This window comes from Prevotella sp. KH2C16 (assembly GCF_900113305.1).
In the GTDB taxonomy this organism is placed as follows: domain Bacteria; phylum Bacteroidota; class Bacteroidia; order Bacteroidales; family Bacteroidaceae; genus Prevotella.
The window spans coordinates 1-56,336 of the sequence record NZ_FOOW01000017.1 but is presented as its reverse complement, the minus strand read 5'-3'; the positions used below and the strand labels follow the sequence as shown (position 1 = coordinate 56,336).

General features: G+C 55.4%; 39 protein-coding genes. 21 read left to right on the top strand and 18 right to left on the bottom strand.

Annotation, left to right across the window (positions count from 1 at the left end; genetic code table 11):
• The 11 genes from BM114_RS10575 to BM114_RS10520 all read left to right on the top strand — a co-directional run.
• Window positions 1-295, top strand: a 295-nt coding sequence (locus BM114_RS10575; RefSeq protein ID WP_218151487.1) for a transposase, incomplete at its 5' end; no start/stop codon positions are given.
• A 37-nt stretch (window positions 296-332) separates the two neighbouring features.
• Complete coding sequence (locus tag BM114_RS10570; protein ID WP_092113269.1) at window positions 333-623, top strand: hypothetical protein; 291 nt, start codon at window positions 333-335, stop codon at window positions 621-623.
• Window positions 624-680: 57 nt separating this feature from the next.
• Complete coding sequence (locus BM114_RS10565; protein WP_177207093.1) at window positions 681-2,981, top strand: zinc-dependent metalloprotease; 2,301 nt, start codon at window positions 681-683, stop codon at window positions 2,979-2,981.
• A 9-nt stretch (window positions 2,982-2,990) separates the two neighbouring features.
• Window positions 2,991-5,078 (top strand): zinc metalloprotease, encoded by a 2,088-nt coding sequence (locus tag BM114_RS10560; protein WP_092113265.1) that lies wholly within the window; start codon window positions 2,991-2,993, stop codon window positions 5,076-5,078.
• A gap of 702 nt (window positions 5,079-5,780) precedes the next feature.
• Window positions 5,781-8,954: a SusC/RagA family TonB-linked outer membrane protein gene (locus BM114_RS10550; protein WP_092113275.1), complete on the top strand. Its 3,174-nt coding sequence runs from the start codon at window positions 5,781-5,783 to the stop codon at window positions 8,952-8,954.
• A gap of 23 nt (window positions 8,955-8,977) precedes the next feature.
• Complete coding sequence (locus BM114_RS10545) at window positions 8,978-10,762, top strand: RagB/SusD family nutrient uptake outer membrane protein (protein ID WP_092113262.1); 1,785 nt, start codon at window positions 8,978-8,980, stop codon at window positions 10,760-10,762.
• A 369-nt stretch (window positions 10,763-11,131) separates the two neighbouring features.
• Window positions 11,132-13,834 (top strand): DNA gyrase/topoisomerase IV subunit A, encoded by a 2,703-nt coding sequence (locus BM114_RS10540; protein WP_092113261.1) that lies wholly within the window; start codon window positions 11,132-11,134, stop codon window positions 13,832-13,834.
• Entirely contained in the window at window positions 13,821-14,630 is an 810-nt protein-coding gene (locus BM114_RS10535) for a DUF3316 domain-containing protein (RefSeq protein WP_092113260.1), read from the top strand. Before BM114_RS10540 ends, BM114_RS10535 begins: the two co-directional genes overlap by 14 nt.
• On the top strand, window positions 14,627-15,640 hold the full coding sequence (locus tag BM114_RS10530; RefSeq protein WP_092113259.1) for a S41 family peptidase: 1,014 nt from the start codon (window positions 14,627-14,629) through the stop codon (window positions 15,638-15,640). Before BM114_RS10535 ends, BM114_RS10530 begins: the two co-directional genes overlap by 4 nt.
• A gap of 31 nt (window positions 15,641-15,671) precedes the next feature.
• A complete protein-coding gene (locus BM114_RS10525) occupies window positions 15,672-16,748 on the top strand; it encodes a phosphoglyceromutase (RefSeq protein WP_143089307.1) in 1,077 nt (358 codons plus the stop codon).
• Window positions 16,749-16,757: 9 nt separating this feature from the next.
• The gene (locus BM114_RS10520) at window positions 16,758-17,675 is read left to right on the top strand and encodes a FimB/Mfa2 family fimbrial subunit (RefSeq protein WP_092113256.1); all 918 of its coding nucleotides are present in this window, start codon (window positions 16,758-16,760) and stop codon (window positions 17,673-17,675) included.
• A 266-nt stretch (window positions 17,676-17,941) separates the two neighbouring features.
• On the opposite strand, the gene recA is transcribed toward BM114_RS10520, so the two are convergent.
• From recA to BM114_RS10500, 3 genes are read right to left on the bottom strand one after another with little or no spacing between them, the layout of a single operon-like run.
• On the bottom strand, window positions 17,942-18,976 hold the full coding sequence (gene recA, locus BM114_RS10510) for a recombinase RecA (RefSeq protein WP_092113254.1): 1,035 nt from the start codon (window positions 18,974-18,976) through the stop codon (window positions 17,942-17,944).
• 24 nt (window positions 18,977-19,000) lie between these two features.
• A complete protein-coding gene (locus tag BM114_RS10505) occupies window positions 19,001-20,239 on the bottom strand; it encodes a saccharopine dehydrogenase family protein (RefSeq protein WP_092113252.1) in 1,239 nt (412 codons plus the stop codon).
• Between the two features lie 10 nt (window positions 20,240-20,249).
• Window positions 20,250-20,855, bottom strand: a complete 606-nt coding sequence (locus tag BM114_RS10500; protein WP_092113251.1) for a DUF6621 family protein — start codon at window positions 20,853-20,855, stop codon at window positions 20,250-20,252.
• Between the two features lie 111 nt (window positions 20,856-20,966).
• Here BM114_RS10500 and nhaD point away from each other — a divergent pair, with 111 nt between their 5' ends.
• Window positions 20,967-22,328 carry a sodium:proton antiporter NhaD gene (gene nhaD / locus BM114_RS10495; RefSeq protein ID WP_092113250.1) on the top strand — a complete coding sequence of 454 codons (1,362 nt, stop codon included), beginning with the start codon at window positions 20,967-20,969 and terminating at the stop codon, window positions 22,326-22,328.
• A 43-nt stretch (window positions 22,329-22,371) separates the two neighbouring features.
• Here nhaD and BM114_RS10490 read toward each other — a convergent pair whose 3' ends face one another.
• Window positions 22,372-23,199: a hypothetical protein gene (locus BM114_RS10490; protein WP_092113248.1), complete on the bottom strand. Its 828-nt coding sequence runs from the start codon at window positions 23,197-23,199 to the stop codon at window positions 22,372-22,374.
• 2 nt (window positions 23,200-23,201) lie between these two features.
• Window positions 23,202-23,771: a GNAT family N-acetyltransferase gene (locus BM114_RS10485; protein WP_092113246.1), complete on the bottom strand. Its 570-nt coding sequence runs from the start codon at window positions 23,769-23,771 to the stop codon at window positions 23,202-23,204.
• Window positions 23,772-24,067: 296 nt separating this feature from the next.
• Between BM114_RS10485 and BM114_RS10480 the strand changes: the two genes are divergently transcribed.
• Together BM114_RS10480 and BM114_RS10475 are read left to right on the top strand one after the other, a co-directional pair.
• Window positions 24,068-24,889, top strand: coding sequence for an AAA family ATPase (locus BM114_RS10480; protein WP_092113243.1), 822 nt, complete (start codon window positions 24,068-24,070; stop codon window positions 24,887-24,889).
• Entirely contained in the window at window positions 24,886-25,902 is a 1,017-nt protein-coding gene (locus tag BM114_RS10475; RefSeq protein ID WP_092113241.1) for a DUF4435 domain-containing protein, read from the top strand. The genes BM114_RS10480 and BM114_RS10475 overlap by 4 nt, the downstream gene beginning before the upstream one ends.
• On the opposite strand, the gene BM114_RS10470 is transcribed toward BM114_RS10475, so the two are convergent.
• The 8 genes from BM114_RS10470 to BM114_RS10435 all read right to left on the bottom strand — a co-directional run bounded on the left by BM114_RS10470 (window position 25,877) and on the right by BM114_RS10435 (window position 34,731).
• Complete coding sequence (locus BM114_RS10470; protein ID WP_143089306.1) at window positions 25,877-26,698, bottom strand: hypothetical protein; 822 nt, start codon at window positions 26,696-26,698, stop codon at window positions 25,877-25,879. The two genes, BM114_RS10475 and BM114_RS10470, sit on opposite strands and share 26 nt — an antisense overlap.
• 15 nt (window positions 26,699-26,713) lie before the next feature.
• Entirely contained in the window at window positions 26,714-27,514 is an 801-nt protein-coding gene (locus BM114_RS10465) for a hypothetical protein (RefSeq protein ID WP_092113237.1), read from the bottom strand.
• The gene (locus BM114_RS10460) at window positions 27,501-28,232 is read right to left on the bottom strand and encodes an ABC transporter ATP-binding protein (RefSeq protein ID WP_092113236.1); all 732 of its coding nucleotides are present in this window, start codon (window positions 28,230-28,232) and stop codon (window positions 27,501-27,503) included. Before BM114_RS10460 ends, BM114_RS10465 begins: the two co-directional genes overlap by 14 nt.
• Before the next feature lie 257 nt (window positions 28,233-28,489).
• Window positions 28,490-29,452, bottom strand: coding sequence for a type I phosphomannose isomerase catalytic subunit (locus BM114_RS10455; RefSeq protein ID WP_092113234.1), 963 nt, complete (start codon window positions 29,450-29,452; stop codon window positions 28,490-28,492).
• Window positions 29,453-29,472: 20 nt separating this feature from the next.
• Entirely contained in the window at window positions 29,473-30,930 is a 1,458-nt protein-coding gene (locus BM114_RS10450) for a TrkH family potassium uptake protein (RefSeq protein ID WP_092113232.1), read from the bottom strand.
• Window positions 30,927-32,270 carry a Trk system potassium transporter TrkA gene (gene trkA / locus BM114_RS10445; protein WP_092113231.1) on the bottom strand — a complete coding sequence of 448 codons (1,344 nt, stop codon included), beginning with the start codon at window positions 32,268-32,270 and terminating at the stop codon, window positions 30,927-30,929. Before trkA ends, BM114_RS10450 begins: the two co-directional genes overlap by 4 nt.
• A gap of 35 nt (window positions 32,271-32,305) precedes the next feature.
• Window positions 32,306-34,198: a 1-deoxy-D-xylulose-5-phosphate synthase gene (gene dxs, locus BM114_RS10440; protein WP_092113230.1), complete on the bottom strand. Its 1,893-nt coding sequence runs from the start codon at window positions 34,196-34,198 to the stop codon at window positions 32,306-32,308.
• 125 nt (window positions 34,199-34,323) lie between these two features.
• Entirely contained in the window at window positions 34,324-34,731 is a 408-nt protein-coding gene (locus BM114_RS10435; RefSeq protein WP_092113273.1) for an HU family DNA-binding protein, read from the bottom strand.
• A gap of 333 nt (window positions 34,732-35,064) precedes the next feature.
• Between BM114_RS10435 and BM114_RS10430 the strand changes: the two genes are divergently transcribed.
• Together BM114_RS10430 and BM114_RS10425 are read left to right on the top strand one after the other, a co-directional pair.
• Window positions 35,065-36,471: a C1 family peptidase gene (locus tag BM114_RS10430; RefSeq protein WP_092113272.1), complete on the top strand. Its 1,407-nt coding sequence runs from the start codon at window positions 35,065-35,067 to the stop codon at window positions 36,469-36,471.
• Window positions 36,472-36,768: 297 nt separating this feature from the next.
• Entirely contained in the window at window positions 36,769-37,527 is a 759-nt protein-coding gene (locus tag BM114_RS10425; protein ID WP_143089305.1) for a hypothetical protein, read from the top strand.
• A gap of 88 nt (window positions 37,528-37,615) precedes the next feature.
• Here BM114_RS10425 and BM114_RS10420 read toward each other — a convergent pair whose 3' ends face one another.
• The 4 genes from BM114_RS10420 to BM114_RS10405 all read right to left on the bottom strand — a co-directional run bounded on the left by BM114_RS10420 (window position 37,616) and on the right by BM114_RS10405 (window position 43,509).
• The gene (locus tag BM114_RS10420; RefSeq protein ID WP_092113227.1) at window positions 37,616-39,223 is read right to left on the bottom strand and encodes a RagB/SusD family nutrient uptake outer membrane protein; all 1,608 of its coding nucleotides are present in this window, start codon (window positions 39,221-39,223) and stop codon (window positions 37,616-37,618) included.
• A gap of 10 nt (window positions 39,224-39,233) precedes the next feature.
• Entirely contained in the window at window positions 39,234-41,936 is a 2,703-nt protein-coding gene (locus BM114_RS10415) for a SusC/RagA family TonB-linked outer membrane protein (RefSeq protein ID WP_092113226.1), read from the bottom strand.
• Window positions 41,937-42,058: 122 nt separating this feature from the next.
• Window positions 42,059-42,460 carry an FMN-binding protein gene (locus BM114_RS10410; protein ID WP_092113225.1) on the bottom strand — a complete coding sequence of 134 codons (402 nt, stop codon included), beginning with the start codon at window positions 42,458-42,460 and terminating at the stop codon, window positions 42,059-42,061.
• Window positions 42,461-42,609: 149 nt separating this feature from the next.
• A complete protein-coding gene (locus BM114_RS10405; RefSeq protein WP_092113270.1) occupies window positions 42,610-43,509 on the bottom strand; it encodes a diaminopimelate dehydrogenase in 900 nt (299 codons plus the stop codon).
• A 347-nt stretch (window positions 43,510-43,856) separates the two neighbouring features.
• Here BM114_RS10405 and ruvA point away from each other — a divergent pair, with 347 nt between their 5' ends.
• The 5 genes from ruvA to BM114_RS10380 all read left to right on the top strand — a co-directional run bounded on the left by ruvA (window position 43,857) and on the right by BM114_RS10380 (window position 55,416).
• A complete protein-coding gene (gene ruvA, locus BM114_RS10400) occupies window positions 43,857-44,471 on the top strand; it encodes a Holliday junction branch migration protein RuvA (protein WP_092113223.1) in 615 nt (204 codons plus the stop codon).
• A gap of 51 nt (window positions 44,472-44,522) precedes the next feature.
• Window positions 44,523-52,079 carry a T9SS outer membrane translocon Sov/SprA gene (sprA, locus tag BM114_RS10395; protein WP_092113222.1) on the top strand — a complete coding sequence of 2,519 codons (7,557 nt, stop codon included), beginning with the start codon at window positions 44,523-44,525 and terminating at the stop codon, window positions 52,077-52,079.
• Between the two features lie 386 nt (window positions 52,080-52,465).
• Window positions 52,466-53,695, top strand: a complete 1,230-nt coding sequence (locus BM114_RS10390) for a site-specific integrase (RefSeq protein WP_092113221.1) — start codon at window positions 52,466-52,468, stop codon at window positions 53,693-53,695.
• A 12-nt stretch (window positions 53,696-53,707) separates the two neighbouring features.
• Window positions 53,708-55,003: a site-specific integrase gene (locus BM114_RS10385; RefSeq protein ID WP_092113219.1), complete on the top strand. Its 1,296-nt coding sequence runs from the start codon at window positions 53,708-53,710 to the stop codon at window positions 55,001-55,003.
• Window positions 55,000-55,416: a hypothetical protein gene (locus BM114_RS10380; RefSeq protein ID WP_092113217.1), complete on the top strand. Its 417-nt coding sequence runs from the start codon at window positions 55,000-55,002 to the stop codon at window positions 55,414-55,416. Before BM114_RS10385 ends, BM114_RS10380 begins: the two co-directional genes overlap by 4 nt.
• Window positions 55,417-55,653: 237 nt before the next feature.
• Here the strand turns inward: BM114_RS10380 and BM114_RS10375 are convergent.
• A partial coding sequence (locus BM114_RS10375) for an IS256 family transposase (protein WP_143089304.1) occupies window positions 55,654-56,336 on the bottom strand: 683 nt, incomplete at its 5' end.

Here is a 56,336-nt window from a genome sequence, read left to right as displayed (position 1 = left end):
CGAGCATCTCTTCGACCAGGGCATCCATCTCGTGCATGGCCTCAAGGCCAACATGAAGAATAAGCTCATGCCCATGTGGGACAAGATCATGCTCAGAAAAAGGTACATCATCGAGTGTATCAACGAATTGCTCAAGAACAAGGCCAACCTCGTGCATTCACGACACCGGTCCATACACAACTTTATGATGAACCTATGCTCGGCTCTCGCGGCCTACTGTTTCTTTGACAACAAGCCGGAGGCGCTGCCAGTGCATGTGGAGAAATCAAGACAATTAGAGCTATTTGCATGGTAATCTTATCCCGAACTCGCGTAGTAATTATTATGTGTTCATGACGGCAGGCAATAAGGTTTATCGTATCGACCTTGAACGCCAGAAGGCCTTTGTCATCTTTGAATATGCCGAAGATGCTAGTGCCCAAATTGCTTGTTTGAAGTTTCAGGATCCTGAGAGCACAGAAGAGATGGGTAGAATACTAGGTGTAGGTATCAATACATCTAATGGTGGTGTTATTGCAGAGCTGAAACTTAGCGTGGCTGGCGATGCAAACGACGCTTACATCTACCGTAATGAAGAAGCAAAGTTAGGAAAGATTGTAGATATAAGTTTTAACTATGAGTAATCGCATCTTATCATGTTGCGAATATTTCTTTTAATATTAATAAGCATTGTTGGCAGTATGTCGTTTGGACATACTGCCAATCTGCATCATTTTCTTTATGAACACGGCGGAGAGAAGGTGTGCGATGGCATTCTCCCTACTTATCGTGTGCATGGCAAACTCTACTGGCAGGTTGCCGATAGTCTTGTAGGGCGCGAGTTTTCCCTTTTCACTACATTGCTTACAACCCCGGCCTCGCCACATCGTAACATCGACAAAACCTATGGATATTCTGGCGATATGCTCGGTCCGGTATTCCTAAGTATCCAGCGTCATGGCAATGAATTGTGGATAGGCGACCCCCAGCATCATCGTGTGTGGCACGATGCCCGCTCCTCCGATGCCGAGATAGCCGCTCTTACCACCAACTTCCGCCTTTATCATCGGCTCCCCATCGTGGCACGAGGCGATGGTAATGTGTTGGTCGAGGTAGAAAGTATGTTGCGCAAAAGTCCACTGTTCGGTCTCGACCTGTTCTCTTTTGACCTTTCGCTCAACGGCCGTATCAGTGCCTGCGACGCTATTGGTGCTGTCAAGGGCTATCCCGACAGACTGCTTATGCGCATTGACCGAAGTTACCATACCTCGCGGCCAATGCCTCCATATCAAGGAGAACCTTATGTAGGAAGATATGAGACGGGGCTGTGCCTTAGCCTGTTGCCTCGTGAAGGCATGCCTGTAAGGCAGCTCGACCGTGTGGGATATTTCACCCTGGCACAGGAACTTTATGAAGATAAGCACCCGGGGCATCGTCGGGTTATCGCAAAGAAATGGAACCTGGAGATAAGTCCTGCCGACCGTGGCAGGTATTTCCGTGGCGAACTGGTGCGCCCTGTACGCCCCATCGTCTTCTATATCGACCGCAATACGCCAGCACATTATGTGCCCTATATCATAGCCGGGGTGCGTGCGTGGCTCCCTGCTTTCGAGCAGGCAGGGTTCAAAGATGCCATCGATGCACGGTTGGCACCTACTCCTGATGAAGACCCCAACTTCTGCATCTACGATACACACTATCCCTTCATCTCGTGGAAAGTGTCGGCACGCAGCAATGCCTACGGCCCAAGTCCCTGCATGTCGCAGTCGGCCGAGATTGCTACTTGCCATATAGGTATTTTCAGCAGTGTGAATAACATTTCCCAACAATGGAATTTTACACAGCTGGGAGCTTACGATAGTACGGCTTGGCGTATCAGTCTTCCACAGGATGTCTGCGGCGATCTCATGCAGTTTGTCATCACACATGAGGTGGGGCATTCGTTAGGCTTGGAGCACAACTATCTGGGTAGTGCTCACATGTCGTTAGAAGAGGCTACCGACACAGCTTTTCTTGCCCGTTATGGCATCTCTTCTTCCATTATGGATTATGTGCGTTTCAATTATGCTTTGCGCCATGGCGACAGTGTTCAGTTCGCTCATCGGCGTGTACAGCTGGGCGATTATGATCGCTTTGCCATCGAATGGGGATACCGTATCTTCCCTGGTCGCACGGAGAAGGTGCGCCTACGGCAGCGTGCCAAGTGGTGTCGCCGCCAGTTGCAGAACCCTCGTCTGCGTTATCTTACGATAAACCCCGGACTGTATAATAAGGCTGAAGACTTGGGCGACGACCATGTGGCCTTTAATACACGTGGCATGGAGAACCTACAGTATATCTGTGCACAGGCCTCCCGATGGCGCGTAGACGATGCCGTAGGCAAGTCGGTCATGCAACAACGCTACCGTAGCATGTTGTCGCATTATACCTGGTGGATGCAACAAGTGATGGACCACCTTAACGATAAATATCCTGCGGCAGATGGAAAGAGTGGCTTTGCAGCAGAGTCTATCGATTATAACCGCCGAGTGATGCACTTTATACGGCAGTATCTGCTTGAGGCTCCCACATGGCTCTTTGCGTCGGATGTTACAAGGAACATCAATATTGATGCCGACCAGGAGTTTACCAACACGGTGTTGCCCCTGATACAGCAGCTTGTTGGTGCCATCCCACAGGTGTTGCAAAACGAGCAATCGGGCACAACAGCCATTGCTGCATCCGAGGTTGTCGACAGCATTCACACCTCTCTCTTTGCTCCATGGCAGCGCGATGGGATGGAGAGCAAGGAGCAATTTATGTTGCAGCGCTGGTATGTAGAGGCTCTTCACGATAACCTCGACCGCACGCTGAAGCAAGGGCAGAGCCATGTGGCATTGCTTTTTATGCGTGCATTGCAGCGTATAACCAATGAGGTAACACAGGCTGCAGGGCATACTGCCGACCAACTGGCACAGCGGCGTGCCGCAGAACTCATTCGTCTCACACAAATATCATTGTAATCATCTATCATGTTCAAAACAGTATTCTCATATCTTACCCTGTTTATCGTTCTCTTCTTAGAAACAACAGCATTGGCACAGGAAACCGTTAGACAGCCATTCGATGCATCGCACATGGCGGTTAGTGGCAGTTCCCTGCGGGCCTTTACGACCGACAGCACCGCCTATCTGGCTATTCCGCCATCGGCCTTTGGGCACGATTTGGCTATTACTGCCCAGATAGACCATGGCTTCGACATGATTAACTGCGGCATTAAAAGCATGGGGGTAGTGCAGCTCGAGCTCTCAGCCGATAGCACCAAGGTCGACCTCTTGCAGCCTTTCTATGCAGAGCGGATACTCGACAACAGCAGTGAATTATTGCCTGCCTTCCGTTTGTCGAATACCACAGCCCCCAAGTTGTCGCTTCCTATTGTGGGATGGGCAGGCAAGGGCGAGGCTGTGGTTAGCTTGACGCAGCTGCTAAAGGAGGGTGATGAGTGGTTTTCATACCATGACAATATGGAGATTCGTGCTCTGCAACCCGACTTGTCGCGCATCGTTAGCACCCATGCCATGCCCGATGGCGTAACATTTCAGATAGAGCGATGGCATGAAACCGACGACAATGGCCAGCGTTTCTCCTCCTCCAACACCGTACTGCCCAAAGGAAGTAAGCCCCTTATGGTAAGCTGCACGCTACGGTTGTTGCCCCAAGTAGCCGATGAACTGCGTTTGGTTGGCGAGGAGAATGGGGCGCAGACCATTCGCTTCAGCGAGTATTCGCAGCACCCCTATGCCCCTATGCCCGACTCGTTGGCTATTCGCTGGCCGCTCCACCGGCAGCCGTTAACAATTTATGTCGACCATCGTTTCCCGCGTAAGTGGCATGCTGCGTTGTGCGATGCCGTAGAGAAGTGGAATCAGGCTCTACATGCCGTAGGCCTTCCTGCCCGTGTGTTGCAGCCTCGATGGTTGCCACAAGATAGCGTAGCAGCACAGCAGGCTGTTGTAGTGAGCTACGATCTTTGCCATAAGGGGGTAACGAACAGCATGCTGTGTCATCCCCGTACAGGTGAGATGCTATCGGCTCGTATCGTCGTGGGGCGTGGCTTCGAGCAGAAGCTGCTGCAGGATTTCTTGTTGCGAGGCGAGGCCAACGCCCGCTATTTGCAGCAGGCCAGGCATCGCGACCGTGCTGTGGCACTTATTCTTCAGGCCGAACTGATGCGCGAACTTGGTGCCATTCTTGGCAGGGCGAATGGCGATACGCCTGCCGTATGTATCGATCAGCCCCTTACCTTGTCGCCTGCCGACCTTGCTTTTGTGCGTGCAGTCTATACGCCCATGCTGCCTGGCGAGAGCATATTTGCCTGTCGGCAGCGGTTGCAGCAGCGTGAAGCCTCTGTTATGGCTTCTTCGCATGCGTCGCCCGTCTCGGTTTTGGCCGCCCGCTTAGAGCAGATGCGCTCCGTATGGCAGCATCCTGAGCGTTACGAACAGGCCGTGAAGGTGGTTGGAACGAACATGCGGCGCATCTACGAGCGTGGCATCGACCTGCTGAACGATGCCCTGCAGCAGTGGATATTGATGATAGGCAATGCGCACTATAGTGCTAACGAGCAGTGCGAGGCTATGGAGCAGATAGGCAGTCATATATGTGGCGAGCGGTCGTTTGCCGACAGTCCTTACATTCGCACTCGTCTTATAGCCGACAGGCAGTATCTGCATTCTACTATAGGCACCGACTTCGAGCAGCTTTTGAGCGACGCACGCTTTGCCCAGCTGCACGAATTGGCGTTGATGAATGCCGATGCTTATACCGTGGACGACATGCTGGCCGACATCGATAAATGGTTCTTTCATCGTTTCTCTGCCACCGAAACGATGAGCGAACAGCAGCTCGACATGCTCTGTTTGCTGGTAGACCGTTGGCATAAGGTACTCGGTAGCACTGCTGATAAAGCCAATAAGCACGGCAGGGAATTATCGCAAGCCCATTTTGATAGGGTGATGCAGTGCCTAAGACAGTTAAGCATCCAGCATACGCAGACCGATGTGCGCGACATGTGCAAGCTGTTGGTCGCCAAATATATAGCCGATAAATCATCGCATTAATACCTTTCGTTTGCGAGTGTGTCAAGGTTGTCAATCTGCTTGATGTCCTGTAGGCATCTTATACCAAGGTGGGAAGTAGAGAAAGGCGTACGCCGACTGAAGAATATCTTTGTAGACGAAGGCCTCATAAAGCAAGGAATATTCAATTTAGTATATAGCTATAAAAGGGAAAGACATTCCGTCATCGGGCCTTTCCCCTTTTCCGTTGTCGTTATTTTTGGTATATGTTCGTAGCAGGCGTGGCACATCGGCTTGCTATGTGTGGCATATAGCCCTGCAAGGGCATGTATATAGCGGCATAAAATCGGCGATTTTGTGCGATGATCTCGGCGATTTTGTCCGACAATCTCGGCGATTTTGTCGCGCCGGAAACCGCTTCTTTCCCCTTTAATCGCTGCCTCTTGTTCCTGAATCCGTCGCATGGGGATTATGCGGCAGGACTGTCTGTGTGATAAATTGTAACCAGGGATGGCTTTATTCTGCGTATCCGTAAGAATCCGACACGATATTCTGACAGGTTTTCGGATATGTTTCCGATTCATAAAAATCGTTTTTTTTGTTAACAAAAAGGTTGCTGAATTTGTTGAAAACGGAAAACTTTCTATCTTTAAGGCCGTAGAAATCAAAGTCTTTACTTTGTAAAGTTTATCAACTAAAAACCGTTTAACTATGCCTAACAAAGTACAATCTCGCAAGGTGTTTATGAGTCTCTGTACAAGGAGCAGCGTGTTCGTAGGATTAGGGGTCTTGACCCTTCTCACGATGCCGCTGCCGGCCTGTGCCGAAACAGCAAACGCCGCAGTAAGCATTGTTCAGCAGAACAATGAAGTGAAAGGTCTCGTTACCGACAACAGGGGCGAGCCGCTCATCGGAGTAACCGTTACCGAGAAGGGAGGCTCCCGCGGCACCGTCACGGACATTGACGGCCACTTCGCCCTGAGCGTCTCCCCGGGGACAATTCTTTTGTTCTCCTATGTCGGCTATCAGCCCAAGGAAGTCGCTGCGTCGGCTCAGATGACCGTGGTTCTTGAGGAAAGCAGCGAGTCGCTGCAAGAAGTGGTGGTCGTGGGATACGGCACCCAGCGTAAGGCCAACCTCACCGGTGCGGTGGCGCAAGTGGGAGGCGATGTGCTGGAGAACCGTCCCATCAGCGACATCGGGCAGGGACTCCAGGGCGTGGTGCCCAACCTGAACATCTCGATGTCGTCAGGAGGAGCTCCGGGTGCGGGCTCTACCTTCAACATCCGCGGTACCACCTCGCTGAACGGAGGCAGCCCGCTGATATTGGTGGACAATGTGCAGATGGACGCCAACCTCGTGAATCCGGACGACATAGAGTCCATTTCCGTCCTGAAGGATGCCGCCTCTGCGGCCATCTACGGCGCGCGGGCGGCCTATGGAGTGATTCTCATTACCACGAAGAAGGGAAAGAACAACTCCAAGCCTGTCGTCAGCCTCAATGTTACGGGGTATTGGCAGCGGCCGGCAGTAGAGGCCCACAATGTGAGTTCCATCGATTACCTGACCATGATAGACAAGGCCTACCAGAACAGCGGCGGCAGCGGGCACTACTTCAACCAGCTGGTGTATGACTACACGCAGGCCTACATGGACGGAACCTATGACTCCCCCGTGTTCTTCGACCCGGATTACAGTTCGTTCAAGTATGGTTACTGCGGCAATACGGACTGGTGGAACGAACTCTACAAGACCTCGTTCTCGCAAATCTATAATGCGAGCGTGAGCGGAGGCAACGAGCGCACCACCTACTACGCCTCGCTTGCCGCCAACAATCAGGGGGGTATCCTGAAAGCTGCCGACGACACCTACAAGAAGTATAATGCCAACATCAACATTGCTACGGATGTGGCAAAGTGGCTGAATGTATCTGCGAAGATCACCAATACCTATACCACGGAACTGCATCCCACGGGTGGAACGACGGCCATGAACGCCACGGCCTATTCCGGCATATCGGCCTATAGCGGCATGATGAAGGCCGACTTGAGCCCTCTCATGCCGGTGAAGCACCCCGACGGACACTATGCGGGACAGGGAAGCTTCACCAATCCTGTGGCATTGCAGGCCCAGGGCGGTAATGCGCACTATAAGCAGAACGACCTCTGGATGACGGGAGCGGTGAAAATCACGCCTGTCGACGGCCTCGTCATCAACGCGGATTATACCTGGAACCATTTCGGAGCACACTCCACCCAGCATGTAAGGAACTTCTATGACTACACGGCGGTGCCCGGGACGGAGAACTTCTATCCCTGGACCAACCCCAGCAGCGTTACGCTGACCAACCAGGACAATTACTATCAGTCGTTCAACGCCTTTGCGGAATACTCGTTCTCATTGGCACAGAAGGCACATAACTTCAAGGTGATGGTGGGTTACAACCAGGAAAAGGAGCACACGGCCTACCACTATGTGGGACGAAAGAATCTTATTGATGCCGCAAACCCCGCAATCAATCAGGCCACAGGTGATATCCTGACGGACGGTAATGAAAGCCAATGGTCGGTAAGCGGCGTCTTTGCCCGTATCAACTATAACTTCAAAGATAGGTATCTCTTCGAGCTGGACGGCCGCTATGACGGATCTTCCAAGTTCAAGAAGGGCGAGCGCTACGACTTCTTCCCTTCCGCTTCCGCGGCATGGAGAATCTCTGAGGAAAGCTTCTGGAGCCCATTGAAAAGTTGGTGGGACAACATGAAGATTCGCGTCTCTTACGGTTCACTGGGCAATCAGGCCGTAACGAGCAACTTCCCCTATCTTGCCACCTATGGCATCAATACCCGCTATAACGCCCTCCTCGGCGGTTCGCTGCCCGTGGCCATCACGGTGCCGGGCCTCGTGAGCCCGTCTTTCACCTGGGAAAGCGTGCACCAGATAGACTTCGGATTCGACGCCTCGTTCCTGAGAAGCCGGCTGAACGCCTCTTTCGACTGGTATCGCCGCGACACCAAGGACATGCTTACTTCGGGTGAAGTCTTGCCGGCTGTGCTTGGAGCGGCCGTTCCCTTGGAGAATGCGGCCAACTTGAAGACCGTGGGATGGGAGCTTTCGCTGGAGTGGAACGACCGCCTTGCCTGCGGCCTGTCGTATCATGTGAAAGGAGTGCTCTCCGACTATAAGTCTACCATTACGAAGTACAGCAACCCCACGGGCCTGATTTCGCAGTATTATGTCGGACATGAGATAGGCGAGATATGGGGCTATGTGTCTAATGGACTCTTCCAGACAGACGCCGAAGCCCAGGCCATCGACCAGTCTTATCTCTACGGCGGGCACTGGACAGCAGGCGATGTAAGGTATGAGGACCTTGACCACAACGACAAAATCAATATCGGGGACAATACGCTGAAGAATCCCGGAGACCGCAAGATTATCGGCAACAACACGCCTCGCCTCGCCTTCGGACTTACGCTGGGCGCGGAATACAAGGGCTTCGACCTCAATGTCTTCCTGCAAGGGGTCGGCAAGCGGGACTACATGTTGGGAGGTCCTGCCTTCTGGGGCTTCACCGATGAGTGGGAAACACCGTTGACAAACAATCTTGACTACTGGACGGAGGATAACCCCGGGGCTTACTTCCCGCGCCTGGGATGGGCCAACGGAGGCAACCGACAGAACTCCACGCGGTATCTGCAGGACGCAAGTTACTGCCGCCTGAAGAATATCACCCTCGGCTATACGCTGCCCAGAAACCTTACCGGCAAGTGGAGAATCAGTCGCCTGAGATTCTATATAGAGGGTGAGAACCTCTTCACTATCACCAGTCTGATGGACGGATTCGACCCCGAAACACTGGGAACCATGACCTATCCGATCAACAAGAAGTTCGCCATCGGTCTTAATCTGACATTCTAATAACTCTTAAAAAGATATTTCCTATGAAATTCAGACATTATATTTATCTGGTCCTTATGGCAGGGACGCTCAGTGCCTGTGAGGACTATACCAATCTCTCGCCGATGGACTCCTTCACGGATGAGTCGTATTGGAACACGCCCAATGACCTGAAGCTGTATGCGAACGGGCTGTATGGATTGCTCAGCAGTCCTAATCCCGCCCTTGACGGCGAGAGCGACAACTTCGTTACGACGAACTACAGCTCCTATCTCTTTGACGAGCTTACGGTGCCGGAGGAATCTCCGGAGTCAACACCTGCCGTTACCGCTTATAACAAATGGTACTGGAACGACCTGCGGAGCTGCAACTATTTCCTGAAGCGCTATGACCGCGTGAAGGGCTCCGAGGAGGAGATCAACCGGTATGTGGCGGAGGTGAGGTTCTTCAGAGGCCTTATCTACTTCGACATGCTCAAGACTTATGGCGATGTGCCATGGTACGACGCGGACCTTCAGACCAGCGATAAGGAACTCCTGTACAAGCCCCGGGACAACAAGGATGAAGTACTGGGGCATGTGATTGAGGACTTCGAATATGCCATCGAGCACCTGCCGGAGAAGTCGTCGTCGGAAAGCGGGCGGCTGAACAAGGACGCCGCACGGACGCAGCTGGCCCGGATATGCCTCTATTTCGGAACCTACAAGAAGTATCATCACGAGGCAGGGACGGGCAGCCAGACCTCTGAGTCGCTGCTGAAGAAGGCCGTCGAGCAGACCGATGCCGTCATCAATTCAGGTAACTACGATATCGTGAAGGGGCAGGACAACGGCTGCGACCAGCTTGCCTACGCCGGATACCCCCTCTATTACTCCAATCTCTTCACGCAGGAAGACCTTTCCACCAGCAAAGAGTGCATCCTGGCGCGCTTCTACGAGCCCGATGTTTTGCAGCATCAGCTGGGCAGACAGGTGCAGGAGCAAGGCATGGGGCTGAGCAAAGACTTCGCGGAGTCGTTCCTGATGAAGGACGGAACGCCAATCTATAATGCCGGCTCGGGCTATCACGGCGATGAGGACATGGACGCGGAGCTTGCAGGCAGAGACCCCCGAATGTACCAGATTATCGACAACAAGCATCGTCCCTATTATGTGCGCAATGGAGAAAGAGTGCAGAACGAACTTGCCAATGTGGTGGGATCCAGCAAGGGCGTTACCGGATACCAGTGTGTGAAGTATCATGCAGCGAACACCACGCAGCAGGAAGCCAACAACTCCACCTATGACTGGTTTGTCTACCGTTATGCGGAGGTGCTCCTCATCAATGCGGAGGCTAACGCGGAGCTTGGCACCTGCACGCAGGCCGTGCTTGACAAGACCGTCAACAAGCTGCGCGACCGCGTAGAGATGGCTCATCTCACCACTTCTCCCGTTGCCGACGCGCGGCCTGTAGACTATGGTTATACGGTCTCCAACCTCATCTATGAGATTCGTCGTGAACGCCGCATAGAGCTTGTGGCAGAGGGGCTCAGGCTCGACGACCTGAAGCGCTGGAACGGAATGAAGGTGATGGAGAATCCCAAGACCATGTTCGGCATCAAGATTACGCCTACGGTCATCAGCCAGTATCCCGCCAATACATTTACGGGTGAGAACGCACGGCCTACCATTGAGTATCAGGGAGCGAAGTATCTATATCAGTATAAGTCCTCCAAGTCGCTCAGTGAGACCGGACGCAAATGGTCTGACAAAGACCACCGCTGGCTGCTTCCCCTGCCCACGCAGGAGCTCACGCTGAACACGAACCTCGTCCAGAACCCAGGCTGGTAAGTACGGTTATGTCATTGAGGGCCGGTCATGATAATGGGTATGGCCGGCCCTTTTCGTTTTCCCGCCCAGTTCCGGGCAGCTTCCGTGCCCTTGTTTGTGGTTTTGAGCAATTGTAATGACGGCCTTCCGGGGGTGTTTCTGCAGCTGAAACATGATGTTTCAACGGCTGAAACACGCTGTTTCAGTAGTAGAAACACGCTGTTTCAATGGCTGATACACCTGCCCGAAACGGCAAACTGTCTTGGTGCGGACCATGAAAGGCCTTGCCGAGGGAGCTTTGCGAACCACCTGTTTTTATGGATTCTTGCCGCGTTTTCTTGCCGTTCTGTGAAAAAATGCTTATCTTTGCCCTGCAAACCTACTTCATATATGGACGACGAGAAGACTTTTGACGACAATACACAGGAAGAGGAACTGGAGATAGACCAGCATTCCGACTACAGGCCCGCCGACCGCTTTGACGCCTCGGCGGTGCATCATCTGAGCGGAATGTACAAGAACTGGTTCCTCGACTATGCCAGTTATGTAATCCTGGAGCGGGCCGTGCCTCACATAGAGGACGGCCTGAAGCCCGTGCAACGCCGCATCCTGCACTCCATGAAGCGTATGGACGACGGCCGATACAACAAGGTGGCCAACATCGTGGGCCACACCATGCAGTTCCATCCGCACGGAGACGCTTCCATCGGAGACGCCCTGGTGCAGATGGGACAGAAGGACTTGCTCGTAGACACGCAGGGCAACTGGGGCAATATCCTGACCGGCGACCGTGCGGCCGCTCCCCGATACATCGAGGCGAGGCTGTCGAAGTTTGCGCTGGAGACGGTGTTCAACCCCAAGACCACCGAATGGCAGCTCTCCTACGACGGGCGGAACAAGGAGCCCATTACGCTCCCCGTGAAGTTCCCCCTGCTGCTTGCGCAGGGTGCGGAAGGCATCGCCGTGGGGCTGAGCAGCAAGATCCTGCCGCATAACATGAACGAGATATGCGATGCCGCCATCAGCTATCTCCGTGGCGAGAAGTTCCAGCTTTATCCCGATTTCCCCACGGGAGGCGCCATCGATGTGTCGAAATACAACGACGGGCAGCGCGGCGGCGTGCTCAAGGTGCGGGCGAAGATAGAGAAGCTGGACTCCAAGACGCTCGTCATCCGCGAGATTCCGTTCGGCAAGACGGCCGCCTCGCTGCAGGAAAGCATCACGAAAGCCGTGGAGAAAGGCAAGCTGAAGATTCGCAAGGTGGAAGACATGACGGCCTCGGAGGTGGAAATCCAGCTCCATCTGGCTCCCGGCGTGTCGAGCGACAAGACGATGGACGCGCTCTATGCCTTTACCGACTGCGAGGTAAACATCTCGCCCAACTGCTGCGTGATAGAGGATAACAAGCCGCAGTTCCTTGCCGTCTCGGATGTGCTCCGCCACAGCACCGACCGCACGATGGGGCTGCTGCGCAAGGAACTCCTCATCCGCAAGGGTGAATTAGAGGAGCAACTCTTCTATAATTCATTAGAGCGCATCTTCATCGAGGAGCGCATCTATAAGGAGAGGAAGTTCGAGACGGCGCCCGATCAGGATGCCGTGGTGGCGTTCATCGACTCAAAGCTGGAGCCTTTCAAGAGGGATTTCATCCGCGAGGTAACGCGCGACGACATCCTGAAGCTGCTCGAAATCAAGATGCAGCGCATCCTGAAGTTCAACAAGGAGAAGGCTGACGAGCTGCTCGCGAAGATAAAGGCGGAGATAGCCGACATCGACAAGGACCTCGGGCAGATGGTGAAGGTTACCATCGACTGGTTTAAATACCTCAAGCAGAAGTACGGCGGCGACCACTTGCGCAGGACGGAGATTCGCAGTTTCGATACCATCGAGGTTACGAAAGTGGTCGAAGCCAACGAGAAACTCTATATCAACCGGCAGGAAGGGTTCATCGGAACGGGGCTGAAGAAAGACGAGTTCGTGTGCAACTGTTCGGATATCGACGACATCATCCTCTTCTATCGCGACGGAAAATACAAGGTGGTGAAGGTGGCCGACAAGCTCTTCGTGGGCAAGGGGGTCATCTGGGCACAGGTGTTCAAGCGCAACGACAAGCGCACGATATACAATGTCGTGTACCGTGACGGCCGCAAGGGCTTCTGCTTTATCAAGCGATTCAATGTGCCCACGCTTATCCGCGACCGTGAGTACGACCTCACGCAGGGCAAGGAGGGGTCGAAGGTGATGTACTTCACGGCCAACCCCAACGGCGAGGCCGAGGTCATCAAGGTTACGCTGGAGGTCGACGCGGCGAAGAAGAAGCAGAACATCTTCATCGAGAAAGACTTCTCGGAGGTGATGATCAAGGGGCGTGCCTCCAAGGGGAACATCCTCTCCAAGAAGCCCGTGCATCGCATTTCGCTCAAGAGCCACGGCCATTCCACCCTCGGGGGGCGCAAGGTCTGGTTCGATCCTGATGTGCGCCGCATCAACTATGAGGAGCACGGACGCTATCTCGGAGAGTTCAACGACGGAGAGCTTATCCTCGTGGTGCTTGAGGGCGGAGAGTTCTACTTCACCAATTTCGACCCGAACAACCACTATGAGGGCGACATCAAGATTCTTGAGAAGTGGGATGAGCACAAGGTTTGGACGGCCGTCTTGCACGACGCCGACAACCAGAACCGTGTGTATGTGAAGCGGTTCTGCATGGAATATGCCCGCAAGACCCAGAACTATCTGGGTGAGAATCCGGACAGCAGGCCGATTCTGCTCACGGATCAGGCGTATCCGAGGCTCCTCGTTCACTTCGGCGGAGCCGACAACGGGCGGCCTGATTTGGAAATAGATGTCGATGAGTTCATCGCCCTGAAGGGCGTGAAGGCTCACGGCAAGCGCCTTGCCCAATGGGAAGTGGCGTCCGTGGAAGAACTCGAACCGCTTCGTTTCCCCGAGCCGGAGGCTGCTCCGGAGGAAGAGGAGCCTGCTGATGACGCGGAGGAGAACCTCGATCCCGATGCCGGGAAGAGCCGGCAGCGAATCATAGACGAGATGACGGGACAACTAAGTCTATTCCCCGACGATGAAGAACAATAAGAGATATGCCTGCGTCCTGGCAGCCCTCGTGCTGGCGGCGGTGTCCGCCGTGGCTCAGGAGGGCAGGATAATCACCAATTCCAAGCTTCTGGGAATCGGTGCCACGAATATCCTCGACACTTATCTCTCTCCTGAAAAATACAACGGGACGGAGCTTCGCTATATCTCGCATACCTTTCGCGAGCACGAGGGCAAGCGCCTTTACCGTGAGATTATCCATCAGGGGAATGTGGCCTATGCCGACAATCGGTCGGGCAATGGCAACGAATTGGCGGGCATGTACAACTTCCAGTATGGCTGGCACTATAGGCTCTTGTCGCTGGAAGACGACCGATTGACGCTCGGAGTGGGAGGAAACATCGACGCAAACCTTGGGTTTATCTATAACACCCGTAACTCCAACAACCCCGCGCAGGCCCGCCTGTACCTCAACATCACTCCAGTGATAGAGGCCGCTTATAGGTTCAGGATCAAAAACAGTCCTCACACCTTGCGCTATGAACTGAGTGTGCCTCTGCTGGGAGTGATGTTTTCACCTAACTACGGCCAGTCCTACTACGAGATTTTCTCGCAGGGAAACTACGATCACAATGTCGTTCCCACCTGGATTGGCAACGCGCCGTCGTTGCGGCAGCTGCTTACTTTCGACTTTACGCTCTGGAACACCACCTTCCGCATTGGCTATCTGGGCGATTTCCAGCAGGCTAAGGTAAACGGATTGCGGAGCCATGTCTATACCCACAGCCTCGTCGTCGGTGTAACCAAGCGCTTCCAACTCATCAAGATGCGGCCATGAAGAAAGCTCTGTTATACCTCCTGCTGCTCCCGATGCTGCTGGCCCTTGCGGGATGCGTGGACGAAGAGAGCTATGCCGACACTCCCCAGGGCAACTTCGAGGCACTCTGGAACATCATCGACCAGCGTTATTGCTTCCTCGACTATAAGGCCCAGGAGTACGGGCTGGACTGGAACGAGGTCCACCGGCGGTATTCCCGCATGATGAATGCCGGCATGACGGAGTCGCAGGTCTTCGAAGTGCTGTGCAATATGCTGTCGGAGCTCAGGGACGGGCATGTGAATCTCTATTCAAGTTTTGATGTGGCGCGCAACTGGAGCTGGCATGAAGACTATCCGAGCAACTTCTCCGACACGCTTTTCAGCAAGTATATCGGTACTGATTACCGCATTGCGTCGGGGATGAAATACCGCGTGCTCGACGACAATACGGGCTATCTGCGCTGCGAAACCTTCACGAATGACATCGGGAGCGGCAACCTTGACGACATCCTACTCTATCTCGCGCCCTGCAACGGCCTCATTATCGACCTTCGTAACAATACGGGCGGCATGATCTCCAGTGCGGAGAAACTGGCCGCGAGGTTCACCAATGAGGAGACGCTCGTGGGCTATATGCAGCATAAGACGGGGCCGGGACACGGCGACTTCTCGGCAATGAAGGAACAGATTCTCAAGCCGGCGAAGGGCGCGCGATGGCAGAAGCGGGTGGTGGTGCTCACCAATCGCTCGGTCTACAGCGCCGCCAATGAGTTCGTGAAATACATGAAATGCTGTCCTGGGGTAACGGTTGTGGGCGACAAGACCGGCGGCGGGGCAGGTTTGCCGTTCTCAAGTGAACTGCCGAACGGCTGGAGCGTACGCTTCTCCGCGTGCCCGATGTACGACAGGCAGCAGCAGAGCACCGAGTTCGGAATCGACCCCGACTACAAGGTTGACCTCACTCAGGAGGATTTTCGACGAGGCCGGGACACCCTCATCGAATATGCCCGCAAGCTGCTCAGGGAATAATCATCATACCATTTATAATCATTAATACGACATGAAAAAGTATTTATTAGCATTTCTGTTGATTGCCCTTTGCCTGCCTGTTATGGCCAAGCGCAAGGGTGAGAACCCAGTAGTGGTGGTCATGGTCGACGGACTCCGTTGGCAGGATGTCTTCATGGGTGCCGATTCGGCATTGCTCAACAACAAGAAGTTTGTCTCTAACATTAAATTGAACAACGAGAAATTCTGGCGTGCGACCCCCGAAGAGAGGCGTGCGGCGCTGCTTCCTTTCGTCTGGAGCCATGTGGCGGAGCACGGCATCCTCTATGGTAACCGTGCGAAGGGCAGCCGGATGAATGTGGCCAATGGCATGCACTTCTCTTATCCGGGGTATAACGAAACCCTGACGGGCTATCCCGACGATGCGCGCGTGCACAGCAACGATGCCTTTCCCAACCCCAATGTTACGGTATTCGAGGCTGCCAACGGCGATGCGAGGTATAATAACTCGGTGTATTGCTTTGGAAGCTGGGACCGTTTCCATGAGATTTTCAACATGCAGCGCAGCGGAATCCCCGTGAATGCGGGGTGGGATGCGTCGAAGAACCTTGGGAAAACCCAGGCGGAAGAGCTCTACGACCTTATCGGGCAGGAGATTCCGCACCTCTGGCCGACCGTGCGTTACGATGCGTTCACCTATCGCTATGCCTTGGAATGCCTGAAAACAGCGCATCCCCAGCTCACCTTCGTAGGCTTTGGCGAGCCTGACGACTTTGCCCATGAGGGCCGCTATGGCAGCTATCTGGAGTCGGCGCAGCGCTTCGACCTGTTTCTCAAAGGTCTCTGGGACTATTGCCAGAGCGACCCCTTCTATCGCGATAAGACCACATTCATCGTTACCGTCGACCACGGAAGGGGCTCCGAGAAGTGGGAACATCACGGCAACAAGCTGCCGGGGTCTGACGAAACATGGTTCATGGCCTTTGGCAACGGGGTAAAGGCAAAGGGAGAGGTTAGCGGCGGAGCGCAAATCTACAACAAGCAGGTGGCTTTCACCATCGCGAAACTCCTCGACCTGGACTTCAAAAATACGGAGGGAAAGACCGAAAAGGCCATCCCGCTCAAATAAGTCATTGGGATGAAGAGAAAGGCCTCTATGTTTTTCAGCCTGTTGCTGCTGGCGAGCCTGCTGTTGGCATCCTGCGAGAAGGTGAATCTGGATGAGCCGGAAGGCCGCCTGGAGCCGGAGGGCGGCGTCAAGGTGAGGTTCTCGATAGCCAACCTCACGCAGATTCCGTTTGAGGGCGATGTCGCTACGCCGCCTTCGGGAGCTGCCCTCTCCGCTGTCTGTACACGAATCAGCTTTGCCATCTATCAGGCCGACGGCGCCGTCTATGATGCCCGACATCAACAGTCTACGGATCCGGAGTTCGGCACGCTGACCACCTCGCTTCCTCCGGGAAACTACAAGATAATCGTGCTTGCGCACAGCGGACTGGCCGTGCCCACCTTTGAATCGTGGGAGAGAGTGAAGTTCAAGGACAACAAGCTGACGGATACTTTCTACTGCGTGAAGGACATTGAGGTAGCCGGGGGTGGCTCCTATGAGTTTGAACTCAAGCGTGCGGTGTCGATGTTCCGCCTTGTCGTCAGCGATGCCATCCCCCCGGGTGTCAAGCGGATGAAGTTCTATTACACGGGCGGGAGCTCCACCTTCGACCCTCTCTCGGGCTTCGGCTGCGTGAACTCACGGCAGACGGAGTATCGTGAGGTGCCTGCCGACGGGCACGATGCAGGCCGTCAGTTCGAGGTCTACACCTTTCCCCATGCCGAGGAGGATGAACTCAAGATGACGGTAACAGCCCTCAATGCCGACAATGAGACCGTGGCGGAGCATGTCTTCACGGCCGTGCCCGTACGCCGCAATGTCATCACGCCGTATAGTGGCAGCTTCTTCGGAGGCACTCCGACGGGTGGCCAGGGCGGCGGAGGCGGCGATGTAACCTTCACACTCTCGTTCGACACCTCCTGGACGACGATTACGCACAGCTATTAGACCAGTCCCCGCCAAATCGAAAGACCGCCGGGGCATTTCCAGTTAGCCGCTCCCGTCTTGACAAAATCGCCGATTTTGTCGCATGATTTCGCCGATTTTGTCGCATGATTTCGCCGATTTTGTCGTTCAATCTCGGCGATTTTGTCAGCCGGCTGACGGTCTTTTGCCGGACTGACGGCATTGCCCGTCGTGCCCAAATGTTTTTTTCGGACACAAAAAAAGCCGTCGGCACATCGATTGCCAACGGCTTTCCTTTTATTTGGAGTTTAGTCTTTCTTGTCTGCGAGAGCCTGTTTTATCTTGGCTTCTATCTCGTCGCAGAGCTCCGGGTTGTCTCGCAGGAGCTCCTTCGTGCCCTCGCGGCCCTGGGCGAGTTTGGTCTCCCCATAGGAGAACCAGCTTCCGCTCTTCTTGACAATCTCATTTTCGACACCGAGATCGATGATTTCTCCGATGTGGTTGATTCCCTCTCCGAAGGTAATCTCAAACTCTGCCTTGCGGAAAGGAGGCGCCACCTTGTTCTTGACTACCTTCACCCTGACTTGGTTTCCGAGCACTTGGTCTCCGTCCTTGATGCTTGTAACGCGGCGGATATCCAGCCTCACGGAGGCATAGAACTTCAGGGCGTTGCCGCCGGTGGTGGTCTCTGGATTGCCGAACATCACCCCGATTTTCTCGCGCAACTGGTTGATGAAGATGCAGGTGGTATTGGTCTTGGCGATGGTGGCCGTCAGTTTGCGGAGTGCCTGGCTCATCAGGCGGGCCTGAAGCCCCACCTTGTTGTCGCCCATGTCTCCCTCTATCTCCGCCTTCGGGGTGAGGGCAGCCACGGAATCGATGACCACGATGTCGACGGCACTCGACCGGATGAGCTGGTCGGCAATCTCAAGAGCCTGCTCGCCGTTGTCCGGCTGCGCTATCCAGAGGTTGTCTACATCCACCCCGAGCTTGGCTGCGTAGAAGCGGTCGAAGGCATGCTCGGCGTCGATGAACGCCGCGATGCCCCCCAGTTTCTGGGCTTCGGCGATGGCATGGATGGCAAGCGTGGTCTTGCCGGACGACTCCGGGCCGTAGATTTCGATGATTCTACCTCGGGGATAACCGCCCACCCCGAGGGCTGCATTCAGAGCAAGGCTGCCCGTGGGGATGACCTCTACATTCTCTACTTGCTCGTCGCCCATGCGCATGATGGCGCCTTTGCCGAAGTCTTTCTCTATCTTCGACATGGCTGCCTGCAGGGCCTTGAGCTTGCCCTCCTGATTGTTCTGCTGCGTGGCAGCAGCGTCTTCTTTCTTTGCCATTTATCTATTTGCTTTTGATATGTCCTATAATTCAATGTCCCCGTCGAACACCTCGTGCCAGGGCAGCCCCTGCTTGTTGAGTTGTTCCATGAAGGGATCGGGGTCAAACTCCTCTACATTCCACACTCCGGGCTTCTTCCAGATGCCCTTGCAGAACATCATGGCACCGATCATGGCGGGTACTCCGGTCGTATAGCTTACTCCCTGCATGCCGGTTTCCTCGTAGGCTTCCTGGTGTTTGCAGTTGTTATATATATAATAGGTATGCTCCTTGCCGTCTTTCAGTCCCCGGATGCGGCAGCCGATGCTGGTCTCGCCGTCGTAGTTCTCGCCCAGGTCCTGCGGGTTGGGCAGCACGGCCTTGAGGAATTGCAGGGGAACGATGTTCACCCTGACGGTCTTCGACGGGTCTTCCGTCAGCGGAGCCTCGTAGGTTATCTCGTCGATGCGGCTCATTCCGAGGTTCTGGATGCAGTCGAGATAGGTCAGATACTGCTGTCCGAAGGTCATCCAGAAGCGGCCGCGCCTGATGGTGGGGTAGTTCTTTACCAGGCTTTCGAGCTCCTCGTGGTGCATCAGGTAGCTCTCGCGGGGGCCGATGTTGGGGTAGGTGAGTGCCTTGTGTATCTCGAGCGGCTCGGTTTCTATCCACTTGCCGTCCTCATAGTAGAGTCCTTTCTGCGTTATCTCGCGGATGTTTATCTCCGGATTGAAGTTCGTGGCGAAGGCTTTATGATGGTTTCCGGCATTGCAGTCCACGATGTCGAGATACTGTATCTCGTCGAAATGGTGCTTGGCGGCATAGGCGGTGAAGATGCCCGACACGCCCGGATCAAACCCGCAGCCGAGTATGGCGGTAAGTCCGGCCTGCTCGAAGCGGTCCTTGTAGGCCCATTGCCACGAGTATTCGAAGTGCGCCTCGTCCTTGGGCTCGTAGTTCGCGGTGTCCAGATAGTTGCATCCGCACGCCAGACAGGCGTCCATAATGGTGAGGTCTTGATAGGGGAGGGCAAGGTTTACCACGAGGTCAGGCTTGTATTCGGAGAACAGGAGCTTGAGTTGCTCCACATCGTCGGCGTCTACCTCGGCAGTCTTGATGTCCATTTTGTAGCCTTTGGCATGGATATCTGCCACCAGCTTGTCGCATTTGGCCTTGCGACGGGAGGCTATCATGAACTCGGTAAACACATCCTGGTTCTGCACAATCTTGTAGGCAGCCACCGTGGCAACGCCACCGGCACCAATCATCAGTATTCTACTCATATTTCTCTTGCTATTTGATTTCGTTTGACTTGATTCCCAAGGCGTTCATCAGGGAGTATCCCAGCAACTCCTGACGGAACCTCCCGCCCTGCAGGGGCTGCATGGTGAAGACGGTGATGTGCTTCTCCTCATCGTCAAGGGCATGCAGCAGCGAGCGAATCTCGTCGTAGAGGCTGCCCTCTTCGGCATCCGGAATCACCATGACACGCTTCACCTCTTTCTGCGCGAGCACGACTTTGAGCACCTCGAGCATGAACTCGTCTTTGCCCGTCAGCTCTTCCACGGGGTAGGAGGAGATGAGAAACTCACCCAGCCGGGCATCCTTGAAGGCCTGTCCGTTCAGTTCCCGGTCGAACTCAGAGGGGGCGAAGTTCTCCATCCTGGCGCGTTTCTTGTCATGAATCAGCACCACTTGCGTCTCGTGATCGCCCTCCCGCAAGCCTCCGTCCAGGGCCACGCATACCGCCCACTGCCCCATATCGGCTCGTGGAATCCGGCGGCCGATCATCCTTTCGAAGTTTACAATGAGGTCGAAGGTTACCCGATCCACATAGTCGGCATCAGCGATGATGACATTTTCTGTCCATTCGGCGGGGCTCGTTTGTTGTGGGTTCATATTGCAAAGATACACAATTAATTTATATTTTGCGGGAAAGATGGTATAATTTTTCAGATTTTTGCTAACTTTGCAGGCGCAAACAAGAATCAAACAAATTACTATAAATCTATGAGTTCTTTAACTATCGCAATTATCATTGTATTCGTAATCGGCTATCTTTTCATCGCATTGGAGAGCATTACGAAGGTGAACAAGGCGGCCGTAGCCCTCTTGATGTTCGTCTGTTGCTGGACTTTGTTCATGCTCGACCCGTCGGCTTACATCACGGGGGTCAGCGGACAGGAGTTGATCAGCCAAGTCTCGGCGGCCATAGAGCATCATCTGGGCAGCACTTCCACAACGCTTTTCTTCCTGATGGGTGCCATGACGATTGTGGAAATAGTAGATCAAAACGGTGGATTCAACTGGGTTCGCGATGTGATGAAGACCAAGAGCAAGCGCAGTCTGCTGTGGCGGATCGCCTTCCTGACCTTTTTCCTTAGTGCCATCCTCGACAACCTTACCACCAGCATCGTGATGATTATGATCCTGCGCAAGCTCGTCCACAACCATAAAGACCGCATCATCTATGCCTCGCTGGTGATTATCGCCGCCAATTCGGGCGGTGCCTTCTCGCCCATCGGCGATGTTACCACCATCATGCTGTGGAACAAGGGCGTGATTACGGCAGCCGGCGTCATTTCCGAGATTCTCATTCCGTCCATCGTCTCGATGGTGATTCCGGCCCTTGTGCTACAGTTCATGCTCAAGGGGGAGCTCGACACGGGCGAAGAGTTGAATCTGAAGTCGGACTATGAGGTGCTTGACTTCTCGAGCAGACAGCGCAAGGCAATCTTCTTCCTGGGCGTAGGCGGCCTGATGTTCGTGCCCGTCTTCAAGAGCATCACCCACCTGCCTCCTTTCGTGGGCATCCTGTTGGTGCTCGGAGTGCTATGGACGGTTACGGAGGTTTTCTATCGCCGGTTGTACAGGGGGGCAGAGCGAGAGGGCACGCAGAGGCGTGTTACCAACCTGCTTCGCCGCATCGACATGGCCACGATACTCTTCTTCCTCGGCATCCTGATGGCCGTGGCCTGTCTGGAGGAGGTCGGCGTGCTCACCGCTTTGGGACAGGGACTCAACGAGACATTCAATGGCAACCACTACGCTGTTACCGGTATCATCGGCGTTTTGTCGAGTATAGTCGACAATGTGCCCCTTGTGGCCGGTTGCATGGGCATGTATCCCGTGGCCGCAACAGGGGATATGGCCGTCGACGGGATATTCTGGCAGCTGCTGGCTTACTGTGCCGGCGTGGGCGGTTCGATACTGATTATCGGGTCGGCAGCGGGCGTCGTGGTCATGGGACTGGAGAAAATCACCTTCGGATGGTACATGAAGCACATCAGCTGGATTGCCTTGGTGGGCTATTTGGCGGGCATCCTGAGCTACTGGGTGATACGCACCTTCATCTTCGCCACGCCTTTTTAAGGTTGCACGAGAGGTTTGGTGGAAATCAAGGAAGGGCTTCGGATTATTGTTTCCGAGGCCCTTTCTTCTGTCTTTGCAGGTATTCGTCTTTTCCGGGAAAGGCCATCGAGCCGATGGCTCCCGCCCCGTATTCAAACACCACCTGCCGGTTATAGGGCACATCCTCCTCTGCGTCCATCTCCGCCTGCCACTGAGTCGCCGTCATGGGCTTGTCGTAGAGGCGGAAGAAATACATGCCCAGTCCCACCCGGCGGAACCCGATGTTGATGCCGGGCACGCTCTGGTTTATGTCGACGGAGATGCAGCCGAGGTCGGTAAGCCGCTTCCGCAGACCTTCCATCTCGTCGGCCGTGAGTCCCACCACGGCTCGCAGGGAGTCTGCCAGTCCGTCGGCGTCCCAATGGCTGGAAATAAGAGAGTCGCTGCAGGCCTGGACATGGAAGATGGGAATGTGCTGCCCGTCGAATTCGAGGTGGATATAGGCCCCGCTGTCCAGAGCTTGTCGTGCATAGGCCTCCAACTCCCGCATGCCCTCCTTGTGGTGCTCGTAGTGCTCGGCCATGATGTCGGCGGAGCAGTCTTGCCGCGGCGCCTGTATCCATAGGTAAGCTGAGATTAAGAGAATATTGATGATTCCCAGTCCGAAAAGTATCTTGTGGTGCAGCGTCTTGAGGCGAAATGACAGGATAAAGGCGATGACGGCCCCGATGAGGATGGGTATCCAGAGCCAGAACAAGAACGCCGTGATGAGCGTAGCCATGAAGTCGTCCGCCCACCAAGTGGCTATAAGTGCGGCCGTGCCCAGCATGCAGAGATAGCCGAGCATGAGTCCGATGCCGCTCAGGCATCCCTTGTTTTCCTCGTTTTGCATCTTCAGAGTTTTATTTGCAGGTGCCGCATGGGGTGTCCGCCCCACGAGGCGTCGTTCTCGTAAGCAAATCCGATTCTCCTGTAGAGCGCCTCTGCCCTCGGGTTTCCTTGGTCTACGAGCAGCCCCACGGCACTTAATCCCCTCGTGCGGGCACGCTCTATGGTGGCCTTGAGCAGCTGCGTGGCGATGCCCCGGTGGCGGTAGGCTGCGCTCACGGCCAGGCTGTCGATGTAGAACTCTCCCTCCCCGGTCTCGTCGTCCATGCTGGAGAAGTCGCGGCCGAAGGCTTCCAGGGCTCCCTTGACGAACGCCTTGCGCAGTCGGCGGAGGTCTTTGCCGTCGTAGGCCACGCAGATGCCTGCCACCTCCTGCCCCTCGCCCGTGGCCACGAGGGTGTTGCGGTAGCTGTACTGGCTGTCGTCGCGCTCCACCAGTCGTGTCATCAGGCCCTCGAAGTCGTGCAGGGTGTGCCCCTCGCCGGCAAAGTATTGGCAGCACTCATGGTTCATTGCCTCCATGATGAGGCGGGCTATGCTGCGGGCCTGTGCGGCCCGTGCGTCTTCAATGTTCATCTTGCGGTAGTCGTTTTTACGAGCGTAAAGTTACGCAATAATTTCGGATTGCGCAAGGGGCTGCCGCAGTTGATTTTCCTGGCAGCGGCCTTCTGTGGGACAAAATCGGCGAAATCGTCCGACAAAATCGCCGAATTCATGCGGCAAAATCGCCGATTTTGTCAACCTTCCGACGGCTCTCTTTGTCGCCTCTGTTGGCTTATTTGGGAAGGAGAAATCACAATTTCGGGGCGGAAAGTGTACGAGTGTCGGAAAAATTCACTATATTTGCGATAGATTAAAACCGGTATACCATCATGCAGAAATACGCAGACTACATAGAGCAGATAGAGATAGAGTCGCTCTGGAGCGGAGTGAAGCACATCGTGTGGGACCTTGACCGCCGGGTAAACATCCTCAGCGGCGTGAACGGAGTGGGCAAGAGCACCATCCTGAACAAGGTGGTGAAGGGGCTTTCGGCCGGCGGCGAGTTTCCCAGCCACATGCTCAAAGGCGTGCGGCTGAAGGTCAGTCCGGAGGACGCGAAGTGGATTCGCTACGACATCATACGGTCGTTCGACCGCCCGCTGATGAACTCCGACACGGTAACGAAGATGGACCTGAGCCTTGCCACGGAGCTCGACTGGCAGCTTTTCCAGCTTCAGCGCAAGTATCTGGACTATCAAGTGAACATCGGCAACCGCATCATCCAGACGCTGCAGGCCGGCGGAGACGGGGCAGCTGCCGAGGCGCAGCGCATCAGCGAGCCGAAGAAGAAGTTCCAGGACATCATCGACAAGCTCTTTGCAGACACGGGAAAGGAGATTGTGCGCAGTGAAAACGAAATCCGTTTCTCGCAAATCGGCGAGACGCTCGTGCCCTATCAGCTCTCCAGCGGCGAGAAGCAGATTCTGGCCATACTGCTCACGGTGCTCGTGGAGGACAACCAGAACTATGTGCTCTTCATGGACGAGCCCGAGGTGAGCCTGCACATCGACTGGCAGCAGCAGCTCATCGACCTCATCCTGGAACTCAACCCGAACATACAGATCATCCTTACCACCCATAGTCCGGCCGTCATCATGAACGGCTGGATGGACAAGGTAACCGAGGTCTCGGATATTACGGTGGAACCATGAGCAAGCGGTTGAGGGAGGGTTTGTCGTCGCGATACTTCGAGGCCGCCAACAAGATGACCCCGAAGGATGCCCGCCACAGGATCATTGCCTATGTGGAGAGCTACGACGATGTGTTTTTCTGGCGCACGGTCCTGGACAAGTTCGAGACCGACGAGTTGTATTTCCAAATCATGCTGCCCACCCGCAGCAAGCATCTGGAGCGCGGCAAGAAAGCCGTATTGATGGAGTTTCTCGAGGGAAAGGTGGGGCGCGACATGATTGCCTGCGTCGACGCCGACTACGATTACCTCATCCAGGGAGCCACGCCCACATCCCGGAGCATCCTTTCCAATCCCTATGTGTTCCACACCTACGCCTATGCCATCGAGAATCTGCAGTGTTTTGCGCCGTCGCTGCACGCCGTCTGCGTGGCGGTAACGCTCAACGACCACCGCATCTTCGACTTCGAGGAGTTCCTGCGGCAGTATTCGCAGGCCATCTATCCGCTCTTCGTGTGGAACATCTGGTATTATCGCACCCCCAATTACGGGCGTTTCACCATGACGGACTTCCTCCGCGTCATCGAGACGGGCAACTTCCGGCTCCATCAGGCGGACGAAATCCTGCGGCGGGTGCGGCATAAGGTGGGGCAGAAGATAAGGTGGTTGCAGCGCGAGAACCCCGATGCGCGACAGGGCTATCAGCAGGTGAAGGACAATCTGAGGCGTCTCGGCGTTACGCCCGACAACACCTATCTCTATATCCAGGGGCATCACCTCTTCGACAAGGTGGTCGTGCCCATGCTCGAAAGCGTCTGCAGCCGCCTCATCAGGGAGCGTGAGGTGGAGATAGACAGGCAGAGCGTGCACGCCACGCAGCGTCGCAACGAGCTGAGCAGCTACTCCAACAGCCTGGAGGATGTGCCCGCCATGCTCAAGAAAAACGCCGGAGGTATGGCTTCCGACCAGTTTCGGCAGATACAGCGGGATGTGGAAGCCTTCGTAAAGGCTATTTCAACTGCCGCCGCTTCTTGAAGGAATAGCCGGTAATGGTGATGCCGTCCTCGCTTTTAGGCGTCGGCTCGAGCAGAATCTGGTCGATGTCATCCCCATTGTGTATGTCTATCGAGCCTTCCCCGGTTACCCGGAGCATGCCGATGCGGGAGTCTTCCCCGAAGCTGTTGGTCATGCTATAGACTTCCGGATTTATCAGATGCAGGTCGAAACGGTCGATTTCTGACTTAATAACCCAGACAGATGTGCCTCCGTTCATCTGCAGATGGCCGATGTGGGAGCGGTTGGTGATGATGACTTCCTGCATGGCCTTCAGGCGCAGGAGGGGCAAGCGTGCCTCGTCGAAGACCAGCGTTTGGTTTGCTCCGGCCACGACTTGGGTCAGTGCGGGGCCTGCGTGGAGGTGGATATTCAGCGTGTCGTTCGCATAGATCGTGTCGGGATTCACCCTGCTGAGGTCGGCTTTCTCCAGAAACAGGTGCCCCTCTTTGACGAGCCTGCGGCCGTCGGGCGACAGGCCTATGGTCAGCACTCCGCCTTTCTGCGTGGCCTGGAACATCTCGGGAGAATAGGAGACGCAGTTGCCGCCTACGGTGTCGCGCGTCGTAATCGTGAGTTGAAGGACGATTCCGGCACTGTCGAGCAAGGTCGAGTCGCCGTTGAATATCACCGTTTCTACCGGTTGCAGCCGCTGGAGCTTGCTCTGGGTCAGGTTCACGGCGTTGCCTTCAGTCTTGGTGCGCACCTGAGAGAGGGCTATCACGATGATGGGACTCACGGCGAACATCGCCAGGGTAAGCCAAGTAGTTTTCTTCATATTCCGTTCCTCCTATTATAATCGGTCGATAACTTCCAGTTCCTTCAGCCTCCGATACGACAGCCACCAGCAGAAAAGGGTGGCCACGCAGAGGTAAGCCCACATCAGCAGCTTGCCCGGTGAGTAGTCATAGCCTGGCTCCTCGTTGAAAAAGTCGAGGCTACTAAAGCCTATGAACACATAAAACCATGCCACGAAGAAAAGCACGATGCTCGTGGTGAGGATGGCGCGGCGCGGGAAGAATACGCCTCCCAGCAGATAGAGGGAGGTGCAGAGGAAGTAGAGGATGAACATCGGGACTACTTCTTCCAGGGAGTAGTTTGAACCCGTAATCTTGAAGAGGCTGATGGGAAGCTCTGGATAGACAGGCGTGAAGATGGCCACGCGCAGCGCGTCGGCCAGATAGAGGCAGCCGAAGAACACGACGATGACTGCCGGCACATGAAGAATCCACCGTGCCAGCCAGTTCTCGAAGGTGGAGACGGGCGTGGTGAGCATCGCGATGCGCTCGCTCTTGCGCTGCCCGTCGTGCAGGAACCGGCTGCTCATGAAACAGCCCACGGCGAGGAAAAGGAAGGCAAGGATCGGCCACAGAGTGATAAAGGCGGGGTCGTAATCCATCCTGTAGTCGGTCAGCAGTTTCCCCTCGGCATCGTAATAGTTGGGATAGATGGTGATTGCGGTCCAGAGCTCGACCACCAGCATGGTGGCGAAGAGCAGCACCGTGCGCACGAGATTAGCGCGCCACGACTCTGTGAAGAGTTTCTTCAGGTAGCCGGCAAAGCGCTCATAGCGGAAAAAATCATGTTTTCTCATCTTCTTCCTCCTTTCTTTTCAGCGTGTCCTTATAGAATTGCTCGAGGTCTATCCGCCCCTCGTGGCGGATGGATTCGGCGTCGGTGTCGGCGATGATGCGACCCTCGTCGAGCAGCAGGATATGGTCTAAGACGGTCTCGATGTCCTTCACCTGATGGGTGGAGACCACGAAGATGCTCTCTGCCGACCGCCCCTGCGTGATGAACTGGCGGAACTGACCCTTGCTCACGATGTCGAGCCCGTTGGTGGGCTCGTCCATCAGGAGCACTCGGGTGTGGGTGGCCATGGCAAAGCTCATGAATATCTTCTTGCGCTGTCCTAACGAGAGCTGCCCCAGCTGCACATCGGCCGTCATGCCGAAGACGGCCAGATAGGTCTGCATGTCGGCCTCGCTGAAGCGCGGATAGAACTTGCGGTTGAGCCGGATGTAGTGGCTGAGCGACACATTGGGCAGCTCAAACTCATCGGGAACGATGAAGATGTCCTGCATCGTGGAGGGTTTCCGCAGGCGGATGTCCGCTCCGTCATAGGCCGCGAGCCCCTTTTGCGGGGTCAGGAGGCCGGCCATGAGGTAGAGCAGGGTAGACTTTCCCGTGCCGTTAGCCCCCAGCAAGCCGTAGATGTGGCCGGGCTGGAGCGTGAGGTTGAAGTCCCTGAACACGGTGTGGCGCGACTTCTTGTAGCTGAAAGTCAGGTCTTTTACTTCTAAGTTTGCCATGTCTTGGAGTGTTGTTTGTCGTGAATAGTCGGGTGGTTTGCTGCCTTCAGCGAGTGTTTCTGTCATAGAAACAGCGTGTTTCTATGGTTGAAACAGCATGTTTCAGTAACTGAAACACTCGTTACCAGCCGCTGGTAACGCCATGGAAGACTGTTTCCTACCGGGCGGAAAGCCATAAACAGCCTGGCCGAAGATGGCTTTCCGGGCGGCGCGCTGCCACTCCCTGCCCGCCGGAAAGGGGGCAGGAGCGCCCGTGCTTATACATAGGTCTCGAGGAACTTGATGCTGCCTTCCACCTTCACGGAGCGTGTGGTGGCCGGCAGGAGCAGCGTCTCGCCCTCGTTGAGGGTGGTCTCGTTGCCCTCGCTGTCGGTAATCCGTCCCTCGCCTTTCATGCCGATGAGGATGACGAAGCTGTCGAGCTCGCTGTAGTCGATGGTCATCGGCTCGTTGAGGTCATATACCGAGGTGGTGAAATAGGGGCAGTGGACGAGGCTCACGCCTTGGTTCTTGGCGGGAAGATACTCCGTGCGGTAGTCTTTCTCCACCTTGTAGTTGATGCACTCGGCGGCCTCCTTGGTGTGCAGCTGCCGGTAGTTGCCGTCCTTGTCCTTGCGCTTGTAGTCGTAGATGCGATAGGTTACATCGCTCGTCTGCTGTATCTCGGCGAGGAAGCAGCCCGTGCCGATGGCGTGGATGCGCCCCGCGGGGAGGAAGAACACATCGCCCTCCTTGACCTCATACTGGGCGAGGGCGTCGCAGATGGTGTCGTCCTCCACCATGGCCTTGTACTGCTCGGGGGTGATCTGCTTCTTGAGGCCGCTGTAGAGCTTGGCACCCTTGTCGGAATTCATGATGTACCACATCTCCGTCTTGCCGCGCTCCTTGCCCTGCCTGCGGGCTATCTCGTCGGTGGGATGCACTTGGATGGAGAGGTCGCTGCGGGCGTCGATGAACTTGATGAGCAGCGGGAACTCGTCGCCGAACCGCTTGTAGTTCTCTATCCCGACGAGGTCGCCCTTCAGTTCCTTTACCAGCGCGTTGAGGCTTCGTCCCTCGTAGCGGCCGTTGCTGACGATGGTCTCGTTGCCCTTGACGCCTGAGATCTCCCAGCTCTCTCCCACATTGTCGAGTTTTTCGTTGAGATGCTTGAAGGGGATGATTTTGTCTCCTCCCCAGATTGTCTGCTTCAGCAGAGCCTTGAATTTGATTGGTTCCATATCGTATGTTGTTTGTTGTTTTAATTCTTGCGCCAGAACTGGGGCGTGAAGATGACGAGCACGGTGAAGATTTCCAGCCTTCCGATGAGCATCATGGCCGCGCACATCCACTTGGCCACATCGGGCAGCATGCTCCACGACATCGTCGGGCCTATCTCCAGGCCGAGCGTGGGCCCCACATTGCCTATGCAACTCAGCGTGATTGTTATCGCATTGGTGTTGTCGATGCCCACGGCAATCATCGTGAAAGAGATGACGAGGCACAGCGTAAGGTAGGTTGTCAGGTAGGCGAGCAGCGTTACGCGTTTCTGCTGGGAAACATTCGTGCCGTTGATCTTCATCGGCAGCACGGCATTGGGATGCAGCATCTGGCGGAATTCGTTCCTTACGGTCTTCAGGAGCATCACTCCCCTCACGGCCTTGAAACCTCCCGCCGTGGAGCCTGAGCAGCCGCCGAAGAACATGCAGGCGGCCAGTACCACCCAGGTTACATGCGGCCATCGGGCCGCGTCGTCGTTGAAGAGCCCGGTGGTGGTGATGAACGAGACCACCTGGAACGCTCCGCTGCGGAACGCATGCTCAAGATCGTAGCCGTTGCGGGTGATGAGCTCTGCCATGATAAAGGCTGTAAAGCCCAGCGTAATCAAGAGATAGAACTGGAATTCGGCGTTCTTGAAAAGCCTTCCTATCTTCAGCTTGGCTACGGAGAAATAGAGAAGCATGAAGTTGACGCCGGAAAGGAAGCAGAAGATGACGCAGGTGTACTCCAGCGCGGGCGAGTTGAAGAATTCCGTGCTGGTGTTGTGGGTGGAGAAACCTCCCGTCGCCGTGGTCGTCATGGCATAGTTGATGCCGTCGAACCAGTCCATCCCGAAGAGCATGTAGCTTCCCGCGCACGCCACGGTGAGCACCAGATAGACCAGCCATATCCACTTTGCGCTGACCGAGAGACGCGGATGCAGCTTCGTCTTAATGGGGCCTGTAGCTTCGGCGGCGAATACCTTTACCGAGCCTCCCACCATCGAGGGGAGCAGGGCAATGGTGAAGAAGACGATGCCCAGGCCGCCTATCCACTGGGTGAGCGACCGCCAGAAGAGCAGTCCGTGGGGCAGCACCTCCACATCGTCGATGATGGTGGCTCCCGTCGTGGTGAACCCCGACATGGTCTCGAAGTAGGCATCGGTGAAGTTGGTGATATAGCCGCTGATCAGGAAAGGCAGCGTGCCGAAGAAACTGAAGACGATCCAGGAAAGGCTTACTACGAGGTAGGCTTCCTTGCGCGACAGGTTGTTGTCGGCATTCCTGCCCACCAGTCGGAGCACGAAGCCGAAGAACATGGTTACTACGAGCGATATCGCGAACGCCAGAAAATCGTCTTCCTCATAGAAGAAAGCCATCAGCAGGCACCAGAACAGCAGCGAAGCCTCGATGAACAGCAGCGAGCCGAGAACCTTGTAGATAATCTTCCAGTTGATCATATGAACAGTTTTTCCACCTTCTTCATGTTGATGTCGCTGCAGAATACCATCACCGAGTCGCCGGCCTGTATCTGCGTGTTGCCCGAAACAAGCATTCCCTCGCCGTTCCTGACCATTCCGCCGATGGTCATTCCCTGCGGCAAGCCGAGGTCCTTCACGGCTTTCTTGGTGATTTTGGAGCCTTCCTTGGGAATGAACTCCGCCACATCGGCGTTGGCATTGGTGAGGAAGGTTACATTCAGGACATCTGCGTCGAGCATCATCTGATAGATCTTGCCCGCCGCGATGACGCGCTTGTTGATAATCGTGCCGATGTCGAGGCTCTCCGCCATGCTTGTATAGTTGAGGTTGTCGACCATGGCCACGGTCTTCCTCACGCCCAGCCGCTTGGCCGTGAGGCATGCGAGGATGTTGGTCTCGGCGTTTCCGGTCAGCGCCACGAAGGCCTGCGTGTTCTTGATTCCCTCCTCGTTGAGCAGCTCGATGTCGCGCCCGTCGCCGTTGATGACGAGCGTCTTGTCGCCCTCGAGCAGTTCGTTGAGCTGCTCGCAGCGCTCCAGGCTGCTCTCGATGATCTTCGCGTCCATGTATTCGGGCATCGTGCTTACCGTCCGCACGGTGGTGTTGCCGCCGCCCATGAACATCACATTCTTCACATCCACATAGTGTTCCTTGCCCGATATCTTGCGAATGTAGGGGATATACTGCCTTGTCGTCATGAAATAAGCCAGGTCATAGAGCTTCAGCTCGTCGTTGCCGCCGGGGATGATGGTCTCCCCGCCGCGCTTGATGGCCACCACATGATAGGGGTCTTCGGGTCCGCAGAGGTCCTTGAGGGGCTGGTTCAGGATTTCGCAGGTTTCCCTGAGCTTGATGCCCAGCATCACCAGGGCGCCGTCGTGGACATCCCATCGCTGGCGGACCCACGACATCTTCAGGCCGTTGTTTATCTCCTTGGCTGCCAGAGCCTCGGGATAGATGAGCGAGTCGACGCCTAATTTGGCGAAGAACTCCTGCATCTCGGTCTCCGAGAACTCGTCGTTGTCGATTTTGGCGACGGTCTTCTTTGCGCCTAATGCTTTCGCCAGGATGCAGCAGTTGATGTTGCGGCTCTGGTCGGGCGTTACGGCAATGAACAGGTCTGCATCGTCCACATCGGCGTTCTTGAGGGTTTTCACGCTGTTGGGAACGGCCTCCATGGTGAGCAGGTCGTAGTCCGAGCCTATCCGTGCGAGGCGTTCAGGGTCTTCGTCGATGAGCGTGATGTCTTCCTTGTTGCGCGAGAGGAGGCGTGCCAGATGGCGTCCGATGGCATGTGCGCCGGCAATGACAATCTTCATAATTGGTTTTCTTTTGTTCTTTTCGTTGTTTTGCGTTAGCCGATACCTTTCAAAGCCCTGACGATGGAGTCGGTGTCGATGCCTGTAATCTTGCGGAGCTCGTCGACGGTTCCGTGCTCCACGAACTTGTCGGGAAGGCCCATTCTCTGTACATGAGGGTGGTATCCGTGGTCGTCCATCCACTCGAGCACGGCCGAGCCGAGGCCTCCGTTCCTCACGCCGTCCTCTATGGTGATGACGCGTGGGAACCTGCGGCCCACCTCGTGGAGGATTTCCTCGTCGAGGGGCTTGAGGAATCGCAGGTCGTAATGTGCCGCGCTCACCTCACCGGCGACCTGCGCGACGGCTTTCTCAACCTCGTTTCCTATGGGCCCGAGGCTCAATACGGCCACCTCGCTGCCGTCGCGCAGCTTGCGACCCTTGCCCACGGGCACCTCTTCCAGCGGACAGCGCCAGTCGGTCTGTACGCCTCTGCCGCGGGGATACCTGATGACGAAGGTGCCTTTTCCCGGCAGTTGGGCGGTGTACATGAGCCTCCGGAGCTCGCTCTCGTCCATCGGCGAGGCAATGGTGAGGTTCGGAATCGGGCGCAGGAAAGCCAGGTCGAAGGCACCGTGATGCGTCGGCCCGTCTTCTCCCACCAGTCCCGCCCGGTCCAGACAGAGCACTACGGGCAGGTTGAGGATGGCCAGGTCGTGGATGATATTATCGTAGGCACGCTGCGAGAAAGAGCTGTAGATGTTGCAGAAGGGCTGCAGCCCGTCTTTCGCCATGCCCCCCGAGAAGGTTACGGCGTGCCCCTCGGCGATGCCTACATCAAAGGTGCGGCAGGGCATCTCCTGCATCATGATGTTCATGGAGCAGCCCGTGGGCATGGCAGGAGTTACCCCCACGATGCGTTCGTTCTGCCTTGCGAGTTCCAGGAGGGTCTCTCCGAACACATCCTGGTATCTCGGAGGCTCGTGCGAGCAGTCCTTCACGATGCGCTCGCCGGTCTCCGCGTCGAACTTGCCCGGGGCATGCCACAGGGTGGCCTGCTTCTCGGCGGGCTCATATCCCTTGCCTTTCGTGGTGCGCAGGTGGAGCAGCTTGGGGCCTTTCATGTCCTTGAGTTGCCGCAGGAGGCGCACGATTTCCTTCACATCGTGCCCGTCGAACGGCCCGAAGTATCGGATGTTCATGCCCTCGAAGATGTTCTGCTGATGGCTCAGGGCCGACTTGATGGCGTTGTTCAGGCGTATGATGCCCTTGCGCCGGTCGTCGTTCAGGTGGCCTTTGGCATGCAGCCAGCGCGAGGCCTTGAACCGCAGGCGGTTGTAGGTGGCGTTGGTGTCAAGGTTCAGGAGATACTGCTCCATGCCTCCCACCGCCCGGTCGATGCTCATGTCGTTGTCGTTGAGGATGATGAGCAGGTCGTTGTCGCTGTTCGACACATTGTTCAGGCCCTCGAAGGCGAGGCCTCCGCTCATGGCTCCGTCGCCGATGACGGCCACCACATGCCGGTCTTCGTGCCCCGTCTTCTTGGCGGCCACGGCCATGCCGAGTGCCGCTGAGATGGAGTTCGACGCATGTCCGCAGGTGAAGGTGTCGTATTCGCTTTCCAGGGGAGTGGGGAACGGGCGGATGCCCTTCAGTTTCCGGTTGGTGCAGAACTGGTCGCGGCGACCCGTCAATATCTTGTGCCCGTAGGCTTGATGCCCCACATCCCACACCAGGCGGTCGTAGGGAGTATTGAAAACATAGTGCAGTGCCACCGTAATCTCTACCACGCCGAGGCTCGACGCGAAGTGTCCGGGGTTGACGGCAACCTCTTCGATGATGTCCTGGCGCAGCTCCTTGCACACCTCCGGCAAGTCGTCGATGCCCAGTTTCCTTAGGTCTGCCGGGTATTTGATTTGGCTTAGAAGTCCGAATTTTTCCTTGTCCACGCTATTAAAACATGTAATAACCTTGCAAAGATACTATTTTTTTCTACATAAACAACCAAAAGCCCTCTTTTTTCTGTTCGCCGGCGGGAGCGCTTGCCGTGTCCGCAAGGAGGGAAGCGAGGCGACTATTCCTGGCGTTTCACCTCCGCTCCCTCGCTGAAAACCTGGCTGACGCGCCATGTCTCGGGGTCTCGCCTGCCCGCGGGCGTGAACTTACACTTGATGCCGGTGATGTGCCGGGCGATGTTGAAGTCCTCCGGCTTGTCCACCGAGAGGCTCGTTACGCTGAGGTGGAACCGGCCGAAGCCGTTCAGGTTCACCGTCCTGCCCGCCTGCAGCTCCTGCTTCATCTCCTCCACGAGCTCGATGAGAAGCCCCTTCACCTCGCCCTTCTTGAAGGTGGTGTTCTGCTCGATGTGCTCTGCCAGGCGGTCGATGTCGGTCTCGCCGGTGCGCACCACCCGGGCAAACCACTTCCCGTAATCGTGCTGCCGGTTGTATTTGTTCTGGTATAACTTGATGAATATTGCCATGATATGATGTTTTTGGTATTCTTGTCTGTCGTTTCCGTCGCTGCTTCCAGCCGTCTTCTGGAGAGTAAAATCCAAGATATTACTTGCTGAAATCTGGGATTTTACCTACTAAAGTCTGAGATTTCACTCTCCTTTCGGCGGCCTCCCTGTCCGTCGTCCGCCGTTTCGTTGGTCGCCGGCCAAGGTTTCCCGTGCTTTTGCATGCAAATATACCATTTATTCCCAAGCATTCCAAATATCAGCGACAATATTTATTTTTCGCCGGAGAAGTTGCGGGGACGGATTCTTTTTGTTAACTTTGCAAAGAACAATCATTATCAAAAACATAAGGAAATGAACAAACGAATCTTGCTGATGGCTGCCCTGCTCGCTGTGGCAGGCGGTCTTCAGGCGCAGACAAAAGAAGGAGGAATCTCGGAAAAGATGCTCTCCGAGATTGCGAAAGGCAATGGTGGCTCTCAGGCAGACAAGGCTCTCGCAAACGCCGTGGCCTCCAATTCCATCGACGATCTGGCCAGGAGCTATGGCAGTCGCATGTCTTTCGACACCCATTTCAGCGTGGAGACCCCGAAGCAGAGCATCCACAACCAGAAGAGCTCGGGGCGCTGCTGGATGTTCTCGGGGCTCAATGTGCTCCGCTCCAACTTCGCCAAGGCGCACCACGACTCGCTCCGGGTGGAATTCTCGCAGGCCTACCTTTTCTTCTACGACCAGCTGGAGAAGGCCAACCTGATGCTCCAGGGCGTGATAGACCATGCCCGCAAGCCCATGGACGACACCCGCGTGCAGTTCTTCTTCCATCATCCCATCAACGACGGGGGCACTTTCTGCGGTGTCTCCGACCTCGCCGAGAAATACGGACTCGTGCCGATGAGCGTGATGCCGGAGACCTATTCATCGGACAATACCAGCAGGATGGCGCGCCTGGTGTCGTCGAAGCTGCGTGAGTTCGGCCTCGAACTGCGCGGAATGGTGAACGGCGGCAAGAGCGCAAAGGCCATCAAGGCCCGTAAGACGCAGATGCTCGGCACCGTTTACCATATGCTTGTGCTCACGCTCGGCGAGCCCGTGAAGGAGTTCTCGTATGCGTTTACCGACAAGGACGGCAAGACCGTCGGACCCGTGAAGCACTATACTCCGAAAGAATTTTACAGGGAAACCGTGGGAGGAGTCCTCAACGGCACCTTCATCATGGTGATGAACGACCCGCGCAGGCCGTATTACAAGACCTACGAGGTGGAGTATGACCGCCACACCTACGACGGCCACAACTGGAAATACCTGAACCTGCCGATGGAGGACATCGAGAGCCTCGCCATCGCCAGCCTCAAGGACGGGCGCAAGATGTATTCCTCCTACGATGTGGGCAAGCAGCTCGACCGCAAGCGGGGCTACCTCGACTTGGACAACTTCGATTATGGCAGCCTCTTTGGAACCACCTTCGGCATGAAGAAGGCACAGCGCATAGAGACCTTCGACAGCGGTTCCACCCATGCGATGACGCTTACCGCCGTGGATCTCGACGCCCAGGGCAAGCCCCTGAAGTGGAAGGTGGAGAACAGCTGGGGCTCCGACAGCGGCGTGAACGGCTATCTCATCATGACCAACCGGTGGTTTGAGGAATACATGTTCCGCCTCGTGGTCGACAAGGAATATGTGCCTGCGAAGATGCTCGAGCAGTATGAGCAGAAGCCGCTCATGGTGATGCCCGAGGATCCTCTCTTCTCCGCGGACGAGTAAGGGCGAACTCCTTGCGCCCTATAGCTATATGCCTGCATTTTCATTTGCGCTTTTTTGCGCAGGAAAATGCAGGTTTTTTCGTTTTTTTTAACATGGTTTGCGAACAACCAGCCTTTCTTTTCCGTATATTTGGGGCATGCCTCCGTGGAGGCGTTGTGTGCAAGGATGCTCAAGGGACATCCGATTCTGTCGCATCCGGCCCTATTGGATATTCTGGCTTTGACAGTCTGTTTGAACCGTCAGAGAAGATGATATGAAGAAGACTTATAACTCTTATGACTTTTGGAATTTATCATCATGAAAACATTACTCGTTTCTTTATGCTTGCTTTTGCAGGCTTCCCCGTTGCTTGCCGGTGCCGAGGACCGGTTCGGGGCTATCAAGACATTCTCGGAAGAATGCTTCAATGTGGGCATGAATGTGCCCAAGGACTATGTTGCGGCATATGACCGCCACTCAACACTCTATGTGCCCAACGCTGATTACGACCGTCTTCACAACGGCAAGGAGTGGAGGGGAATGTGCGGATACTGGGAGACTGCCGTGGGGAAGGATAACAACAGCAAGATTCTGTACCCCTGGCTGTTGGCTCATGTGGGAGGCAATGTTCCGCGGGAGAAGATGGTCTTCCGTGATGTGTTCCGCTATACGGAGAACAACTACCTGACAGACCTGCATTCGGCAACGCACCTCGGATTTGGCTATAAGGAGAAAAAGCCGGAGTTCGACCCGTCGTGGGTGGAGCGCATCACCAAGCTTGGCGGCAAGGAGGCTACCTCCTGGGGTAATGCTGACTCGGTCTATGTGGTCGATTTCCCGATAACCACCGCCTTCGAGACGCGCTACACCCATTGCATAGGCGTCTATATGGTGAAGAAAGGATATGTGCCGGTATTCCTGAAACTGCTTCTTACCGACGAGGGCTACGCCCAGAAGGAGCAGCGACTGTCCGGAATAAAGGGGTGCATCGTCTTCATGAAGGATGCGTGGAACTATGATTATCAGAAAGTAAGAGCGGCAGCGGAAGACACTCGGAAGCGCATTGGAAGATGGTAACATCCCTTCAGACCGGCCTTAGGGCAGGCCGGCGTGCTCTTGGAGGAAACCGGAAGTCAGGCAAGACCTGACCGCCTTTGCGGCAGAATCAGTATCCCGGGTTCTGCCGTAGTTGCTTGTTCAGCTTCAGCGCCTTGTCGGGAATGGGATACACGGCGGTGTGCCCGTCTTTCTCCGACGGCAGTTGCGGCCGTTGGTCGTAGGCCTGGCAGAACCTTCCGAAGCGTATCAGGTCCTGTCTTCGCCATCCCTCCCACATCAGTTCGAGCAGGCGTTCGTCGAGAATGTTGTCCAAGGTGGCTCTCCTGGCCGCCATTCCCACGCGCCGGCGCACCTGATTCAGTTCCGCGGAGCCGTCTCCGCCGTTCCTCACCTTGGCCTCCGCCGCCATGAGCAGCACATCCGCATAGCGGAACAAGACGATGTCGTTGTCCTGAAGTTTGCCGTCCTCATGCGCCGTCCGGTCTATCTCATACTTCGCCATGCGGGCTCCGGCAGTCTTCTCGTAGGCCGTTCCCGAGAGGTCGAGCCTTACTTCGAGGGGCTTGTAGACCAGCGCCTCGCCATTGTCGAGGCGCACGATGCTGCCGTCCACCCGCAGGGTGTCGGAATAGAAGTTGACGGCATAGCGGCTGTCTACCGCCGGGGTGCCGTATCCGTAGGTGCGGAGGGTGGACAGCGTGGCACAGGTGCCGTTCTCGGCATCCATCCCGAGCGCGCCTCCATGATTGTAATGCCGGCTGCGGAAGAGGTATTGGAACTGGTTGGCGTAGAGGTCCTTGTCCATGGGAATCGTGAAGATGTTCTCCGGGGAGGTCTCGTTGTGGACGGAGAAGTTGGCCGCATAGTCTCCGCTAAGCGAGAATCCCTCGGCCTTGATCTTGTCGCAATAGGCCACTACGGTTTCCCAGGCGTTCAGTTTCTGCCCGTCGACATTGAAGAAGATGCTCTTGCCCGAAGGCTTCTGGGCATCCGTCCAGTCGTCGTCGGAGTAGATTTCGGCGTTCAAAGCCAGCTTTGCCAACAGGAAATAGGCCACGGGGCGGGTTATCCGCCCATAGTTGCTGCCCTCATAGTTGCTGTGTCCGCGGGGCAGGGAGGGGGCTGCCTGCTGGAGTTCCTGTACGCAGAAATCGAACACGCTGCTCCTTCCGCTTTGCCCGATTTGGTCGAGAGGCGTGTCGGCAGCTGTTACGAGTGGCACATTCCCGAACAAGTCTTGCAGGTAATAATAGAACATGGCGCGCAATGCCCTTACCTCGGCCGTGTAGGCCTGCTTCCGCGAGCTGTCGAGGAGGTCGCCGTGGCGGTCGATGGCGGCCAGCGACTGGTTGCAGAGCACGATGACTTTATAGAGATAGTTCCATGTGTTGTAGAGCGAGTTGTCCGTCGGTGTCCAGGCGTGCAGGTACAGATTCTGCCAGAAACCGCCGTCGTACCAGTCGCCGCCCCTCGTCGGGAGCATGGCCTCGTCGGTGCTGAAGGTGTTGTAGTCGTACACTCCCCGGTAGGTACCCTGCAGTCCCTGGCTCTCGCTGCTGCCGCCGATGTAGTTGTATAAGGTAGCCACGGCGTTGATGTAGAGCTCTGAAGCCGACTTGTAGACCTCGCCTTCCGGGAGCTGGCTCTTGGGGTTTTCGCTCAGACACGAGGTCAGGAAGAGGAGCGGCAATAGGTATAGGATATATTTTCTCATGGGTAAAAGCTTAGAATTGAATGCTTAGTGCGAAGCTGAAAGAGCGGTAGGGCGGGTAGGAGCGCTTGTCGTCGATGCCCAGGGTGCTGTCGGCGATGTAGCTGTTTATCATCGGTGAGAGGCCGCTGTAGCTGGTAATGGTGAGCAGGTTGTTTACCGAGCAGGAGAGTCTGAGCAGGCTTATATAGCGCGATTTGACGGGAACATTCCACCCGACGGTGAGGTAGTCGAGGTTCAGGTAGTCCCCTCGTTCCAGCCAATAGTCGGTGGCCGTCTGGTCTTTGATGTTCTGCCGGGGCGCATCCGACATGACATTGTAGTCGGGGAAGCTGCCCATGTTCATATAGGTGAGGGCGCTGCCGTTGTAGATTTTGTGCCCGAAGGCCCCGTTCAGCTGCATGCTGATGTCAAAATCCTTGTATCTGAAGCTGATGTTGGAGCCCAGCGTCATCTTCGGGGTGGCCTGTCCAGCAATGTAGCGGTCGCCTCCGTCCTCGATGTTCACGCCCCCGCTGTGGTCAAGGTCTTCTATCTGGTAGCGATAGGAGCCGTCGACGTTCTGCTGGAGCCCCGTGCAATGGGGCAGGTAGAACACCCCTAAGGGCTGTCCGACGATCTGGTAGACGATGTTGTTGTTGCCTCCGTGGAACCCCGCTCCGTTCAACTGGCCGATGCTGGTGATGTCGGGAGCGCTCATCCGGGTACCGTTATAGTCGCCGCTCAGCGACAGAATCTTGTTCTTCTGGAAAGCAATGTTCACATTGACATTCAGCTCCATGTCCCGTTTCAGTATCGGCGTGATACCCATGCCGAGCTCAAATCCGCTGTTGCTCATGCTTCCGATGTTGGCCAGCAGCTTGTCGTAGGCGAACGGGGGCACGGGAACATCATAGAGATAGAGCATGTCGCGCGTCTTGGAATAGTAGTATTCCGCGGTCATGACGACGCGGTTGTTCCAGAAGCCGAGGTCTGCTCCGATGTTGAAAGTGCCCCTCGTCTCCCATTTCAGGTCGGGGTTTACATTGCGCAGGATGCCCATCGTTACCGTGGTAGACCCGTTGAAGGGCACGACGCCGTTGGGACTGAACAGCTGGAGGGAGTTAAACGGGCTGATTCCTCCTAAGTTGCCCGACTCCCCGTAGCCGGTGCGCAGCTTGAGTTGGGATACCGCCTTGAGAGGAACGGACGACAGGAAGGGTTCCTTGCGAAGGTCCCACTCGGCCGAAACGGAGGGGAAGAAGCCCCATCGGTTGTTCTTCCCTACCATGGAACTGCCGTCGGCGCGCAGGGTGAGGTTCAGCTTGTATCGCCCCAAGAGCGTGTAGCCTATGCTCCCCATGCCGGAAGCCAGCGCAGGATTCTCGAACTTACTGCCCGTTCCTCCATACGGGAGGATGGAGCCCGCGCCGAGATTGTCGTAGCCGAAGGCGTTGTCCGTGAATCCTTTCGCCAAGGTCCAGAACCCCGATAGGTTCTGTCGCTGATACTCGCCGAGCAGGGTGAGGTCGAGGGCATGCGGTCCCGCGGCATACTTATAGTCGAGCATGATGTTGCCCAGGAGGGATTCCGTCTTCTGTTCTCCCCGATAGGCCTGTCCCTGGGCCCAGACCCAAGTAGGGCAGAACTGGGCATTTTCCAGGGAGTTATACGAGTAGGAGCCGAAGAGCGAGAGGTTCAGGTTCTTTGCCAGGGCAAAGAGCAGCTTCACATGCGTATTGAAGTTGAGGCTCTTCTCGTCGTTCTTCTCCCCCAGCAGGGCTCCCGGCGGATTGATCTGCGACGCCGTGGAGTTCTTGTTCCAGTTGCCGTCGGCATCCCTTCCGAAGGGGAATGTCGGGTTCTGCGTCGCCGCCGAGTAGAACAGCTTCTGCTTGTCGAAGATGTTCCAGGCCTTCTGCGACGAGCCGAACACGCCCAGATCGATTTTCAGGAAGTCGTCGAAGGCCGACTGCGTGAGGTCTATCTTCGCTACGAAGTTCTGGTATTTGTTGATTTTCACGACCATGTTATGGTTCATGAAGCCCACCGACGCACGGTAGTTTGACTTCTCCGTGCCTCCGCTGAAGGCGATGTGATGGTTCTGCACAAAGCCCGTCCGGGTGATTTCCTGCTGGAAATCGGTGTCGTGGCCGCCGTCGTTATAGTCGAGACCGAGCAGCTTCGCCGTGCCGATATACCCCTCGCGGCCCAGCATGCCGATGGTTTTATAGACCGACTCAAAGCCGATGTTGCCGTCGTAGGAGATGTGGAACTGACCCTCGTGGCCGTGCTTCGTGGCCACCTGAATTACGCCCGAGGCTCCCCGAGTGCCATACTGTGCGGTCTCCGAGGCGTTCTTGAGGATGGTGAAGCTCTCTATGTCGGCCGGATAAATCGTCGAGAGGGTGGCCAGATCGGAGGATACGCCGTCGATGATGACCAGCGGATCGTTGCCTCCGGTCAGCGAGGTGGTGCCTCGGACGCGGACGGAGCTGAGCATGGCCATCCTGTCGGAGCCGCTCGACGACACATTCACGCCCGCGGCCTGGCCGTTGAGGGCTTCGAGCGGATTGGTTACGAGGCCTTTGTTCATGCGCTTCTCGGTGATTCTGTCGGCTGATCCGAGCCGTGAGATGACGGAGGCCGTGTCGGCGTTCTGTATTCGTTGGGCACAGGCCGGGATACTGGTTGCCGTGAGGAGGGCGACAAGACAAGGTCGTAGGTATGTTAGCATAGTGTAAAGGATAGATTGTTGAGCACAAATATAGGTAAAGATCTTCAAAGAAGCAAATAAAAAAAGGAGAATCTTTCGAAAAGATTCTCCCTGTATCTCTGTCGTTCGGCAGACTGTCGGGTCTACTTGTGCTCCTTGTAATACTCCAGTCCGAGCTGCACATTCTTCTTCAAGGCGTTCGACGAGAGGGTGGCTCCGCTCACGCCGTCTACCTCCACCTTGGTGGCCTTGGTTACGCTTTTGCCCTCATATTGCTTGAGCAAAGTCTTGGCTTTGGCAAAGTATTTGGGGGTCTCCCGGTTTCCCAAGGCTTCCACCTTTTCGATTTTGTTCCTGTGAATGTATATCTTCACGGGAGTATTGCCCATGTAGCCCTTCACCTTCTTGCCCAGTTGCTGGGTGTTGACGACGGTGGTCTGGCCCTCTTGGGTCATGACATCGCTGGCCGGCTTGGCGCTGATCAGGAAAGCCACGCCCACAATGGCCATTACCGTGGCTATCATTCCAAGTGTTCTCTTATCCATTTCTTCTTACCTTTAAACTGTGAATTCGGACGCAAATATAAACCTTTTTCCCGACAGGTGTTCACTTTTCGGGAGGAATATAGTTTTTTTTAGCATATCGTTAAGATTTCGCAACATTCCGAATCCGCCCTCTTAAGGGTTCCCGCAGACTATACCAGCGTGCCGATGATGTCCTCGCGGCTGCCCGGAAGCAGGTCGATGACGGGAATCTCGGGCATGGTGTAGCAGCCCGGCTGCAGGCGCATCGACGCACGGGCGACATTCACGAGCACCTGTGCCGTCAGCGCCGGGTTGTTGATGCTCATGTTGAATTCGAAGCGCTGGTTAGGTGTCTTGCCGCTCACTCCCTTGCGCACGAGGTTCACGCCGTGGCCCATGTCGCGCACATCGTCTACCGACGGCACCGCAAACACATGCGTCTCGTCGTGGGCGAAGTAGGGGTCGGCCTTGATTTCGGCGGTTACGGCCTCGAGGGTGGAGCCCTCTTCCAGCTCCACATAGACCATGCGGCGATGGATGCCCTCGCCCCGCGGGATGGTAACGGAGAGCGCGTTCTTCACGCCTTTCTTGCCGCGGGCGCAGACAGAGTGGCCCATCGACATGCCCGGACCGAAGTTGGTGTAGCTCAGTCCCTTGGGAGCGAGGCTCTCGAGGAGCACGCGCACCACGGAGTCAGACCCCGGATCCCAGCCCGCCGAGATGACGCTGACGCGGCCGTTGGCCTTGCAGAGGGGCATCATCTCCGTGCGATAGTCGAGGATGCCGGTGTGAATGTCGAAGCTGTCGACGGTGTTGATGCCGAGCGGAATGATGTCCTTGGCGTATTCCGGACAGCTTCTCGTGGGCGTGGCGAGGATGGCCACATCCACCTGCTGGAGTTCCCTGATGTTCTTCACTACGGGATATGCCGCCAGTTCGGCCGGCTTGTTCTCACTGCCGTTGCGGCGTACGATGCCGGCAATTTCAAAGTCTTTGGAGGCTTCGAGCGCCTGGACGGTATATTGTCCGATATTGCCGTAGCCCACTACGGCTGCTCTGATTTTCTTCATGACCATGGTTTCTAATGATGTTATACAATCTTTTAACTACCGCAAAAGTACATCTTTCCCACGAAAAACCATCCGTTTCCTCTTGATTTTTTTGATTTTGGAAATCCTTTTAACGGGCTTTTGCATTTCAGGAGTTGGCAGCCGGTGAGACGAGAGACGGCAGGGAGGCTGACAAAATCGGCGATTTTGTCGGATGATCTCGGCGATTTTGTCCCACAATCTCGGCGATTTTGTCAGGCAGGAAGCCGCTTCCGGTGAAAATTCCGGCTAATAAAAGAAGTACTCGCGCAATAAATCAGGCTGGACGGGCGTTACTATTATCGTATATATACCAAACAAGAACGGAAATGATAGAATACATCAGGGGCGAATTGACGGAACTTACCCCCGCCCTGGCGGTCGTGGAGACCGGCGGCGTGGGCTATGCGCTGAACATTTCGCTGAATACTTACACGGCCCTTCAGGGCAGGAAAGAGGTGAAGATCTATGTCCACGAGTCGCTCGTTACGGGAGGCCGCGACGACTCGTTCTCGCTCTATGGCTTCGCTTCCAGGCAGGAGCGCGAGCTCTACCGGATGCTCATCACCGTGTCGGGAGTGGGAGCCAACACCGCCCGCATGATTCTCTCGGCCTCCTCGCCGTCGGAGCTCTGCAACATCATTGCCAACGGCGACGAGAAGATGCTCAAAGGCGTGAAGGGCATCGGGCTGAAGACGGCGCAGCGCATCATCGTCGACCTTCGGGACAAGATTGTCAACAGCGGCATCGCACAGGAGCTGCATGTGAGCACGGAGCCGTCGTCGGCCGTCGATGCGGCCGTGAAGGACGAGGCCGTGAGTGCCCTCACCATGCTCGGGTTCTCGCCCGCGCCGTCGGCCAAGGTGGTGTTATCCATCCTCAAGGAGCAGCCCGAGCTGCCCGTGGAGCAAGTGGTGAAACTGGCGCTGAAGCTGATAAAATAAAGGAGATGCCCCTCCGGTCTCCCTTTGGAGAACGGGCAGGGAAAGCAGACGATGAAGTTTAGGGAGTCGATAGTCTGGCTTGTGGCGGCCATGTTCATGTTGAGCATGGCCGGATATGCCATGTCGATACCTTTCCGTCAGGATGTGCGCACCCGGCAGAAGCCGAAGAAAGACACCGTGCGGGTGAAGGCGCAGCCCGTCATCGACGCCGACGAGGAGATTCCCGACTCGCTGCTTCACCCCCGGTGGAGGATTCAGCGGACCACCCCCGTTACCCTCGACGACCTCGGGCAGCATGCCGCCGACCTCCAGCGACCCGATAATCTGAAGCAGGAAGTGATCTATAACGACACCCTCGACCGGTATATCATCGGCTCGAAAATCGGCAATACCTGGGTGGCTGCTCCCGTGATGATGACCCCGGAGGAGTTTCAGAAGTGGAGCGAGAGGCAGGCCCGCAACCAGTTCTTCCGCTCGAAGAACGACGCCGTCTATCAGGCGAAGGGCAAGGAGAAGTTCGATTTCACCGACATGCACTTCGACCTGGGCCCCGCGGAGAAGATATTCGGCCCGGGTGGAGTCCGTATAAAGACGCAGGGAACGGCAGAGCTGAAGTTCGGGGCGACCCTTAAGAACATCGACAATCCCAGCCTCCCCATCCGCAACCGGAAGACGACGACCCTCGACTTTGACGAGAAAATCAACCTGAATGTTAACGGCAAGGTGGGCGACAAGGTGAACATGAACCTCAATTACAACACCGACGCCACCTTCGACTTCGACACCCAGAACCTCAAACTGAAGTATGACGGCAAGGAGGACGAGATCATCAAGCTCGTGGAGGCGGGCAATGTGTCGTTCCCCTCTAACTCCTCGCTCATCACGGGAGCCAGCTCGCTCTTCGGCATCCGCACCGACATGCAGTTCGGCAAGCTGAAGTTGCAGCTGGTGGCGTCGCAGAAGAAGAGCTCCTCCACGAGCGTCTCCTCCCGGGGCGGGGTGCAGTTGACTCCGTTTGAGATAGATGCTGCCGACTACGAGGAGAACATGCACTTCTTTCTCTCGCAGTATTTTCGCGACCACTATGATGCCGGGATGCAGACCCTGCCTAACCTCACCGCGGGCGTGAAGATAAACCGCGTGGAGATATGGACGACCAATAAGACGGGTACTACGGTCAATACGCGCAGCATCATAGCCCTTACCGACCTCGGCGAAAACCAGAGAGTGTCGAACCCGAGATGGGCGGTAATGGGGCAGCCCGTGCCCTCGAATGCAGCCAACTCGGAGTATTCGGAGATGACGGGAGCCTATGCTGGTGCCCGCGACATCGACCAGACCTCGACCGTTTTGGATGGAGGAGGACTCGTGGGAGGCGCCGACTATGAGAAGATAGAGAGTGCCCGGCTGCTCAATCCGTCGGAATACACGGTGAACGAGGCGCTCGGCTATGTCTCTCTCCGCACCGGCATCCAGACCGACCAGGTGCTCGCCATTGCCTACGAGTACACCTACGGCGGCCGCACTTACCAGGTGGGGGAGTTCGCTTCGGATGTTACGGATGTCAGTCAGGCCCTCTTCGTGAAGTCCCTGAAGAACACTTCCAACAACCCCACGCAGGGAAACTGGGACCTGATGATGAAGAATGTCTATAATCTGGCAGCCTCCGTGGAGAAGGATAAGTTCCGGCTGGATGTCAAGTTCCAGAGCGATACCGCCGGTGTCTACCTCACCTACATTCCCGAACAGCAGGTGAAGGACACGCCGATTATCCGTGCCCTCGGTGCCGACAGGCTGGACAATAACAACAACGCGCACTCCAACGGCTACTTCGACTATGTGGCGGGCTACACCGTGAGCAACGGGCGTGTGTTCTTCCCGAAGGTGGAGCCGTTCGGATCCTATATGTATGATTACCTCGTCGGCCGTGGCGTGCCCGCCGACAAGGCCGCGACATACGCCTTTACCGAGCTCTACGACTCTACGAAGACCGTAGCGCGGCAGATAGCCGAGAAGGACAAGTATGTGCTTGCGGGACAGTTCCGGGGCACGCTGGCCAATGTCATCTCCCTCGGGGCCTACAATGTGCCGCAGGGGTCGGTGGTGGTAACGGCGGGCGGAGTAACCCTTGCCGAAGGCTCCGACTACTCCGTGGACTATAGTGCGGGTGAAGTTACCATCCTGAATCAGAGCATCATCGATGCCGGGACGCCGGTGAATGTGTCGCTGGAGAGCAATACCGACTATGGTCAGATGCGCAAGACGATGTTCGGATTGAACTGGGAATACGACTTCACGAAGAACTTCCAGTTGAGTGGAACCGTCCAGCACCTGTCCGAGCAGGCGCTCACCACGAAGGTGAACATGGGTTCCGAGCCTCTGAACAACACCCTCTGGGGCGTCAACCTGAACTGGAAGAAGGAGAGCCAGTGGCTCACCAACATGCTCGACAAGATTCCTTTCCTGCATGTAACGCAGCCCTCCCACATCTCGCTGAACGCCGAGTTCGCCCAGTTGATTGCCGGTCAGAGCTCCGGAACGCAGGATAATGCCTCTTATCTGGATGACTTCGAGAACACGACGAGCAAGATGGATGTGTCTACGCCGTCGTCGTGGATCATCTCGAGCGTGCCCGCCATGTTCCCGAATTACAACGACAAGACCACCTTGCAGAGCGGGTATGACCGTTCGCTGCTGGCCTGGTACAACATCGACCCGCTCTTCACGCGGCGCAGCAGTTCGCTCACGCCGGCCCATATCAAGAGCGATCTGGAGCAGCTCTCTAATCATTATGTGCGCGAAGTGTATGTAAACGAGCTCTTTCCGAACAGGGATCAGAGCAGCTACAACGGTGCCATTTCCACGCTCCCGATACTGAACCTCGCCTATTACCCCGCCGAACGCGGGCCTTACAACTTCAATTACGCCGACTTCAACTATGACGGAACGCTCGCAAACCCCGTCCGCCACTGGGGAGGAATGATGCGCAAGCTCGACACCAACGATTTCGAGACGGCCAATATCGAGTATATCGAGTTCTGGATGATGGATCCTTTTATTTATACGAACCGGCAGCCGGACGCCAATACCTATGGCGGCGACTTCTATATCAACCTCGGCGAGGTGAGCGAGGATGTGCTCCGCGACGGCAAGAAGTTCTATGAGAGCGGCATGCCGGTCGACGGCTCTGACAGCTTTGTCTATACCCAGTGGGGCAAGATTCCGACTCAGGCCACCGTAACCTATGCCTTTGCCACGGGTGCCGGCAACCGTGCCTTGCAGGATGTGGGGTTCAACGGCCTCACGGACGACGAGGAAAAGACCTTCTCTTCCTACCAGACCTTCCTCACGCAGGTGCAAGGCAGGGTGAGCCCGGATGTCTTCCAGGCCATCATGAACGACCCCGCGAACGACGACTACCACTATTTCCGCGGCACGGACTTCGACCAGGCGCAGGCTTCCATCCTCGAGCGATACAAGAGAATCAATATGCCGCAGGGCAATTCTCCCGACACCGAGAGCCGTGCGGAGAGCTACGACACCTCCTATAAGACGACGCCCGATGTGGAAGACATCAACCAGGACTACACGCTCAACGAATATGAGAAGTATTATCAGTATAAGGTATCTATCCGACCGCAGGACATGGTGGTGGGCAAAAACTACATCGTGGACAAGCGGGCGGCAATGGCACCGCTGCGCAACGGCACCTCCGAGGAGGTGAACTGGTATCTTTTCCGCATCCCGCTGGAGGATTATGAGAGCAGGGTAGGGGCTATCTCCGACTTCACGAGCATCCGTTTCATGCGCATGTTCCTGACTAACTTCCGGCAGCCTGTCGTGATGCGCTTCGGCAGTCTCGACCTCGTGCGCGGCGACTGGCGTGCCTATGAGCAGACATTAGACAACTCCGGTTCCTCCGGAGGCGTGATGGCGGTGAGCTCGGTGAACATAGAAGAGAACAACGACAAGACTCCCGTGAACTATGTTCTCCCTCCCGGCATCCGCCGTGAGCAGGATCCCTCGCAGCCGCAACTCGTAGAATCCAACGAGCAGGCACTTAATTTCGTGCTCTCCAACTTGGGGTCCAACGAGGCGAAGGCGGTCTACAAGAACACGGCTCTCGACCTCCGGCAATACAAACGGATGCAGATGTTTGTCCACGCGAACGCCATGGAGCAGAACTCCACCGACCTCGCGGACAACCAGCTGGCCATGTTCATCCGTCTCGGAAGCGACTACAAGAGCAACTATTACGAGTATGAGATTCCGCTGAAGCTTACGGCTCCGGGAGTCTATGACAAGTATTCTCTGGCCGACTGTCAGGCTGTATGGCCGGAGGAGAACATGCTGGATGTGCCCATAAGCGTCTTCACCCGTCTCAAGAAGGAGCGCAACCTCGCCCGGGCTGCGGGCACGGCCTCGTATAACCGTGTCTTCTCGGCCTACGACGAGGAGCATCCGGCCAACAAGGTCAGCATCAAGGGCAATCCCACGCTGGGTGAGGTGAAGACTATGATGATAGGTGTGCGCAACCTCGCGGGCAGCCAGAAGTCAGGCGAGGTGTGGGTGAACGAGCTGCGCATGAGGGAGTCCGACAACGAAGGAGGCTGGGCGGCGAACGGCAATCTGAATGTGCAGCTCTCCGATTTCGGTACCGTAAACCTCCAGGGACGCTACATCTCGGAGGGCTTCGGGGGCCTGGAGGAGGGCGTGATGCAGCGTTCCACCGACGACTACAAGACATACAGCGTTACGACGAGCCTCGAACTGGGCAAGTTCTTCCCGGACAAAGCCAAGGTGTCGGCACCTCTTTATTATAGTCTGACCAAGGAGGAGACCCGCCCGAAGTATAATCCGCTGGACACCGACATGAGGCTCGACGACGCTCTCGACGCCGCCGCCAACCGCCACGAGCGCGACTCCATAGAGAGCATTGCCGTTACGAAAACCACGAACTCCAACTTCTCGCTCTCCAATGTGCGCGTGGGAATCCAGAACAAGCGGCATCCGATGCCCTACGACCCCGCCAACTTCTCGCTCTCCTACAGCCATTCCCACCGCTACACGACGGGCCAGACCACCGTATATGAAAAGGAAGACAACTGGCGCGGTGCCCTCAACTACAGCTGGACGCCGGTATATAAGGCGTGGGAGCCGTTCAGGAAAATCAAGAACAAGTCGAAATGGCTGGAAATCCTGCGGCGTTTCGGACTCAACTGGCTACCCCAGAATGTGGCTTTCAACACCGAGCTCACCCGCAACTACTATGAGCTGCAGGAGCGAGACATGGAGAACCTGCTTGATACGCAGCGTCCCCTCACCTTCAGCGAGCAGTTCCTGTGGAACAGGGACTTCACCCTGAGATGGGATTTGACCAAGAATCTGCACATGAGTTTCCAAAGCGCGACCCACGCGGAGATAGAAGAACCCTACACGCCGGTGAACAAAGACCTCTATCCCGACCAGTATTCTGCTTGGAAAGACTCGGTGTGGACATCCATAAAGCATTTTGGCACGCCCCTGGACTATAACCAGAACTTCCAGCTCTCCTATCAGCTGCCGCTCAACCTGATACCTCTCTTCGACTGGGTGAACGCCAACGCCACCTACAACGCCACCTACAGCTGGGTGCGCGGGACGGATCTGGAAGACGGAACCTCGCTTGGCAACACCGTCACCAATAATCGCGACCTCAACATAAACGCCACCTTCAGCATGGAGAGGCTGTATAACCACATTCCGTTCCTGAGGAAAGCCAACGAGCGATTCAACAAGGAGCCGAGCCGTTCGCAGATAGACAGGGAGCGGCAGGAACGCCGGAGGAAGCGCGAGGAGACCCGGAAGTCGCAGCCCAAGGATGCCCGGGACCGGGCGGCAGAGCGCCAGCAGAAGGCTCTGCCCCGCAATCAGCGCAGCTTCGAGAAGGAGATAACCCTCCTGCCCGATACCATTATCAGCGTGAACCACGGCAAGAAGACCCGCCGCTTCACGCTCACGGCGAGGACGGAGGACGGCAGACCCTATCCGCTGAAGTTCCGCAAGGTGGGCGAAGACCAGATAAAGATAACCAGCAAGGTGGACTCCGCGCTGCGCCTGAAGATTACCGTTACCCCCAAGCCGCCGCTCGACAACCAGTCTTGGTATAAGACCGCCCAGGCCGCCGCACGCCTGTTGATGATGGTGAGGAATGTGAGCGTGAGCTACCGCAACCAGTATTCGATGTCGCTGCCGGGCTTCATGCCGACCGTGGGCGACGCCTTCGGCCAGACCCGCGGCACGGGTGCGCTCTCGCCGGGACTTGACTTTGCCTTCGGACTTACGGGCGACTCCTACATCGAGCGCGCCCGCGAGAACGACTGGTTGCTGATGAACAGCTCCTATGCGATGCCCGCCACCTCCAACCAGACTTCCGACCTGCAGCTCCGCATGACGCTCGAGCCCGTGAAGAACCTGAAGATAGACCTCAACGCAGCCCGCACGCAGACCCGTGCGAAGAGCGTGCAGTATATGTATGCGGGCAACCCCACCACCCAGAGCGGCACCTTCACCATGACCACCATCTCGCTCCGCAGTGCCTTCGAGGGCATCGGCGATGCTGCCTCGGGTTTCCGTTCCAAGAGCTTCGACCGCTTCTGCGCTTCGCTCGACGGCTTCCGCGACAGGGTGGAGGCTCGCTATGCGGGTGCGCCCTATCCGCTCTCGTCGCCCCTTGCCGGGCAGACCTTCGACGCCGTCAACGGCGGGGTAGACCGCTATAGTGCCGATGTCATGATTCCCGCGTTCCTTGCCACCTATACCAGCGGCGGCGGCCGTTCGCTCGACATTTTCCCTGCGCTCTCGCGCCTGTTGCCCAACTGGACCGTGCGCTACAGCGGCCTGACCCGGCTGCCGTGGTTCCGCGAGGTGTTCAAGAGCTTCAATGTCAATCACAGCTATAAGAGCATCTACGCCGTGGGGTCGTACAGCAGCTTCAGCACCTATATGGAATACATGAACGGCCTGGGCTTCGTCAGCGACGCCACGACGGGAAACCCCGTGCCGAGCAGCATGTATAATGTCTCCACCGTCAGCATCAACGAGGCTTTCTCGCCGCTGCTGGGCATAGACATGACCTTCGAAAACAACCTTACGGCGAAGCTCGAGTATCGCACGACGAGGGTTTTGAGCCTGAGCATGACGAGCGTTCAGATCAACGAGGCGACGAGTCATGACTGGGTGATAGGCATGGGTTATCGCATCAACAACCTCAGGCTCTTCGGCGACGGAGGGCGGCGCAAGGTGAAGAACAAGAAGAACGCCACGCAGCCCGGCACCGCCCCGGCCGCGGGAAGGGGACGGGCCAACCACGACCTGAACCTCCGCCTCGACCTCAGCTATCGCCGGCAGGCCAGCATCAGCCGCGACATCGCCTCGATGACGAGTGCCGCCAGCAGCGGCAACACCGCCCTGAAGCTGAGCTTCAGCGCCGACTACACCCTCTCGCGGCTGCTCACCATGAGCTTCTATTACGACCGGCAGACCAACCGCCCGCTGCTGGCCAGCAACAGCTATCCCACCACCACCCGCGACTTCGGCCTCAGTCTGAAGTTCAGTCTGACGCGGTAAGCTGAGGCTGCGATGGCTTACCTTAAACAAGGAAGCGGCAAACAGCAAAGTAAAATCACTTATTTTACCTGACAAAATCGCCGATTTTGGCTTGCAACTAATCAAAGAAAATGAAGAAAAATCGAAGTTGGTGTAAACTGACTGATAATGAGGAGGAAACGGAATGATTTGCATAAAAATGCCCTGTTCGTAAAGGGCAGTAATATGCAGATTTAAGCAGAAGTTCAGTTACCAAAGCGTTACCCGATTTGGTGATAGGTAACGATGAAGCAATATTCGGTAACTGAATTATTTTCGCTCGTGTGGCTGTTGCTTCGGTCGGCAGTTTTCTGCATAAGTGAGGAACGCTTTAATTCGGGTAACTTTGCCCACAAATATTAAAGCGTATGAAAACAGAAAAAATGAAGGTGTTGCTCTACCTTAAAAAGAGCGGTCTTGACAAGTCGGGCAAGGCTCCGATTATGGGACGTATCACACTTGGAAGAAGTATTGCGCAGTTCAGCTGTAAGCTATCCTGCAATCCCGACTTATGGAATCCCCGTGAGAGCCGAATGGACGGAAAAAGCCGTGAGGCGGTGGAAGTGAACGGCAGGTTGGAAAACCTGTTGCTGTCCGTTCAGTCGGCTTATCAGTCCCAGCTCTCCAAAGGTTGCCCGTTTAACGCGACCGATGTGAAGGAGCAGTTTCAGGGCAGCGTGCAGACACGGTGCATGCTCATCGAAAGGCTGGACATGCTCATCAAGGAAAAGGAAAACCATGTAGGTATAGACATCAAGGAAGGAGCCATACACGGCTACCACTCAACCCGCACACATTTACAGAAGTTCATTCAACGGAAGTACAAGGTCTCGGACTTGGCTTTCTCGCAACTCACAGAGAATTTTATCCATGAGTTCCGGCAGTATTTCTTAGGTGAGTGCGGTTTTCAGGAAAGCACGTTCTATAATGTAGCCACGCATTTGAAGACGGTATGCAGGTTGGCTTACCGTGAGGGATTGGCTGATACACTCCTGTTTGACAAAGCCAAAATCAGCAAGGGCGACAAGAAACTGCCAAAGGCTCTTGACCGAGCAGCATTGGATAAGTTAAAAGCACTCTGCTTTGAGGATTTGGAGGAGGATTTGGAAACGGCAAAGGACATCTTTCTCTTTGCCTGTTATACAGGTGCAGCCTATTGCGATTTGATGGAACTGAGCAAATCCCATCTCGTCCGTGATGATGAGGGAAGCCTGTGGCTGAAATTCAATCGTCAGAAGACAGGCGTACTTTGCCGTATCAAGCTGCTGCCCGAAGCCATTAGGCAGATAGAGAGGTTTCACAGCGATGAAAGGGAAACATTGCTCCCCTATGTCAAGTACAAAAACTATCAGACCTGTCTGAAAGCCCTGCGGCTTCGTGCAGGCATTTCGTTCCCCTTTACCACGCATACTGCAAGACACACCTTTGCAACGCTCATCACGCTTGAACAGGGCGTGCCCATCGAGACGGTGAGCAAGATGCTGGGACATTCCAACATAAGCATGACGGAACGCTATGCAAAGGTAACACCACAGAAACTTTTTGAGGAGTTCGACCGTTTCCTCTCTTTCACCGAAGATTTACGTTTGACCATATAAAAGACAACCATTATGAGAAGTACATTCAAGATACTGTTCTATATCAACAGACAGAAAACTAAGGCAGACGGCAACACCGCCATTCTCTGCCGTATCACCATAGACGGAAAAAGTACCACCATTACCACGGGCGAAGAATGTAAGCCCTCTGAGTGGAACGCCAAGCAGGGCTTGACGACTGACAGAAAGACCAACCAAAGACTATATGAATTCAAGGAACTTGTGGAAAAGGCCTATCGGGATATACTGACAAAGGACGGAGTGGTAAGTGCCGAACTTATCAAGAACCTCCTGCAAGGTATAGCAGATAATCCGACAACGCTCCTTGCCATGAGCAAGGCGGAGCTGCAAGCAGTCAAGGAAAGTATTGGAAGGTCAAGGGCAGAGGGTACCTATCTGAACCTGTCCCATTCTGACAGAAATCTCCGTGAGTTTGTGGAAAGTAAAGGGGTGCTGGATATCCCCATTGCCACCATTGCGGAGGACTTGTTTGAAGAATACCGCTTCTTTCTCAAAAAGCGTGGATTGAAGGGAACGACTATCAACAACTATCTCTGCTGGCTGAGCAGGCTGATGTTCCGTGCAGTAAGTCAAAGGATTATCCGATGCAATCCCTTTGAGCATGCCAAGTATGAGAAGGAGGAAAAGACGATACGCTTCCTGCAGAAGAGCGATGTTGCAAAGCTCATGGCAATGACGATGAATGACAGGGAAGCAGAACAGGCAAGACTGATGTTCGTCTTTTCCTGTTTTACAGGACTGGCAATCGCCGATATGGAACACCTGCAATATGGGCATATCCAAACGGCAGCGGATGGGAGGAATTATATCCGCAAGGAACGCCAAAAGACAAAGGTGGAGTTCATTGTGCCGCTGCATCCGATAGCAGAGGCCATTATCCGCCATTGTCGGGAAGAAAAGGAGGGAAACGAAGAACAGCAGACTGTGAAAGAAAAAGGTGAGACCCTTATCTTTCCCAGTGATTGCAGCCGAAGCGTGATAGATACCAAACTGAGCATTGTAGGCAAGGCTTGCGGCATTAAGGAACGGTTGTCGTTCCACATGGCTCGCCACACTTTCGGAACGATGAGTCTTAGTGCAGGAATCCCTATTGAGAGCATAGCCAAGATGATGGGACACGCTTCCATATCAAGCACGCAGATATATGCACAGGTAACGGACAAGAAAATTTCTGAAGATATGGACAGGCTCATTGCCAAGCAATCGGTAAAGGGAAAGGAAACTGCGGAGAGAGGGGCTTGTGAACTTTCGGATATATCAACCTATAAAATGGAGGAAACGGCATGAGGACAAGCAAAAATTCAAAGAGCAAAAATAGCACGTACAATCATCGCAGTATCTTTGATTGGGGCAGTAATATGCAGGTTATCCGCAAGGGTGAAGGCGAGATTGCCATGACGGAGGGAGAACTTGTGAGGTTCTTCGGTGTGTCGTGGAGAAAACTCAATTATAGGCTTCAGACAATTATTAAATCTTCCGACCTGCATCCCAATGAAAGGGGTGCAGGTGAGGAGGAAGTCATTATCAACGGACAACGCAAAGGTTATACACCGCTCTATCCGCTTTCTGTCATCATCGCCCTGTCCTTTCTGTTGGACAGCACGGAAGCGCATTTATTCAGAAAGTACATCAGTAGAAGATTGCAGACAGAGACTGCCATTGTAACGCCAATCTTCCTGTTGGGCAATACCAAGAACTGATGGATATATTTCCTTTTTCTTTCACCGATTATATCTTACTACATTACTACAATAGGAGTTAAAGCGGTGAAAGAGAAAGGATTAATGTGTAGTTGGGTACTCAAAATAATTATACTACGCAGTAAGGTAGTGTAAATTGAACTGTGTCAAGGTCATTTTCCTTATTATATTAACCTCAGATGGGGAACACGCTTTTTAATCGTGTTTTCCAAATGAGGAGCCTTTCTGGTTGCGAAGTTACATAATTTCAAATCTATCGCCAAATTTTATTGCCAATTGTTGTGAGATGAGTGCCCAGTTCGCAAGGGGCATGGTCCACTTCTCGCTGACATTACGATATGCCAGATAGACCAGTTTCTCCAAGGCTGCATCAGATGGGAATACGCCCTTGTTCTTCGTAACTTTGCGTATCTGGCGGTGGTAGCCTTCGACGGTGTTGGTCGTATATATGAGACGTCGGATTTCCTTGGTGTACTGGAAGAACTCCGTCAAGCGCTCCCAATTGTCACGCCATGACTTGATGACGATAGGATACTGTTCGCCCCATTTGGCTTCAAGGTTGTCAAGTTCCGTTTCCGCAGCCTCTTTGCTAACGGCTCCATAGATACGCTTCAGATCTTTCAGAAACTCCTTCTGGTGCTTGCTGCCAACATACTTGATGGAATTGCGTATCTGATGCACTATACAGAGTTGAACGGCAGTATGTGGGAATACGCTTTGGATAGCATCAGGGAAGCCCTTCAGACCGTCCACACAGCATATCATAATGTCCTCCACGCCACGGTTCTGCAAGTCCGTAAGCACCTCAAGCCAGAAGTTGGCTCCTTCGCTCTTTGCGACGTACATGCCAAGTAACTCTTTATGACCCTCCTTGTTTATGCCCAGAACATTGTAAATGGCACGAGTGACTGCACGACCTG

Coding starts and splice junctions, on each gene's coding strand:
- BM114_RS10570 (WP_092113269.1), top strand. CDS start 333: ATGACGGCAGGCAATAAGGTTTATCGTATCGACCTTGAACGCCAGAAG.
- BM114_RS10565 (WP_177207093.1), top strand. CDS start 681: ATGTCGTTTGGACATACTGCCAATCTGCATCATTTTCTTTATGAACAC.
- BM114_RS10560 (WP_092113265.1), top strand. CDS start 2,991: ATGTTCAAAACAGTATTCTCATATCTTACCCTGTTTATCGTTCTCTTC.
- BM114_RS10550 (WP_092113275.1), top strand. CDS start 5,781: ATGAGTCTCTGTACAAGGAGCAGCGTGTTCGTAGGATTAGGGGTCTTG.
- BM114_RS10545 (WP_092113262.1), top strand. CDS start 8,978: ATGAAATTCAGACATTATATTTATCTGGTCCTTATGGCAGGGACGCTC.
- BM114_RS10540 (WP_092113261.1), top strand. CDS start 11,132: ATGGACGACGAGAAGACTTTTGACGACAATACACAGGAAGAGGAACTG.
- BM114_RS10535 (WP_092113260.1), top strand. CDS start 13,821: ATGAAGAACAATAAGAGATATGCCTGCGTCCTGGCAGCCCTCGTGCTG.
- BM114_RS10530 (WP_092113259.1), top strand. CDS start 14,627: ATGAAGAAAGCTCTGTTATACCTCCTGCTGCTCCCGATGCTGCTGGCC.
- BM114_RS10525 (WP_143089307.1), top strand. CDS start 15,672: ATGAAAAAGTATTTATTAGCATTTCTGTTGATTGCCCTTTGCCTGCCT.
- BM114_RS10520 (WP_092113256.1), top strand. CDS start 16,758: ATGAAGAGAAAGGCCTCTATGTTTTTCAGCCTGTTGCTGCTGGCGAGC.
- recA (WP_092113254.1), bottom strand. CDS start 18,976: ATGGCAAAGAAAGAAGACGCTGCTGCCACGCAGCAGAACAATCAGGAG.
- BM114_RS10505 (WP_092113252.1), bottom strand. CDS start 20,239: ATGAGTAGAATACTGATGATTGGTGCCGGTGGCGTTGCCACGGTGGCT.
- BM114_RS10500 (WP_092113251.1), bottom strand. CDS start 20,855: ATGAACCCACAACAAACGAGCCCCGCCGAATGGACAGAAAATGTCATC.
- nhaD (WP_092113250.1), top strand. CDS start 20,967: ATGAGTTCTTTAACTATCGCAATTATCATTGTATTCGTAATCGGCTAT.
- BM114_RS10490 (WP_092113248.1), bottom strand. CDS start 23,199: ATGCAAAACGAGGAAAACAAGGGATGCCTGAGCGGCATCGGACTCATG.
- BM114_RS10485 (WP_092113246.1), bottom strand. CDS start 23,771: ATGAACATTGAAGACGCACGGGCCGCACAGGCCCGCAGCATAGCCCGC.
- BM114_RS10480 (WP_092113243.1), top strand. CDS start 24,068: ATGCAGAAATACGCAGACTACATAGAGCAGATAGAGATAGAGTCGCTC.
- BM114_RS10475 (WP_092113241.1), top strand. CDS start 24,886: ATGAGCAAGCGGTTGAGGGAGGGTTTGTCGTCGCGATACTTCGAGGCC.
- BM114_RS10470 (WP_143089306.1), bottom strand. CDS start 26,698: ATGAAGAAAACTACTTGGCTTACCCTGGCGATGTTCGCCGTGAGTCCC.
- BM114_RS10465 (WP_092113237.1), bottom strand. CDS start 27,514: ATGAGAAAACATGATTTTTTCCGCTATGAGCGCTTTGCCGGCTACCTG.
- BM114_RS10460 (WP_092113236.1), bottom strand. CDS start 28,232: ATGGCAAACTTAGAAGTAAAAGACCTGACTTTCAGCTACAAGAAGTCG.
- BM114_RS10455 (WP_092113234.1), bottom strand. CDS start 29,452: ATGGAACCAATCAAATTCAAGGCTCTGCTGAAGCAGACAATCTGGGGA.
- BM114_RS10450 (WP_092113232.1), bottom strand. CDS start 30,930: ATGATCAACTGGAAGATTATCTACAAGGTTCTCGGCTCGCTGCTGTTC.
- trkA (WP_092113231.1), bottom strand. CDS start 32,270: ATGAAGATTGTCATTGCCGGCGCACATGCCATCGGACGCCATCTGGCA.
- BM114_RS10435 (WP_092113273.1), bottom strand. CDS start 34,731: ATGGCAATATTCATCAAGTTATACCAGAACAAATACAACCGGCAGCAC.
- BM114_RS10430 (WP_092113272.1), top strand. CDS start 35,065: ATGAACAAACGAATCTTGCTGATGGCTGCCCTGCTCGCTGTGGCAGGC.
- BM114_RS10425 (WP_143089305.1), top strand. CDS start 36,769: ATGAAAACATTACTCGTTTCTTTATGCTTGCTTTTGCAGGCTTCCCCG.
- BM114_RS10420 (WP_092113227.1), bottom strand. CDS start 39,223: ATGAGAAAATATATCCTATACCTATTGCCGCTCCTCTTCCTGACCTCG.
- BM114_RS10415 (WP_092113226.1), bottom strand. CDS start 41,936: ATGCTAACATACCTACGACCTTGTCTTGTCGCCCTCCTCACGGCAACC.
- BM114_RS10410 (WP_092113225.1), bottom strand. CDS start 42,460: ATGGATAAGAGAACACTTGGAATGATAGCCACGGTAATGGCCATTGTG.
- BM114_RS10405 (WP_092113270.1), bottom strand. CDS start 43,509: ATGAAGAAAATCAGAGCAGCCGTAGTGGGCTACGGCAATATCGGACAA.
- ruvA (WP_092113223.1), top strand. CDS start 43,857: ATGATAGAATACATCAGGGGCGAATTGACGGAACTTACCCCCGCCCTG.
- sprA (WP_092113222.1), top strand. CDS start 44,523: ATGAAGTTTAGGGAGTCGATAGTCTGGCTTGTGGCGGCCATGTTCATG.
- BM114_RS10390 (WP_092113221.1), top strand. CDS start 52,466: ATGAAAACAGAAAAAATGAAGGTGTTGCTCTACCTTAAAAAGAGCGGT.
- BM114_RS10385 (WP_092113219.1), top strand. CDS start 53,708: ATGAGAAGTACATTCAAGATACTGTTCTATATCAACAGACAGAAAACT.
- BM114_RS10380 (WP_092113217.1), top strand. CDS start 55,000: ATGAGGACAAGCAAAAATTCAAAGAGCAAAAATAGCACGTACAATCAT.